54 protein-coding genes and 1 pseudogene (1 of these 55 only partly in view) are annotated in these 56524 nt (G+C 71.2%); 25 read left to right on the top strand and 30 right to left on the bottom strand.

The window, feature by feature from the left end; all coding sequences use genetic code 11:
• Positions 1 to 132: 132 nt before the first annotated feature.
• Together ACZ52R_RS14235 and dnaE are read left to right on the top strand one after the other, a co-directional pair.
• Positions 133 to 588, top strand: coding sequence for an SsgA family sporulation/cell division regulator (locus tag ACZ52R_RS14235; RefSeq protein WP_465617248.1), 456 nt, complete (start codon positions 133 to 135; stop codon positions 586 to 588).
• Between the two features lie 540 nt (positions 589 to 1128).
• Positions 1129 to 4683, top strand: coding sequence for a DNA polymerase III subunit alpha (gene dnaE / locus ACZ52R_RS14230; RefSeq protein WP_465617244.1), 3555 nt, complete (start codon positions 1129 to 1131; stop codon positions 4681 to 4683).
• Positions 4684 to 4749: 66 nt separating this feature from the next.
• On the opposite strand, the gene ACZ52R_RS14225 is transcribed toward dnaE, so the two are convergent.
• Together ACZ52R_RS14225 and ACZ52R_RS14220 are read right to left on the bottom strand one after the other, a co-directional pair.
• Complete coding sequence (locus tag ACZ52R_RS14225; RefSeq protein ID WP_465661927.1) at positions 4750 to 5154, bottom strand: CBS domain-containing protein; 405 nt, start codon at positions 5152 to 5154, stop codon at positions 4750 to 4752.
• 488 nt (positions 5155 to 5642) lie between these two features.
• Positions 5643 to 5846 (bottom strand): cold-shock protein, encoded by a 204-nt coding sequence (locus ACZ52R_RS14220; protein ID WP_030918248.1) that lies wholly within the window; start codon positions 5844 to 5846, stop codon positions 5643 to 5645.
• Positions 5847 to 6349: 503 nt separating this feature from the next.
• Here ACZ52R_RS14220 and ACZ52R_RS14215 point away from each other — a divergent pair.
• On the top strand, positions 6350 to 6577 hold the full coding sequence (locus tag ACZ52R_RS14215) for a hypothetical protein (RefSeq protein ID WP_360492186.1): 228 nt from the start codon (positions 6350 to 6352) through the stop codon (positions 6575 to 6577).
• 180 nt (positions 6578 to 6757) lie between these two features.
• Here the strand turns inward: ACZ52R_RS14215 and ACZ52R_RS14210 are convergent, their stop codons facing one another.
• From ACZ52R_RS14210 to ACZ52R_RS14200, 3 genes are all read right to left on the bottom strand, one after another.
• Positions 6758 to 7063 carry a MerR family transcriptional regulator gene (locus tag ACZ52R_RS14210; protein ID WP_329924752.1) on the bottom strand — a complete coding sequence of 102 codons (306 nt, stop codon included), beginning with the start codon at positions 7061 to 7063 and terminating at the stop codon, positions 6758 to 6760.
• Between the two features lie 759 nt (positions 7064 to 7822).
• Positions 7823 to 8023, bottom strand: coding sequence for a hypothetical protein (locus ACZ52R_RS14205; protein WP_360492189.1), 201 nt, complete (start codon positions 8021 to 8023; stop codon positions 7823 to 7825).
• 133 nt (positions 8024 to 8156) lie between these two features.
• Complete coding sequence (locus ACZ52R_RS14200) at positions 8157 to 8345, bottom strand: hypothetical protein (RefSeq protein WP_360492192.1); 189 nt, start codon at positions 8343 to 8345, stop codon at positions 8157 to 8159.
• A gap of 194 nt (positions 8346 to 8539) precedes the next feature.
• Between ACZ52R_RS14200 and ACZ52R_RS14195 the strand changes: the two genes are divergently transcribed.
• From ACZ52R_RS14195 to ACZ52R_RS14165, 7 genes are all read left to right on the top strand, one after another.
• A complete protein-coding gene (locus ACZ52R_RS14195; protein WP_360492195.1) occupies positions 8540 to 8938 on the top strand; it encodes a hypothetical protein in 399 nt (132 codons plus the stop codon).
• 805 nt (positions 8939 to 9743) lie between these two features.
• Positions 9744 to 10430 carry a type III effector protein gene (locus tag ACZ52R_RS14190; RefSeq protein WP_465617239.1) on the top strand — a complete coding sequence of 229 codons (687 nt, stop codon included), beginning with the start codon at positions 9744 to 9746 and terminating at the stop codon, positions 10428 to 10430.
• Positions 10431 to 10501: 71 nt separating this feature from the next.
• Positions 10502 to 12478 carry a molecular chaperone HtpG gene (htpG, locus tag ACZ52R_RS14185; protein ID WP_465617237.1) on the top strand — a complete coding sequence of 659 codons (1977 nt, stop codon included), beginning with the start codon at positions 10502 to 10504 and terminating at the stop codon, positions 12476 to 12478.
• A gap of 257 nt (positions 12479 to 12735) precedes the next feature.
• Positions 12736 to 12993, top strand: a complete 258-nt coding sequence (locus tag ACZ52R_RS14180; protein ID WP_465617235.1) for a hypothetical protein — start codon at positions 12736 to 12738, stop codon at positions 12991 to 12993.
• Positions 12975 to 13286 (top strand): hypothetical protein, encoded by a 312-nt coding sequence (locus tag ACZ52R_RS14175; protein WP_465617233.1) that lies wholly within the window; start codon positions 12975 to 12977, stop codon positions 13284 to 13286. Before ACZ52R_RS14180 ends, ACZ52R_RS14175 begins: the two co-directional genes overlap by 19 nt.
• A gap of 48 nt (positions 13287 to 13334) precedes the next feature.
• Complete coding sequence (locus ACZ52R_RS14170; protein ID WP_465617427.1) at positions 13335 to 13574, top strand: STAS domain-containing protein; 240 nt, start codon at positions 13335 to 13337, stop codon at positions 13572 to 13574.
• A gap of 53 nt (positions 13575 to 13627) precedes the next feature.
• Positions 13628 to 14032, top strand: coding sequence for a DUF2267 domain-containing protein (locus ACZ52R_RS14165; RefSeq protein WP_465617231.1), 405 nt, complete (start codon positions 13628 to 13630; stop codon positions 14030 to 14032).
• 232 nt (positions 14033 to 14264) lie between these two features.
• Here ACZ52R_RS14165 and ACZ52R_RS14160 read toward each other — a convergent pair whose 3' ends face one another.
• Both ACZ52R_RS14160 and ACZ52R_RS14155 read right to left on the bottom strand, forming a co-directional pair.
• A complete protein-coding gene (locus ACZ52R_RS14160) occupies positions 14265 to 14447 on the bottom strand; it encodes a DUF2267 domain-containing protein (RefSeq protein WP_465617229.1) in 183 nt (60 codons plus the stop codon).
• Between the two features lie 201 nt (positions 14448 to 14648).
• Entirely contained in the window at positions 14649 to 15083 is a 435-nt protein-coding gene (locus ACZ52R_RS14155) for an Hsp20/alpha crystallin family protein (protein WP_465617227.1), read from the bottom strand.
• A gap of 268 nt (positions 15084 to 15351) precedes the next feature.
• Between ACZ52R_RS14155 and ACZ52R_RS14150 the strand changes: the two genes are divergently transcribed.
• The 4 genes from ACZ52R_RS14150 (at position 15352) to ACZ52R_RS14135 (ending at position 17976) form a co-directional block, all read left to right on the top strand.
• Positions 15352 to 15741 carry a hypothetical protein gene (locus ACZ52R_RS14150; RefSeq protein WP_465617226.1) on the top strand — a complete coding sequence of 130 codons (390 nt, stop codon included), beginning with the start codon at positions 15352 to 15354 and terminating at the stop codon, positions 15739 to 15741.
• A 4-nt stretch (positions 15742 to 15745) separates the two neighbouring features.
• Positions 15746 to 16225 carry a hypothetical protein gene (locus tag ACZ52R_RS14145; RefSeq protein ID WP_465617224.1) on the top strand — a complete coding sequence of 160 codons (480 nt, stop codon included), beginning with the start codon at positions 15746 to 15748 and terminating at the stop codon, positions 16223 to 16225.
• 39 nt (positions 16226 to 16264) lie between these two features.
• On the top strand, positions 16265 to 16642 hold the full coding sequence (locus ACZ52R_RS14140; RefSeq protein ID WP_465617222.1) for a hypothetical protein: 378 nt from the start codon (positions 16265 to 16267) through the stop codon (positions 16640 to 16642).
• 176 nt (positions 16643 to 16818) lie between these two features.
• Entirely contained in the window at positions 16819 to 17976 is a 1158-nt protein-coding gene (locus tag ACZ52R_RS14135) for a tyrosine-type recombinase/integrase (RefSeq protein WP_465753518.1), read from the top strand.
• Between the two features lie 58 nt (positions 17977 to 18034).
• Here ACZ52R_RS14135 and ACZ52R_RS14130 read toward each other — a convergent pair whose 3' ends face one another.
• Positions 18035 to 18226, bottom strand: a complete 192-nt coding sequence (locus tag ACZ52R_RS14130) for a helix-turn-helix domain-containing protein (RefSeq protein WP_465661915.1) — start codon at positions 18224 to 18226, stop codon at positions 18035 to 18037.
• 246 nt (positions 18227 to 18472) lie between these two features.
• On the opposite strand from ACZ52R_RS14130, the gene ACZ52R_RS14125 reads away from it, so the two are divergent.
• A complete protein-coding gene (locus ACZ52R_RS14125; RefSeq protein WP_465753517.1) occupies positions 18473 to 19891 on the top strand; it encodes an NAD(P)/FAD-dependent oxidoreductase in 1419 nt (472 codons plus the stop codon).
• Positions 19892 to 19966: 75 nt separating this feature from the next.
• Positions 19967 to 20170: a hypothetical protein gene (locus tag ACZ52R_RS14120; protein ID WP_465617212.1), complete on the top strand. Its 204-nt coding sequence runs from the start codon at positions 19967 to 19969 to the stop codon at positions 20168 to 20170.
• Positions 20171 to 20498: 328 nt separating this feature from the next.
• On the opposite strand, the gene ACZ52R_RS14115 is transcribed toward ACZ52R_RS14120, so the two are convergent.
• From ACZ52R_RS14115 to ACZ52R_RS14065, 11 genes are all read right to left on the bottom strand, one after another.
• Positions 20499 to 22046 carry a Na+/H+ antiporter gene (locus tag ACZ52R_RS14115; protein WP_465661911.1) on the bottom strand — a complete coding sequence of 516 codons (1548 nt, stop codon included), beginning with the start codon at positions 22044 to 22046 and terminating at the stop codon, positions 20499 to 20501.
• 266 nt (positions 22047 to 22312) lie between these two features.
• Entirely contained in the window at positions 22313 to 23809 is a 1497-nt protein-coding gene (locus ACZ52R_RS14110; RefSeq protein WP_465753516.1) for a hypothetical protein, read from the bottom strand.
• Positions 23810 to 24059: 250 nt separating this feature from the next.
• On the bottom strand, positions 24060 to 25244 hold the full coding sequence (locus ACZ52R_RS14105; protein ID WP_465753515.1) for an RICIN domain-containing protein: 1185 nt from the start codon (positions 25242 to 25244) through the stop codon (positions 24060 to 24062).
• Positions 25245 to 25489: 245 nt separating this feature from the next.
• Positions 25490 to 26173: a response regulator gene (locus tag ACZ52R_RS14100; protein ID WP_465661908.1), complete on the bottom strand. Its 684-nt coding sequence runs from the start codon at positions 26171 to 26173 to the stop codon at positions 25490 to 25492.
• Positions 26170 to 28752, bottom strand: a complete 2583-nt coding sequence (locus ACZ52R_RS14095; protein ID WP_465753514.1) for an ATP-binding protein — start codon at positions 28750 to 28752, stop codon at positions 26170 to 26172. The genes ACZ52R_RS14100 and ACZ52R_RS14095 overlap by 4 nt, the downstream gene beginning before the upstream one ends.
• 128 nt (positions 28753 to 28880) lie before the next feature.
• Complete coding sequence (gene kdpC, locus ACZ52R_RS14090; protein ID WP_465753513.1) at positions 28881 to 29516, bottom strand: potassium-transporting ATPase subunit KdpC; 636 nt, start codon at positions 29514 to 29516, stop codon at positions 28881 to 28883.
• A 17-nt stretch (positions 29517 to 29533) separates the two neighbouring features.
• Complete coding sequence (gene kdpB / locus ACZ52R_RS14085) at positions 29534 to 31648, bottom strand: potassium-transporting ATPase subunit KdpB (protein WP_465753512.1); 2115 nt, start codon at positions 31646 to 31648, stop codon at positions 29534 to 29536.
• Positions 31648 to 33312: a potassium-transporting ATPase subunit KdpA gene (gene kdpA / locus ACZ52R_RS14080; protein WP_465617196.1), complete on the bottom strand. Its 1665-nt coding sequence runs from the start codon at positions 33310 to 33312 to the stop codon at positions 31648 to 31650. Before kdpA ends, kdpB (ACZ52R_RS14085) begins: the two co-directional genes overlap by 1 nt.
• Position 33313: 1 nt before the next feature.
• Positions 33314 to 33403: a K(+)-transporting ATPase subunit F gene (kdpF, locus tag ACZ52R_RS14075; protein WP_360508580.1), complete on the bottom strand. Its 90-nt coding sequence runs from the start codon at positions 33401 to 33403 to the stop codon at positions 33314 to 33316.
• Between the two features lie 752 nt (positions 33404 to 34155).
• On the bottom strand, positions 34156 to 34230 hold the full coding sequence (locus ACZ52R_RS14070) for a 50S ribosomal protein bL37 (RefSeq protein WP_465753522.1): 75 nt from the start codon (positions 34228 to 34230) through the stop codon (positions 34156 to 34158).
• 47 nt (positions 34231 to 34277) lie between these two features.
• Positions 34278 to 35099: an SDR family NAD(P)-dependent oxidoreductase gene (locus ACZ52R_RS14065; protein WP_465753511.1), complete on the bottom strand. Its 822-nt coding sequence runs from the start codon at positions 35097 to 35099 to the stop codon at positions 34278 to 34280.
• Between the two features lie 535 nt (positions 35100 to 35634).
• Between ACZ52R_RS14065 and ACZ52R_RS14060 the strand changes: the two genes are divergently transcribed.
• On the top strand, positions 35635 to 36408 hold the full coding sequence (locus ACZ52R_RS14060) for a GNAT family N-acetyltransferase (RefSeq protein WP_465753510.1): 774 nt from the start codon (positions 35635 to 35637) through the stop codon (positions 36406 to 36408).
• Positions 36409 to 36583: 175 nt separating this feature from the next.
• Complete coding sequence (gene kdpB, locus ACZ52R_RS14055; protein ID WP_465617188.1) at positions 36584 to 38770, top strand: potassium-transporting ATPase subunit KdpB; 2187 nt, start codon at positions 36584 to 36586, stop codon at positions 38768 to 38770.
• Between the two features lie 44 nt (positions 38771 to 38814).
• Here the strand turns inward: kdpB (ACZ52R_RS14055) and ACZ52R_RS14050 are convergent, their stop codons facing one another.
• The 3 genes from ACZ52R_RS14050 to ACZ52R_RS14040 form a co-directional block, all read right to left on the bottom strand.
• Positions 38815 to 39240 carry a hypothetical protein gene (locus ACZ52R_RS14050; protein ID WP_465661898.1) on the bottom strand — a complete coding sequence of 142 codons (426 nt, stop codon included), beginning with the start codon at positions 39238 to 39240 and terminating at the stop codon, positions 38815 to 38817.
• 160 nt (positions 39241 to 39400) lie between these two features.
• Positions 39401 to 41827, bottom strand: coding sequence for a DUF4118 domain-containing protein (locus ACZ52R_RS14045; protein WP_465617184.1), 2427 nt, complete (start codon positions 41825 to 41827; stop codon positions 39401 to 39403).
• Positions 41828 to 41835: 8 nt separating this feature from the next.
• Positions 41836 to 43719 (bottom strand): APC family permease, encoded by a 1884-nt coding sequence (locus ACZ52R_RS14040; protein WP_465661894.1) that lies wholly within the window; start codon positions 43717 to 43719, stop codon positions 41836 to 41838.
• 368 nt (positions 43720 to 44087) lie between these two features.
• Here ACZ52R_RS14040 and ACZ52R_RS14035 point away from each other — a divergent pair, with 368 nt between their 5' ends.
• Complete coding sequence (locus ACZ52R_RS14035; RefSeq protein ID WP_465617180.1) at positions 44088 to 44882, top strand: DUF6585 family protein; 795 nt, start codon at positions 44088 to 44090, stop codon at positions 44880 to 44882.
• On the top strand, positions 44825 to 45220 hold the full coding sequence (locus ACZ52R_RS14030; RefSeq protein WP_465661892.1) for a zinc-binding dehydrogenase: 396 nt from the start codon (positions 44825 to 44827) through the stop codon (positions 45218 to 45220). Before ACZ52R_RS14035 ends, ACZ52R_RS14030 begins: the two co-directional genes overlap by 58 nt.
• A 135-nt stretch (positions 45221 to 45355) precedes the next feature.
• Here ACZ52R_RS14030 and ACZ52R_RS14025 read toward each other — a convergent pair whose 3' ends face one another.
• Positions 45356 to 45529, bottom strand: a complete 174-nt coding sequence (locus ACZ52R_RS14025) for a hypothetical protein (RefSeq protein ID WP_465617176.1) — start codon at positions 45527 to 45529, stop codon at positions 45356 to 45358.
• Positions 45530 to 45716: 187 nt separating this feature from the next.
• On the opposite strand from ACZ52R_RS14025, the gene ACZ52R_RS14020 reads away from it, so the two are divergent.
• The 4 genes and pseudogenes from ACZ52R_RS14020 (at position 45717) to ACZ52R_RS14005 (ending at position 49394) form a co-directional block, all read left to right on the top strand.
• Positions 45717 to 45995, top strand: a complete 279-nt coding sequence (locus ACZ52R_RS14020) for a hypothetical protein (RefSeq protein ID WP_465617174.1) — start codon at positions 45717 to 45719, stop codon at positions 45993 to 45995.
• A 60-nt stretch (positions 45996 to 46055) separates the two neighbouring features.
• Positions 46056 to 47255, top strand: a pseudogene (locus tag ACZ52R_RS14015) (UDP-N-acetylglucosamine 1-carboxyvinyltransferase); the annotation flags it as partial.
• A complete protein-coding gene (locus ACZ52R_RS14010) occupies positions 47252 to 48286 on the top strand; it encodes a serine hydrolase domain-containing protein (protein ID WP_465753509.1) in 1035 nt (344 codons plus the stop codon). The pseudogene ACZ52R_RS14015 and the gene ACZ52R_RS14010, both read left to right, overlap by 4 nt.
• 607 nt (positions 48287 to 48893) lie before the next feature.
• Positions 48894 to 49394 (top strand): universal stress protein, encoded by a 501-nt coding sequence (locus ACZ52R_RS14005; RefSeq protein ID WP_465753508.1) that lies wholly within the window; start codon positions 48894 to 48896, stop codon positions 49392 to 49394.
• Here ACZ52R_RS14005 and ACZ52R_RS14000 read toward each other — a convergent pair.
• The 3 genes from ACZ52R_RS14000 to rpe all read right to left on the bottom strand — a co-directional run bounded on the left by ACZ52R_RS14000 (position 49391) and on the right by rpe (position 52211).
• Positions 49391 to 50089 carry a sensor histidine kinase gene (locus tag ACZ52R_RS14000; RefSeq protein WP_465753507.1) on the bottom strand — a complete coding sequence of 233 codons (699 nt, stop codon included), beginning with the start codon at positions 50087 to 50089 and terminating at the stop codon, positions 49391 to 49393. The two genes, ACZ52R_RS14005 and ACZ52R_RS14000, sit on opposite strands and share 4 nt — an antisense overlap.
• A 312-nt stretch (positions 50090 to 50401) precedes the next feature.
• Positions 50402 to 51361, bottom strand: a complete 960-nt coding sequence (locus tag ACZ52R_RS13995; protein ID WP_465753506.1) for a pirin family protein — start codon at positions 51359 to 51361, stop codon at positions 50402 to 50404.
• A gap of 166 nt (positions 51362 to 51527) precedes the next feature.
• The gene (gene rpe, locus ACZ52R_RS13990) at positions 51528 to 52211 is read right to left on the bottom strand and encodes a ribulose-phosphate 3-epimerase (RefSeq protein ID WP_465753505.1); all 684 of its coding nucleotides are present in this window, start codon (positions 52209 to 52211) and stop codon (positions 51528 to 51530) included.
• A 281-nt stretch (positions 52212 to 52492) separates the two neighbouring features.
• Between rpe and ACZ52R_RS13985 the strand changes: the two genes are divergently transcribed.
• Positions 52493 to 53344 carry an SCO6745 family protein gene (locus ACZ52R_RS13985; protein WP_465617162.1) on the top strand — a complete coding sequence of 284 codons (852 nt, stop codon included), beginning with the start codon at positions 52493 to 52495 and terminating at the stop codon, positions 53342 to 53344.
• Between the two features lie 72 nt (positions 53345 to 53416).
• Here the strand turns inward: ACZ52R_RS13985 and ACZ52R_RS13980 are convergent, their stop codons facing one another.
• From ACZ52R_RS13980 to ACZ52R_RS13965, 4 genes are all read right to left on the bottom strand, one after another.
• Positions 53417 to 54067, bottom strand: a complete 651-nt coding sequence (locus ACZ52R_RS13980; RefSeq protein ID WP_360492283.1) for a C39 family peptidase — start codon at positions 54065 to 54067, stop codon at positions 53417 to 53419.
• Between the two features lie 269 nt (positions 54068 to 54336).
• Positions 54337 to 54927 carry a DUF4188 domain-containing protein gene (locus ACZ52R_RS13975; protein ID WP_465617423.1) on the bottom strand — a complete coding sequence of 197 codons (591 nt, stop codon included), beginning with the start codon at positions 54925 to 54927 and terminating at the stop codon, positions 54337 to 54339.
• 151 nt (positions 54928 to 55078) lie between these two features.
• Positions 55079 to 55717, bottom strand: a complete 639-nt coding sequence (locus ACZ52R_RS13970; protein WP_465753504.1) for a TetR/AcrR family transcriptional regulator — start codon at positions 55715 to 55717, stop codon at positions 55079 to 55081.
• 196 nt (positions 55718 to 55913) lie between these two features.
• Positions 55914 to 56524 carry the 3' portion of an aldo/keto reductase gene (locus tag ACZ52R_RS13965; RefSeq protein WP_465617158.1) on the bottom strand. 376 nt of this gene lie beyond the right edge of the window, so 611 of the gene's 987 nt are visible here — the last part of the coding sequence; its start codon lies beyond the right edge, outside the window; it ends in the stop codon at positions 55914 to 55916.

Below are 56524 nucleotides of genomic sequence, written 5' to 3'. Positions count from 1 at the left end.
ACACCGCCGGAACATCTCCGCCGACACCGCCTTCCTAGCCTGGAGAGCGACCCGCCTCCCCCTGTTCCCGGCAGCTCCCAGGGCCCGAGGCTCGAGCATCACGCCGCCGTCGGCACCGACCCAGGAGAATCCATGCCCGCGCCCCACCCGCTGCCCAGTCCCCAGCCCCGGCCGGAGGCCACCAGCACCGACATCGTCCTCGACGCCCGACTCGTCCTCGGCGAACACGAGTCCGTCGGCATCCCGGTGCGCTTCGGCTACCGCGGCGACGACCCGTTCGCCGTCGCCCTCGAATTCCTCGGCCCCGCGGCCGAGGCGGGCACCTGGCAGTTCTCCCGCGACCTCCTGTGGGAAGGCCTGCAGAAGCCCTCCGGCCTCGGCGACGTCCGCATCTGGCCGCCCTGCCCCTGTCACGGCCGCACCGCCCTGCGCATCATGCTCCAGGGCTCCGACGGAACCGTCCTCATCGACCTGCCGGCCCGCCAACTACGGCGCTGGCTCCGCCGGGAGAGCTTCCCCCTGGTCCCGCCGGGCACGGAAGGAACCCTGATCGACTGGGCCACCGAACTGCCCGGCCTGGCCGGCTGAGCGCCTCTGCCGCCATCAGCTCCTCGGTCCGTCACGCGGCGGCAGGACCACCGTGGCGATCGTCTGCGGGGGGGGGGATGTGCAGAGCGGGGACGCCGGGTAGCAGCGCCACCGCGACGCCCGCCAGGACGAGCAGTGAGGGCGCCGGCACGCGCAGCCGCCGGGTGAAGGTGGCCACGGTCGTGGCGAGAACCACCAGGACGAGAACGATCCCCACAACGTGCATCGGCGGAAGGACCCCGTCGCGACAGTCGGGGTCACCGCCGCCGATCGCCGCAGTCGTCCCCCGCGCCGACCAGGCTTCCCGACACACCTACGGCCACCTTGTCGGAGCATCAGCGGGGGATGGCCGGCCAGTGCGCCGCCGCATCGCGAACGCGGCCGCACACGTCAGGGCGCCGTCAAACAGGGTGCTTCCGGACCCCCGTCCGGCGAGTCGGGCGCCTCGTTCGGCTAGCGTGGACACCTTCCCGCCGCGTTCCCTCCCCCGCCGCGCCCGACCCCGTCCGATCTCGCCCCGACGCAAGGAGCCTGCCCACCGTGTCCGACAGCTTCGCCCACCTGCACGTCCACACCGAGTACTCGATGCTCGACGGGGCCGCGAAGAACGGGAAGCTGTTCGCCGAGGCGGAGAGACAGGGCATGCCCGCCATCGCGATGAGCGACCACGGCAACATGTTCGGCGCGTACGAGTTCTTCCACGCCGCCGCGAAGACCGGCGTGAAGCCGATCATCGGCATCGAGGCGTACGTCGCGCCCGGCTCGCGCTTCCTGAAGAAGCAGGTGTTCTGGTCCCCCGGCGGCCAGCGGCCGAGCGGCGCCGACGGCGAGGGCGGCAAGGACGTCTCCGGCGGCGGCCGGTACACCCACATGACGATGTGGGCGCAGAACGCCACCGGCCTGCGGAACCTCTTCAAGCTCTCCTCGCTCGCGTCGATGGAGGGCTACTACATGAAGCCCCGGATGGACCGCGAGCTGATCGCCGCGAACGCGCAAGGCATCATCGCGACCACCGGCTGCCCCTCGGGCGAGGTGCAGACCCGGCTGCGGCTCGGCCAGTACGAGGAGGCGGTCAAGGCCGCCGGCGCGTACCAGGACATCTTCGGGAAGGAGAACTACTTCCTGGAGCTGATGGACCACGGCCTGGACATCGAACGGCAGGTCCGCGACGACCTGCTGCGGCTCGCCAAGCAGCTGGACATCCCCCTGCTGGCCACCAACGACTCGCACTACGTGACCGCCGACCAGGCGGACGCCCACGACAGCCTGCTGTGCGTCGGCGTGGGCAAGAACAAGGACGATCCGAACCGCTTCAAGTTCCAGGGCACCGGCTACTACGTCAAGACCGCCGAGGAGATGCGGGAGCTGTTCCGCGAGCTACCCGAGGCCTGTGACAACACCCTGGCGATCGCCGAGCGGATCGAGTCGTACGAGGAGGTGTTCACCTACGTCGACCGGATGCCGCAGTTCGACGTCCCGGAGGGCGAGACCCAGGCGTCGTTCCTGCGGCAGAAGATCGCCGCCGGCCTGCAGCACCGCTACGGCGACAGCCCGAGCCAGGAGGTGCTGGACCGGATCGAGCTGGAGATGGGCGTGATCACCCCGATGGGGTTCGACGCCTACTTCCTCGTGGTCGCCGACATCTGCCAGTACGGGCGGGACAACGGCATCCCGGTCGGCCCGGGCCGCGGTTCGGCGGCCGGCTCGATGGTCGCCTACCTGACCGGCATCACCCAGCTGGATCCGCTGGAGCACGACCTGCTGTTCGAGCGCTTCCTCAACCCCGAGCGCATCAACCCCCCGGACGTCGACATCGACTTCGACGACCGCCAGCGCGACCAGATGGTGCGCTACGTCACCGAGAAGTACGGCGCCGCCTACACGGCCCAGGTGAACACCTTCGGCACGATCAAGGCCAAGGCCGCCGTCAAGGACGCCAACCGCATCCTCGGCTACCCGTTCTCCATGGGCGACCGGATCACCAAGGCGATGCCGCCGGACGTGATGGGCAAGGGCGTCCCGCTGGCCGACCTGTTCGACGCGAACCACTCCCGCTACAACGAGGGCGCCGAGATCCGGGGGCTCTACGAGAACGAGCCGGACGTCCGCAAGATCATCGACACCGGGCGGGGCATCGAGGGCCTGATCCGCGGCACCGGCGTGCACGCCGCAGCCGTCATCCTCTCCTCCACCCCGCTGCTCGACCTGATCCCGCTGCACATGCGGGACAAGGACGGCGTGATCATCACCGGCTTCGACTACCCGTCGTGCGAAGCCATGGGCCTGATCAAGATGGACTTCCTGGGCCTGCGGAACCTGGGGATCATCGACCACTGCATCAAGATCGTCAAAGCCAACCGGGGCATCGACGTCGACATCGAGAACATCCCGCTCGACGACCCCACCACCTACCAACTCCTCGCCCGCGGCGACACCCTGGGTGTCTTCCAGCTCGACGGCGGGCCCATGCGCGCCCTGCTGCGGCTGATGAAGCCCACCGAGTTCGCCGACATCTCCGCCGTCTCCGCGCTCTACCGGCCCGGCCCGATGGGCATGAACTCCCACACCAACTACGCCCTGCGCAAGAACGGCCAGCAGGAGATCATCCCGATCCACCCCGAGCTGGAAGCCCCGCTCGCCGACGTCCTCGGCCCGACCTACGGCCTGATCGTCTACCAGGAGCAGGTCCAGCGAGCCGCGCAGGTGCTCGCCGGCTACTCGCTCGGCCAGGCCGACCTGCTCCGCAGGGCCATGGGCAAGAAGAAGAAGGAGGTCCTGGAGAAGGAGTTCATCCCCTTCCAGGCCGGCTGCCACGAACGCGGCTACTCCGACGAGGCCATCAAGGCCGTCTGGGACGTCCTGGTCCCGTTCGCCGGCTACGCGTTCAACAAGTCGCACTCCGCCGCCTACGGCCTGGTCTCCTACCAGACCGCCTACCTCAAGGCGAACTACCCGGCCGAGTACATGGCCGCACTGCTCACCTCGGTGGCCGACGACAAGGACAAGATGGCGGTCTACCTGGCCGAGTGCCGGCAGATGGGCATCCGCATCCTCTCCCCCGACGTCAACGAGTCCGTCGTCGACTTCACCGCCGTCGGCAGCGACGTCCGCTTCGGCCTCAAGGCCGTGCGCAACGTCGGCGTGCCCGTCATCGAATCCCTGGTGCGCACCCGCGAGGAGCAGGGCAAGTACACCTCGTTCGCCGACTTCCTCGACAAGGTCGAGCTGGTGGTGTGCAACAAGCGCACCGTCGACTCGCTCGTCAAGGCGGGCGCCTTCGACTCCCTCGGCCACACCCGCCTCTCCCTCAGCACCGTGCACGAGAGCGCGATCGACGCCGTGACGGGCGTCAAGAAGCAACAGGCGATCGGCCAGGACGACCTCTTCGGCTCCCTCGAGACCGGGTCCGACACCCCCGCGATCGGTCTCGACTTCCAGCTCACCGACCGCGAATGGCCGCGCCGCCAACTCCTCTCCCTGGAACGGGAGATGCTCGGCCTCTACGTCTCCAGCCACCCGCTGGACGGCGCCGAGCACATCCTCTCGCGCAACCGCGACACCTCGATCGCCGAACTCCTCGGCTCCGGCCGCTCCGAGGGAGAGATCCGACTGGCCGGCCTGATCACCGCCGTCGACCGACGGATCAACAAGGCCGGCAACGCCTGGGCGATCATCACCCTCGCCGACCGCGACGGCTCGGTCGAGGTGCTGTTCTTCCCCGCCACCTACAACCTCATGTCCGCCCAGATGATCGAGGACAACGTCATCTCCGTCCGCGGGCGGCTCAACGAACGCGACGGCTCACTGAGCATCTTCGGCCAGGAGATCACCACCCTGGACATGTCCTCCGCCGAACTCGGCACCAAGCCGCCCGTCCAGATCAGCATCCCCGCCGCCCGGATCACCCCGGAGAAGGTGGCCGAACTCAAGCTCGCCCTCCAGGCGCACCCCGGAGACGTGCCGGTCCGCCTACTGACCACCAACTGGGACAAGGACACCCTCTACGAGCTGGGCTTCCTGGTGAACCCCGACAACGGCCTCGCCTCCGACGTGAAGACCCTGCTCGGCACCAACGCCTGGTCCGGAACGGCATAGCGGCAGCCCGCCCACCCCAGCACGTTTCCCCAGGTCAGCGCTGCCGCCCCCGGGCCGTGGGGCTGATCAGCTCCCGAACCGCGAGGCAGGGCACCCGCTGAGCAGGCCGATGGCGTGACCGTCGTGGTCCACCACCGGCCAGGTGTCCAGGCCGCGGGAGCGCATAGCGGCGGCCGCGGTGGCGGCGGGCATGCCGATGGTGGCGAACGGGGCTCGGTCGAGGGCCACGTCGCGTACCGGGGTGCGCTCGGTGTACCAGGATCGGGCCTGGAACGGCGCCAGGTGCAGGCGGGTCAGCAGCCCGGCGCAGCGGCCGTCCTCGTCGCGGACCAGGAGGTGGTCCGCGCCGGAGCTCTGCAGGATGTCCATCGCGGCGTCGACCATGACATCGTCGCTGATCTGCAGCTCGGGGTGTTGCATGAGATCGCCGACCGTCGCGGTGGTCGGCGGGCTTTGGATCGTGGTGGTCAAGGGCTGACTCCTTCGTGTTTCTCCCGCCGAGTCCGGCGGTGATGATCAGGGCACTGGTGGCGGACGGGCCGACAGGCTCCGCGGAGCGGGCCGTGGCGCTGCTGAAGGATTCCGCGTGCGGTCGTCGTGGGAATCCGGTGTCGCCGGCCCGGCGATCTGTGCGGGCCAGGTCCGTGTCGGGAGCCGGGTCCGGCGGTGCTACGCGGCGAGGGAGCGACTGGAGCGGTTCATCTGAGAACCGTGCGGCATGTCATCTACGGTCGGCGCCCACCGCGGAGGGCGGGAGCGGAGAACCTCGAACCGTGAGCTGTCACGGCAGGGCGCCGATCCGGACGCGGCGCTGTGCGTCTCGCGTGGGGATGGTCGCCGGTGGCGGAGCCAGGAGCCTGAACGGCCGGGGATGCGTGTGGCGCAATGCCGAGGGGCCCGCACCGGGCATGTGTGCGCGGTGCGGGCCCCTCGCTGCTTGGCGGGTGCCGTGGCAGAAATTACAGCGGACGAATGTTCTCCGCCTGCGGGCCCTTCTGGCCCTGCGTGACGTCGAACTCGACCTTCTGGCCCTCGAGCAGCTCACGGAAGCCGTTGGCGTTGATGTTCGAGTAGTGGGCGAAGACGTCGGGGCCGCCACCCTCCTGCTCGATGAAGCCGAAGCCCTTTTCCGCGTTGAACCACTTCACGGTGCCATTAGCCATTAAAAATTCTCCTTCAGAGGCTGTCCGAAGCACGCACAGTGCGGACTTCGAGTCGCCGCGATGAGCACCCACCCGGGGAAGAGCCGGGAAACAAAAATGCGCCTGCAAAACATCAGCAGGCGCACACAAAGTTCATGGGAACCACTACTGCAACTAAGACGACAGTAGCAGGCCGCGGCCCGCCGCGGTGGGATATTTCCGCCCCCAGTTCCGCGGCAGCGCACCCCAGAGCTGCCGTCCCAGAGCCGACGGGTCCGCCAAGTCGCTTGGACAGCAGGCTGGTTGGCCGAGTGGATCACTCCGCCCGGGCGGCCGCCCCGCGGCGCGATGACCGCAGGTGCGCAGTGTCCGTCGTCACGGTGCAGCCGCCAGGGGGACGGATCGCGCCTACCGGCGCCACCGAGGGGCCGACTCGCACGAGCGCACGCGTCATTCCGGGTCCCCCCGGGAATCGACGGCGCGAGAAGGTCCGACCTTGCGCTTTCCGGCGCATACTGGAGCTGATGACCAAATTCGCAGCAGTCCCCCGCCACCTGCCCACCAGCCCCTTCAAGGCCCGGGTGGAGGCCCCGCGCAAGCACTTCGCCGTCGGCGACCGGGTCACTCATGACCAGTACGGCCTCGGCCGGGCCATCGGCGTCGAAGGCGACAGCGACATCGCGGTACTCGTCGACTTCGGGACACGGCAGGAACGCATCACCCAGCCGTACACCGCGATGCACAAACTCTGACCCCGGGCGCCGCCGGTCCCGGCCGGCCGATCGTCCCGCGCAGCTCACCGACAGAGCGCGTCGGGCTCCCACCTCATCGCGCCCTGCGTGGCGGCCCCGCCCGGAGGGAAGGACCGCGGCACGCGGCGTGGAGGTCGCGGGCCGGCAGTCCGGTTCTCCTCAGGTGCGGTCGCGTTCTCCTCAGGTGCGGTCGCGCCGGAGTTCGGCGTTGATGCGCAGGGCCTCTTCGAGTTGGTCCTCGAGGATGATGATGCGGCAGGCGGCGTCGAGTGGGGTGCCCTGGTCGACGATTTCGCGGGCGCGGGCGGCGATACGCAGTTGGTAGCGGGAGTAGCGGCGGTGACCGCCGGCTGATCGCTGGGGGGTGATGAGTTTGGCCTCGTCGAGGCTGCGCAGGAAGCCCGGCGTGGTGCCCAGGATCTCTGCGGCCCGGCCCATGGTGTAGGCGGGGTAGTCGTCGTCGTCGAACTTGGTCTCTGCGCTCATGTGGTCCGCCGGGTCGTGGTCGGTGGCGAGGGTGGTCTGTTCCACCGGCACCTTCTTTCTCGGGAAACGGGTCGAGGGCCCCGGCGCTGTTGTGCGCCGGGGCCCAGGGATATGTGGATTCACTGCACCATCTACTGCACTACTGCTGCCGGCTGATTCGCCGGCCTGCGGTGTCCGCACTGCCCCGGGGAGGGACAGGATGCGGGGATCGCGTATGCGTGACCGAGGACCACCTCTTCCATGACGTTCCATGACGATGGCTGCTGCGGTGACCGCCCGGCTGGTACTGCGTGCCGTGGCGGGCGATCCGACGGGGTGAACCCTTCCCTTCTCCTCTGGTGTGCATCGTGCGTACTGCGGTAATGCGGTATTGCGAACTGCTGGCAACACCCGTCCTGCTGGTACTGCGTGGTGCGGACTTCAGATACTGCGGTTACTGCGAACTGCCGGGTGCTGCCGGTACTGCGTCCTGCGCGTGCGCGACCGCCACCGCCTGGGGCCCCGTGCACAACCGGGCCCGAGACGCCTGACAGGTCACCCGTCTTCCGTCGGGAAACCCTTCTGCCATGACCGGGCCCCGCGTACCGACGACCTGCACGCCTCCTGCATCTCTGCTGTTACCGCCAACTGCGGTACTGCCCAGGCAGTTCGTGTCTGCCTGCCCTGCGGTCCTGCTCTTCCAACACCAGGAACACTACACAGACCGTGGGGCAATGTCTACTCTCGCCACCGGAGGTTTCCATGGTTGGACGCCGGACCTTATCGGCGTGACCTCTCCGGCCCGGCGCATGTGCCGGGATGCGGGGCCAGGGCGTCGCGCAGGGCGTAGAGGTCGGCGACGGTGGCCTGTTCGGCCAGGCGCGCCAGCAGCCGGCGCAGGACCCTCTCGTCGCCGTCGCGGACCGCCTCCACGATTCCGCTGAGCACGGAGCGGTCGGTGATCGGGGCGGGCTGCTGCATCTCCACTCTCCTTCGCGCCCCGGCGGGGGGCGGTGCGTATGCCGTGTCTGCGCCCTGGGGCGCCCTGGTCGGGGCGGGAGAATATCTGCTGGGCAGCGGCCAGGGCCTGCGGGGGCCTGCGCGGCGGTGTCGTTCAGCGGGGGGCGAGTGCGGTGAGCGCGGTGGCCAGGACGTCGTGGACGGCGGGCGCGGCCGAGCTGGAGGCGAGCAGGAAGCCGAAGACGACGGCGACGCAGGCCGTGAACCCGGTCGCCTCGCGCCGACGCACCAGCACGAGAAGGACCGCGCCGAAGAACACCACGGCCGACACGTTGAGGACCACGGCCACCCCTTCCCGATCGGGCGGGTCGCGCCCGAACCGCGCCCGATACCTTTTCCGGCCATCCCATATTTTTCCATGCAGCGATCACAGATAGTGGAATTTTCGTGATCCGTCGTGCCCGGCGGCGTCATGGGCCGGCGGCGGGTCGGGGGTGTCCGTGCGAGCAGCTTCCGGCGGGCACTATCCTCTGGTTCATGTCGAACCCTGATGGGCTGCTCGTCGACATCGCCACGATGGTGGAGTCCGAGCGCAGTAACCAGATGCCTTTGACCGTGGTCGTCCCGGGGGCGGTCATCACCGGCCGGCTGGCGCCGGAGAGCCTGTGGAACGAGCGGGTGGCCGAAGTCCTCGCCGCCTCCGACCACCTGAAGCCCTTCGCCGCGCTGTTCACGGCGCGCGTCACCGGCGACGGCGGAGCGGGCGGCGACGACGCGGCGGCGGCGCCCGTCGTGAGGCCGACGCATCTGCATCTGCATGTCGCCCGCATCCTGCAGGGCAGCTACGGTCTGCCCCACACCGGAGGCATGTACCGGATCGCCATCGCCGAGATCAGCAGCTGGACGGTGGGAGACCTCAGCTACTCCGACCAGTGAGGCCCGTCCGGGGCGGGTTCGCCGGTGCCGCGGCCCGGCGGCCATGAGGGCCGGCACCCCCACCTGGTCGCTGCCGTCCAGCAGAGGCAGGCACACCCGTACGCCGTCGGTCCGGGCGACCCCGACCGCACTGGCGCGCAGGAAGGGCGTGCCGGCGGGGGAGCCGTCGATCGGCTCGGGCTCGCCGGCGGTCAGCCGCCCGCCGGGCAGCAGCAATGGCGGGCGGCCTCGGGCGCGAAGCGCCGCCGACGGGCTCAGCCGCAGGAACGGCCCGGCCGCTGCCGGCGGCCGACGGGGCGGCCTCGCCGGTCTGGGCGGTGATCCCGCGGGGGCGGGAGGCCGAGGCGATGGGGACGGCGAGGGTCAGGACACCGCCCTGAAGGTGAGCTGCGGCGCGACCCGGCTCGGGGGGTGTCAGCCAGCCGGATCCGGCGCTCGAACACCCCGTGGACCCGCTCGGCGAGCCGGGTGCCCACTCCCCCGCCAGCGGGGCGAAACGGCGTTCGGCCTTCACGGTGACGATCCGGTCCAGCGCTTCGACCTCGCTCGCCTCCGGCGCGATTCCGGGCAGGTCGAGCGCGATCACGAAACCCTCGTCCGCGCGCCCGGCATCCGTCGGGATCGCCGTCGGCCTCGACCGGAGCCCGGGGGGCACCTGGCAGGTCACCGCAGTGCGCACGGACATCGCCTGACACCTCCGGTCCGGAAGGTCTTCGGGTGGTTCGCACCGGTGCGGCGCGACACCAGCCGTTGTAATATGTCATCCATCCGATGACAACGGCATGGTCAGCGAAAGAATGACGACATGGATGTGCAGGACACCGGCGCGGCCGGGGTGGGGCCGGCCTCGTTCCTGGCCGCCGCCGCCGCGCTGGGCATGATGGACGCCGCCGCCCGCACCGCCCGCCACGCCCCTCCGGACCACGCAGGCCAGAACGACCCGGGCCAGGCCCTGGCCGCGCTCTTGATGCTGCGCCACCTTCGTGAGGAACTCGTCGGCTGGGAAAGCGGCCTGATCGAGACCGCCCGCGATGCGGGAGCCACCTGGGCCGATCTCGCCGAACCACTGGGCGTCCAGAGCCGCCAGGCGGCCGAGCGCCGCTACCTGCGCCTGCGTCCCAACGCTGAGGCCGGCACCGGGGCGGGCAGCACCGGCGAGCAGCGCGTCCAGGCCACGCGGGCTCAGCGCGCCGCCGACCGCGCGGTGACCACCTGGGCCCGTGACAACGCCGCCGACCTGCGCCGCCTCGCCGGTCAGATCGGTGCCCTGGACGACCTGAGCACCCAAGCGGCCCCCGCCATGGAACGCCTCCTCGACGCGCTCGGCCACCACGACCCCGCCCGCCTGCTCGCTCCGCTCGCCGAAACCCGGCCCCTCCTGGAGGCGGGCCATCCGAAGCTCGCCGACCGCCTCGATCAGGTCACCGCCCGGACCGACCAGCTGCGCGCCGACAGTGACCGGCACCGCCGCACGCCCCCAGCCGGACCGTGACCACCCCGGCGACGATCGCATGCCAGGCGACCCGACCGAACCCTTTCCACCGCTCGAAGGAGACACCTCTCGTGGCCAGCCCGACCCAGACGCTGGAGTTCCAGGCCGAGACCCGCCAGCTGCTGCAGCTGGTGATCCACTCGATCTACTCGAACAAGGACATCTTCTTGCGCGAGCTGATCTCCAACGCCTCCGACGCCCTCGACAAGCTCCGCCTGGAGTCCCTCACCGACACCGACCTCGACGTCGACACCTCCGACCCGCACATCACGCTGGACGTCGACAAGCAGGCCCGCACCCTGACGGTGCGGGACAACGGCATCGGCATGACCCGCGAGGACGTCGTCGACCTGATCGGCACCATCGCCAAGTCCGGCACCGCCGGCCTGCTGGCCAAGATCAAGGAAGCCAAGGACGCGGAGGCGGCGCAGAGCCTGATCGGGCAGTTCGGCGTCGGCTTCTACTCGGCGTTCATGGTCGCCGACAAGGTCACCCTCCACACGCGCCGGGCCGGCACCGAGCAGGGCACCGTGTGGGAGTCCGACGGTGAGGGCACGTACACGATCGCGGAGGCCGAGGGTCTGCCGGTGGGTACGTCGGTCACGCTGCACCTCAAGCCGGAGGACGGTGAGGACGGGCTCGGCGACTACCTGGCCGCGTGGAAGATCCGGCAGATCGTCAAGCAGTACTCGGACTTCATCCGCTGGCCCATTCGCATGGCCACCGAACCCGCCGACACCAAGTCCGCCACCCAGTCCGCCACCGAGGACGGCATCGAGTCCGCCGCCGGGGACGGGGCCGCGCGCGAGTCGGAGACGCTGAACTCGATGAAGGCGCTGTGGGCCCGCCCGCGAAGCGAGGTGAGCGAGGCCGAGTACAACGAGTTCTACCAGCAGATCAGCCACGACTGGCAGGCCCCGGCCGAGACCATCCACATGCGCGCGGAGGGCACCTTCGAGTACGAGGCGCTGCTGTTCATCCCCACCCACGCCCCGTTCGACCTGTTCTCCCGCGACACCAGGCGGGGCGTGCAGCTGTACGTCAAGCGCGTCTTCATCATGGACGACTGCGACGCGCTGATGCCGAACTACCTGCGGTTCGTCAAGGGCGTCGTCGACGCCCACGACCTGTCGCTGAACGTCTCCCGGGAGATCCTGCAGCACGACCGCCAGATCACCGCCGTGCGTCGGCGCCTCGTCAAGAAGGTCCTCGCCGCCCTCAAGAACATGCAGGCCACGAACACCGAGGCCTACCTCAAGCTGTGGGAGCAGTTCGGCCGTGTCCTCAAGGAAGGCCTGGTCGAGGACCGCGACAACACCGACGCACTGCTCGAGCTGGTCAGCGCCGCCTCCACCCACGATGCGGAGAAGCAGACCACGCTGCGTGAGTACATCGCGCGGATGAAGGACGGCCAGGACACCATCTACTACCTGACCGGCGAGAACCGCGCGACGGTGGAGAACTCCCCGCACATGGAGGCCTTCACCGCCAAGGGCTACGAGGTCCTGATCCTCACCGACCCCGTCGACGAGGTCTGGATCGACCAGATCCCCGCCTTCGACGGCCACCGCTTCCAGTCCATCGCCAAGGGCCAGGTCGACCTCGACGACGACGGTGACGGTGACGGTGACGGCAGTGACGAGGCGAAGGCCGAGAAGGCCCAGCGCGAACAGGACTTCGCCGCCCTGATCTCCTGGCTCCAGACCGTCCTGGCCGAGCACGTCAAGCAGGTCCGCCTCTCCACCCGGCTCACCACCTCCGCGGCGTGCCTGGTCGGCGATGCCCACGACCTGACTCCCACCCTGGAGAAGATGTACCGGGCGATGGGCCAGGAACTCCCGCAGGTCAAGCGCATCCTCGAACTCAACCCCGCTCACCCCCTCATCACCGCCCTGCGTCAGGCGCACGAGAGGGACGCCACGGGCCCGGTACTCGCGGACACCGCCGAACTCGTCTACGGCAGTGCCCTGCTCGCCGAGGGCGGCGACCTGCCCGACCCGGCCCGCTTCACCCGCCTCCTGACCGACCGCCTCGCCAACACCCTGTAGCCCGCGCCGGGGTGCGGCCCGCCCGGCGTCCCAGCCGGCCCGGCCGCACCCCGCACCGCTCGGCGCCACCTCCGCCCAGCCAACACGCACCGCCGGGGCCAGGTCCACGAGCCGTACCCGGCCCCGGCGGAACGCCTGGGCCGCGCCGGGCCCGGCATCCACCCCCCTCCGGTACCGCCGCGGTCACCCACTCCGGCAGTCGGAAACGGAAGCCGGCCCCGGTCGACGCCTCTCCGACCGATCAAGGAAACCGAAGCGTGTACGAGTACACCGACCGCAGGAACCGCACCCTGTCCGAGCGCGTCAACGCCGTCGCCGAGCGCCGCCCGGAGCAGGGCACCGAGCAGGACAGGGCCGCCGCGACCGCCCTGCTCGCCGACATGCTCCGCGCCGCCGCCCAGCACGGCGTCACCCTCGACACCTTCGACTGGGTGGCCGACCTGCCCGGCAACTGCTACGCCGCCGTCGTCTCTCCTCTGCACACACGCACCGCCCGGTGGGTCACCGCCAGCTGAAGCTCGAGACCGTCGGGGCGGTGCGCGCCGCCGGTGACAGCCGTGTCAGGCGCTTGATCGGCCTGTTCACGCACGTCACCGATCCGGACGGGGCCGCCGGCGCTGCGCACGGCGCTCGCCGCGGACGTGGTCGTCAGCGCCGCGAATCCATCAGTCACCTTCCCGACGACCTGCCGCTTGTCGTCGTTACGACGACCTGCTACAACGGTGAAGAGGTCAGGCGCACTGGCAGCACGTGTCTGGAGCGACCGGAGGTGTTCCGTGATGGTGATGCGCACCGATCCCTTCCCTGAACCGGACCGCCTCGCCCAGCAGTTTCTCGGGACTGCCGGAATGTCGACATCGCCACCGGTCCGACGCTGCGCGAGCGCATCGACGCAGCCCTCGAGCGGGCCCCACGGGCGGTGGTCGACGTGTCACGTGTCGATTTCATGGACCGCGCCGGCCTCGGCGCCCTGGTCGCCGCCGCCAACCGGGCGGAGCGGGCAGGCCGCATCCTCCCACTGCACGTCTCCGGTGGGCGGGTGAAGCGGCTGCTGCGCCTGACCGGCCCGCACCGGCGCCTGCCCGTCGAACCCTGACCTGGCGAATCCCGGCCCGGCGAACCCGGGCGGAGCGAAGGGACGAAAAAGCGATGACTCTGCGCTGGGAAGCATTCCTCGAGACCGTCCAGGACCGCGGGGAGTACGGCACCCCGCAGGAGGCCGAACGGGCGGCCCGCGTCGTGCTGGCCCTGCTCGGCGCCCACCTGCTCGGCGATGTGCGGGCCCATCTCGCGGCCCGGCTGCCCGAGACTCTCGCCCTGGTCCTGCTCAACCCGCTGCAAGCCGCCGAGCCGCTCACTCCCGAGCGGTTCGTACGCGCCACCGCCGCGTGGATCGAGGGCGCCACCGAGACCACCGCCCTGTGGGACGTCGGCGCGGTCCTGTCCACCGCCGCCGACGCGGTCGGCGAGGACCTCATGGGCCGCGTCCTGCTCCAACTGCCGCCCGGCTACGACCTCCTGTTCGGCCGCCCGCAGCCCGGCCGACGCCCGTGAACCACCCGGCCACCCTGCGAGGTCACGCCCGCAGACGCCTGGGGAGGACGGCCGTAGGGCGGACGCTCGGGGGTACGGGGGGGTACGTCCGTGCACCGGCCTTCTGGCTGCGGCCGAGCACGTCCACGGTCCAACGAGCCTGGCCCCTCATCGGTCACCGCCGGCTTCCCCTACGGCCGGCCAGGCACAGGATGACGCGCGACTCGGGGGCGTGGGCCGGGCGGCAGATCCATCAGGCGGCGGCGAGGACGGCGCGCGCACGGTCGGGGAGGGCGGCGGCGAGGTCGCAGCGTTCGTCGCCGGTGAGCTGGGAGCCGAGGACGGTGAGGACCGCGTCCAGGACGCGCTCCGCCTTCTGGTCGGTGTCGTAGCGGCCGAGGTCGCGGACCTGCTGCACGAGGTGGTGCCACGTCATGACGGATCAGGGCCTTTCCGGGTCACGGGGCCGGCTGGTGCGGCGTACGGGGTGTCCGGCGGGCAGCCGCTGGCCCGTCGCGGCGGTCTCGACCTGGGCGGGCGCGTGCTGCGGGGCTCGGCGCGGAACGGGGTGGGCTGTCCCGCGCGGCCGGGGGGAAGCCGCGCGGGACAGCCCCGCTTCCGGGGAGGGGTGAGGGGGTCAGGCCTGGATCTGCTTGCGGTCGCCGCCGTGGCTGATCGCGATCTTGCGGGGCTTGGCCTTCTCCGCGACCGGGATCTTCAGGGTCAGCACGCCGGAATCGTAGTCGGCGCTGATCCCCTCGGGATCCAGGGTGTCGGACAGCATGACCTGGCGGGAGAACACGCCGAGCGGGCGCTCGGACAGCTCCCACTTGACGTCCTCGCCCTCGCGGCGAGGACGTCGTTCGGCCTTGACGGTCAGCATGTTCCGCTCGACGTCGATGTCGATCGCCTGCGGGTCCACCCCGGGCAGATCGAAGCAGATGACGTACTCGTCGCCGGTGCGGTACGCGTCCAGCGGCATCGGGGTGGGGCGGGACCACGTACCGGTCGTGCTGAGGAATTGCTGGGCCAGGCGGTCCAGCTCGCGGAACGGGTCGGTGCGCATCAGCATCGCGAAACACCTCCAGTAGGGATCAAAGGGGGCCAGTGCGCTTCACCTGATTCCGTTCTAGCATGTCATCCATCCGATGACAAATACGCGAGTCACCAAAGGAGTGACGCCATGCGCGAGAGCCCCGCCCCACCCGCCGCAGCAGGCCCTGACGGCGGTTGTCGCGAACCACTGCGGCGAGGTATACGGACTACTGGGGGCCGCAGCGCTTTCCCAGGGAGCCCGGCGGCACCGCCCCCGACCGAGCCCGCCGATGAGGTGATGGCAGATGATCACGGAACTGGCCCTGGAACGCGTGGAATTCACCCGCAGGCACTGCCGGCACCTGTGGAGCGTCGACTACGACGTCCGGCAGTACCGCGACGACGACGGGACGACGAGGGAGTACTTCTCCCGGGACGACACCGCCCCCGCCTCCCCCTGCGCCCCGTCCGCCGCCACGGCCCGCCCCGGGCGCGGGCGCTGCCGGGCGGGCCGCATCGCCGCCCGCCGCCCCACCGCGATCTCGCCCGGCACCCCGGCAACGCCGCGCCGGCACGTCACCGACAGCGTGGGCCACCGGCCCGGACGCCACGGCGCCCCCCGGCTCGGCGCTTGCGCCCACCCCCAGCCGCCGCGAACCGGCGGGCCCGACCGCTCACCTGCCGAGGAGGTGTGAGGCGATGGCCGTACTGACCGTCGACGGCCAGGACCTGATCGTCGACCTCGCATGGTGGGAGCGCCTCGCCGCCGGCACCGGCCGGATACGCATCCCGCTGGCGGCGGTGGAGAGCGTGACGGCGACCCGGCAGCCGTGGCGGCTTCTGCGCGGCACCCGGGAGCGGGGCCTGCTCATCCCCGGCCGACTGTGCGCCGGCATCTGGCGCCACTCCCGCGGACGCGACCTCGTCGCCCTTCGCCCGTTCGGCGCGAGCGCGGTCGGCATCGACCTGCGCCCTCCCGCGCCCTACGCCCGCATCGCCGCCCACGCCACCCGGGCCCCGCAGACCGCGGCCGACCTGCGGACCGCGATTCGCCGCGCCACCGCCACCGCCACCCACCAGGCGCCCGCGCCCGAGGCCCCCGCCGCTCCACCGGCCCCACCCGGCAGGGCCGGTCGCCGACGCCGGCGCCGGCCGGGCCCGGTCGCGGCACACGCCTGACCTCGAACCCCGCGCACATCCGCCGAAGGAAGGCCGGCGATGACAACCGATCGCACCCCGCAGCAGATCGCGGTGGCCGCCGCCGACGAGATCCGCCGGCTCAACGCACGCACCACCCGCACCGACGCGTACCCGTATCCCACCGACGTCCACCACACCGCCGGCGCCCTGGCAGGCCTGCTCGAACAGCTGCCCCGTACCCTGCACCAGCTCGCCGCCGGGCTGAACGCCATACCCACCGAGAACCTCGCGATCTACGACGATCCGCCCACCCCCGCCCGACGACGAGACGACGTCACCCACGAACTCGGCGCCACCATCGCCGCACTCCAGAACGCCGCCACCCACCTGCGCCGCGCCCAGCACGCCGCCGCCGACCTCGTCTACACCGGCCCCGTCGGGACCGGCCAGGCCTGAAGGTGCCCGACCCTGAACGAGCCCACGCGCGGTTCGCGCCTGCACGATCTCGTCACCGGATCGCCCGATAAAGTTCCACCACATACCACCGCTCTGCCGTTTCTTCCCAGCTCAGGGGCTTGATCGACCATCCGGGGTCAGCAAAAGGTCAGCAAGGCGCCCGGGAGTCGACAACCATGGCCACCATCAACCTCGTCCGCGGCATGGGCAGCTTCTTCAAGGAGTGCGAGCACCCCGAGAGCCGGTGGTCGAGGTGCCCGCACGAGTACAAGATCCGGTACCGCAACGCGGCTGGAAGGCAGACCGAGGAGTCGGGCTTCGCCACGCAGGACAAGGCGAAGGCCCGGCTCATCGAGGTGTACCAGGCCCGCAAGAGCGCCCCGCAGAGCCAGCGCAAGGCGGAACGGATCCAGAAGTACGGCCCGATGCAGTTCGAGCCGTACGTCGAGGAGTGGAAGGCCGGCCAGCGCCACCTCGGCGCCGCCTCCCTCCGCCACCTCGACTCGCTGCTGGAGCACCACCTGTACCCCGCCTTCCGCAGCCGCCGGATGGGCACCTTCGACCACAAGGTCGTCGAGACCTTCATCCAGACCATGGAGCGCAACGGTGTCGGCCTCGCCACTCAGTCCAACGCCTTCGACAAGCTGAAGTCGGTCCTCCTCGACGCCCACCGCCTCGGCCTCTACGACGAGAACCCGTTCGACGGCGTCAAGCCGCCCCAGTACGACCCGAAGCGCGCCGTCATCCCCTCCCTCTCCCAACTCCAGGGGATACGCACCGCCGGCGACGATGCCTTCCGCGTCATTGCCGACCTGATGAGCGGCTGCGGTCTGCGCAACGGCGAGGCCACCGCGGTCAACATCAACAACATCGTCGCCGACGACGTCTACCGCGTCACCGAGCAGGTCAACCAGACCACCAAGGACTACGCCCCGCTCAAGCACCGCAAGGCGGGCGACTACCGCGACGTCCCGCTGCCGGCCCGGGTCAAGCTGACCGTCGAGTGGTACGCCGACAAGTACGGCACGGTCGACGGCTACCTCCTCCGCCACCCCCGGGACCTCAGCAAGCCCTTCCCGTACCACATCCTGAACAACCGCTGGCAGCGCCTCGTCAAGCAGGCCGACGACATCGACATCCCCGAGGGCATGACCCTCTACGGCCTCCGCCACTTCTTCGCCTCGAACTGCCTCACCCACAACATCCCGATCACCGACGTCGCCGAGTGGATGGGTCACAAGACCATCGACGTCACCTTCAAGATCTACCGCCACCTGATGCCCGGCTCGATCAGCCGTGCTGCCCAGTTCCTCGACCTCGGCCTCGCCGCCTGAACGAATGAGGAGGGCCTGCCCCCGGTTGGGGCGGGCCCTCCTCGTCTTCTGGTCGACGTCACACCGCTGACAGGCGCTGTTGCTTCACCCACGCCTGCACCTCGGACACCTTGAACTGCAGCTTCGCGTTGCGTCCCCGCCCGAACCTGTAGGGGACGAGGCCAACTTGAGGAGCTTCGCGGTACACCCACGGTACGGACATGTTCAGGTACTCCGCGGTCTCTTTGACGCTCATGAACTGCTCGGCCACGACTCTCCTCTGCGACGGCCAACGGCTACTGTTGCCGCGGGCAGTCCGGAGCGTCGCACGGAACAACGGCTCGGCCGCGCCGGGTTGTTGTGGTAACTCGTATCGCAGGCTTCCAGCGCCGGATTTCGTTCCGCTTCGCTCCCGTGACAAGGGCCCGGCCGGGAGGCCGGTGATCCTCGCGGTGGACGACGACCCCCAGGTGCTCCGCGCCGTCCGCCGCGCTCCGCGTACGCCGACCGCTACCGTGTGCTGAGCGCCGCTTCCGCCGCCGACGCGCTCAGCATCCTGGACGCCCTCGACGAGCGTGCCCAGGACCCGGCGCTCTTCCTGGTCGACCATCGGATGCCGGACATGACCGGCATCGACTTCCTCCTGGAGGCCGTGAGCCGATTCCCGGACGCCAAACGGGTACTGCTCACCGCGTTCGCCGAGACCGACACCACGATCACCGCCATCAACAAGGTGCGGCTCGACGACTACCTGATGAAGCCCTGGGACCCACCCACCGAGCGGCTCTTCCCCGTGCTGGACGACCTGCTCTCCGACTGGACCGCCTCGTACCGCCCCGCCTACCAGGGCATCCGCGTCGTCGGGCACCTTGTCTCCGCCGGAACGCTCTCCGCCCCGGGCACCGCCGAGCTCGTCGGCCGCCTCGGCCTGGTCACCACCGCCTCCCGGCCGCACTACGACACGGTCATCGTCGGCGCCGGCCCGGCCGGGCTCGCCGCCGGCGTGTACGCGGCCTCGGAGGGCCTGTCCACCCTGCTGCTGGACGCCGACTCGCCCGGCGGACAGGCCGGTACGTCGAGCCTGATCGAGAACTACCTGGGCTTCCCCGCCGGCCTGTCGGGCGCCGACCTCGCCCGGCGCGCGGTCAGCCAGGCCACCCGCTTCGGCGCGGAACTGCTCCATCCGGTGGATGTCGTCGGGCTACGACGGGCCGACCCCGCCCGGATCCTGACGTTGGCCGACGGCTCCGAGGTCAGTGCCGGGACCGTGCTGGTGGCCACAGGGGTCTCGTACAACCGCCTGGAGGTATCGGGCGCGGAGCGGTTCGAGGACGCAGGCCTGTACTACAGGGCCGCGACCACCGAGAGCAGTTCCTGCCTCTCGCACCACGTCCACATCATCGGCGGCGCCAACTCGGCCGGACAGGCCGCGATCCACTTCGCCCGGTACGCGGCGAGGGTCACCGTGCTGGTGCGGGGCGACTCGCTGGAGGCCGGGATGTCGAGGTACCTCGTCGAGGAGATCCACCGGACCCCGAACATCGAGGTGCGCCTCGGCACCCGGGTCCTCGCCCTGGACGGATCGGAACGGCTGGAGCACATCACGCTCCAGGACGACGCCACCGGTCGACGGACCGAGGAGACGGCCGGGTTCGTCTTCACCTTCATCGGCGGGCGGCCCCGCACCGGCTGGCTGGACGGCGTCGTGGACCGCGACGACCACGGGTTCGTCCTGACCGGGTCCGACCTGAGAGGCACCGGCGAACGGCCGGCTTCCTGGCCACTGGCACGCGACCCCTACCCGCTGGAGACCAGCGTCCCAGGCGTGTTCGCGGCCGGAGACGTGCGCGCCGGCTCGATCAAGCGCGTCGCGTCGGGCGTCGGCGAAGGCGCCATGGCCGTAGCCCTCATCCACCGCTACCGAGCGGGCGGTTGACCCCCGGCCCGCGGCGGGGCCGGAAGTCCGGCACGACCCGTCGATGCCCGACGGCTCGGGTGGATAATCCCTACCGTGACTTCAGGAACAGACCGCCGAAGGTGGCAGCGCGCGCTTCGCGCCTTCGCATTCCTCTTCGTCGGCGGCGGGATCGGCTTCCTCGTCTGCGCGCTGGTGACGCATCGCCCCGGCGGCGAAGTGCCGTGGGTCGGCATGCTGTTCGGCTCGACCGTGTGTGCGGTACTCACCGCGTTCGTCCCGGCGCGACGCCGGCGCTGAACCTCCTCCGCGGAACGCGAGCTGGTGAATGCCCTCCTCGCTGGATCACGGTTCGGCCTTCCCCCGGCGAGGCCGACTCCCCCGCAGCGCTGCTGACCTTTGCCGACTGCAACGCCCTGATCGCCCGCCTCGTACTCCGGTCCGCTCGCGCACCTCGTCCTCGCGCCCGCCCCAACCGCTGAGCCTGCCGCTCAGCGCGAGATGACTGCGCGACCTCACCCGGGCCTCTGCTCGCTCTCGACTCCCCGTGCGGACCACCCGGCACCACCCGTCCGCCCGGCCCGCCGCCCGAAGGCCGCGGGCCGGGGGCCGGGGGCCGGGCCGGTCTTCAGGGTGTGCCGAGGGCGGCTTCCTCCCGGTCGAGGTCGTGCTGGAGGCTGCGGCGGGTGGTGTCACTGATGCGGTGTTCGTCGTAGAGACGGCGCAGTTCGGTGCTCTGGACGGCGATGACCTCGCGGCGCAGCTGGCGGTAGGCGGTGTCGGCGGTGGTGCCGTCGGGGGTTTCGGGGGTGTGGTCGAGGCGGGCGGTGAGGGCGCGGCGGACCCGGTCGAGGGCGGTGTCGGGGAGGGCTTCCAGTTCGGTGAGGTGGTCGATGTGGTCGAGGGCGGCGCGGTTGAGGGTGTCGCGGGCGTCGTCTTCTTCGCGGGTGGTGTGTTCGGGTTCGAGGGCGAGGCCGGAGCGGTTGACGACGGCGGCGAGGGTGAGGCCCTGGACGACGAGGGTGAAGACGACGACGGCGGTGGTGAGTACCAGGACCAGGGGGCGTCCGGTGAGTTTGGTGCCGTCGTCGGCGAGCAGGGGGATGGAGAGGGAGGCGGCGAGTGGCATGACGCCGCGGGTGCCGGCCCAGGTGACGACCCCGGCGACGCGCCAGGAGAGCCGGCCGCGGTTGGGTTTGACGGCCCGGGTCAGCGGCAGGGTGGAGAGCACGCGCACGGCGATCAGGACGGCCGCGAGCGCGAGTGCCTGCAGGGGCCACCAGCCGGTGCCGGCGGGCAGGTCCCGTACGAGGGTGGGCAGTTCCAGGCCGACGATGGAGAAGACGACGCTCTCCAGCAGGAACACCACGACCGCGTACACGGCGTTGAGCTGCAGCCGGATGTGGGCGTCGGTGAGCCGGTGGCCGGAGCGGCCGAGGAGCACGCCGGCGACCACCACGGAGGTGACGCCCGAGGTGTGCGCGGACTCGGCCAGTACGTAGGCCGCGTACGGGGTGACCAGGGCGATCACCGTCTCCAGCACCGGGTCGGTGGTGCGGCGGCGCACCAGCCACACCAGGCCGGCGACGGCGGCACCGACCAGGCTTCCGCCCCCGCCGAGCAGCAGGAACTCCCCGCCCGCCGCCGGCAGGCTCACCGAGGCGCCGACGGCCACCGCGATGCCGGCGGCGACCTTGAACAGGACGAGCGAGGTGGCGTCGTTGAACAGGCTCTCGGCCTGCACCAGCACCTGGAGCCGCCCCGGGAGGGCCAGGCGGCGGCCGAGCGCGGTGACGGCCACCGGGTCTGTACTGGAGAGGACGGCGCCGAGTACGAAGGCCATCGCGGGCGGCAGCCCGGCGACGGCGACGGCGGTGAAGCCGACGGCGGCGGCGGAGGCGAAGACGAGGCCGAAGGAGAGGATGGTCACCGGGCGCCAGACCGTGCGGAGGTCGCGCAGCGACAGTTCCTCGGCGGAGGCGTACAGCAGCGGGGGCAGGACCACCATGCCGATCACCTGCGGCGGTACGTGCAGGGCGGGGACGCCGGGTATCAGTGCCACCCCGATGCCCGCCAGGACCAGCAGCGACGGCGCGGGAACGCGCAGCCGCCCGGCGAAGGTGGCCACGGCCGTGGCCAGGACCACCAGGACGAGAACGATCGCCACGACGTGCATCGGTGGAAAGGACCCCATCGCAAGAATCGGGGTCACCGTGGCCGATGCCGCAGTCGTCCCCCGCGCCGACCAGGCTTCCCGGCACACCTGTCGTCATCTTATCGGAGCATTAGCGGGGGCAGGCAGGCTCGGGATCACGGACATCGGAGCGCGAGCGGTGCGAACAGGGCGTGGCCGTCTCCGCCCGCGCCTGGCGGTCACTGGCCGTACTCCTCCGGCTGCGGGTAGCGGACGGAGGCGAGCCGGTTGCCGTCGGCCTCTCCCGGTCAGGCGAACTCGCGCAGGCGCGGCCGCACTCCCAGCGCGGTCAGGGCGAGTGCCGCCGCCAGGGCCGCCGCGCCGAGGCCGGCGGTGGTGGCGTCGAGGTCGTCGTCGGTGGTGGCGACCGCGGCCTCGAAGGCGCGCTGGTTGATCGCCTGGTTGTCGTCGAGGGCGGCGCTGAGCACGCCGAAGTCGGCGTTGGACTGGCCCGGAGTGAGGCCGGTGTTGTAGGTGACGGCCTCCTTGAGCTTTCCCTGGGCGTTCAGCTCGCGGATCTTCCGGTCGTCGCGCTGGTACTGCTGGAAGGCCGCCAGCACCCGCTCCGCCGCGTCCTGCTCCCCCGCGAAGGTGATGTTGCGCAGTTCGTCGCCGAGGTACCCGCCGAACCCGACCTGGCCGTGGTCGGCCCGGTGCCGGTCGGCCAGTGCGGCGAGCCGGTCGTTGTACGTGGTGAGGGTGGCGCCGTCGACCCGGGCGAAGGCCTGGGTCTTGTCGAGGAAGCTCTGCTCGTAGGCCGCCGCCCGGGCGGGGTCGGTCAGGTACCGGCTCTCGTCGGCGTTGAGGTCGTACGCGACCGCGCGCGCCCGGCTGAGGGCGATCACCGAGTCGAAGGAGTTGCTCTTCGCGACCACCAGCTGGTCGTCCGCGCGGGACGCCAGCGCCAGCGCGGTGACCAGGCCGACGACGGTGAGGAGGGTGGCGACGGCCAGTGGCACGTTCACCAGCCGCCGGAAGCGCACCGCCAGCAGCCGCTGCAGCAGCCCGAGCGCGACCAGGGCGGTCAGGCCGGTGAGCAGGATCTCCCACCAGCCGCCGGCCAGGGCGTCGCGCTGGTCCGCGTAGTTGCGCTCCACGACGGCCGCGTTGGCCTTGGTCACCTCGTCGACGGCCGGCAGCAGTTGCTGGCGCAGCAGGTCGGTGGCCTGCCGGTAGGCCACGAGGGCGTCCGTTGAGGGGCGGCCGGCCGGGGCGTGGGCCTGCTCTTCCAGCAGCTGGGCGCGGGCCACCAGGGCTTCGTAGCGGCCGAGTTCACCGATGACGGTCTGCACCGCCCGCTGCCCGGCCGGATCACCGGTCACTGCCTCGGCGACGCGCTGCAGGTCGGTGTCGGCCTGGGTGCGGCGCTGCTCGTAGGTGTCCAGGGTCTGCTTGCGCAGTGCCGTGTAGTCCGGGTCGGCACCGAACAGCAACAGGTTGGCGGCCTGGGCGTCCATGTCGTTGAGCGCGAAGTACAGGTCCGCCGAGCGCACCACCTGCGGGGCGGCCCGGTGACCGATCACGTCCGCGCCGTCCCGGGCCCCGCCCAGGACGGTCGCCGCCGCCGTTCCGGCGACGAGCAGCGCGACGAGGCAGAGGCCGGTGAGCCCGCGCACCAGGCGCGGGGTGTTCCACCAGGCCCGGCTGCGCCAGGCGCGGCCGAGCCAGTGACCGGGAGCGCGCGACCCGGGAGGCGGTGCGGCTGTCTCCTGGCGCGCCGTCTCCGACGCGACCGTTTTCCCCATGACAGCCGTACCGCCCGACGTACCCGTTGGCATCGCCGCGCGCCCCCTCACCCTGTTTCTCACTGGCCGCCGAACTTCCCCGGAGGAACCTCCGGGGCGGTGTCGGCAAACGGTTCTCCGCCAGGCCCCACGCCCGGACGGAGAACCGTTTCCTCGCAGCTCACACTAGGTGCGGCCGAACAGCTGTCCGCCCGCCCTGATGCGTCCTTGACGCGGGCGACGGCCATCTTGACGAAGCATTGGCGGTGCTTCAGCGGGTGATCGTCCACTGCTGCTCGGCGGACCCGTCGCAGGTCCACACGCCGAGCGTCTTCCGGTCCTCGTGATAGGTCAGGCAGTCCTGGTCGCTGATCCTGATCTGGAAGCGGTCACCCGTGACGTTGAGGACCTCCCACCTCTGCTCCGCGCCACCCTTCCAGCCGTTGACATCGGCGAAGTAGGTGCCGGTGTTCTCGGTGAGTTCCGGGCCTAGGCCGTTGGTGATCCGGTAGCGGCCGTCACCGGCGTCCTTGAAGGTCCAGCGGGAGTCGGCGCCGCCGAGCTTGCCGGCGATCACCGCCGAGCCCGCGGCGTCGCCGGTGGCGACGGCGCCCAGACCGTTGACCGTCCGCAGATACACCGGGGTGTCCAGCGACGGGCGGCCCGAGCCGGACGGCTTGCCGGGCTGGGCGGGCGTTCCCGGCTTGCCGGGCTGGGCGGGCACGCCCGGGGTCGCGGGCACGCCCGGGGTCGCGGGCTCGCCGACGGACACTCCGGGCACCACCACGGGCACGGCCGGCACCGCCGGAGAGGCGATCTGCCCCGGATTGGCCGGGGAGCCGGACGGGATGGCGCTGGTCAGCGTCCGCCGGAAGTTCACCACCGCGTCGGTGTGGTTGTACCGCTGGCCCGGTCGGCTGGTACCCGGCGGGTAGGCCCAGTTGTGCTCACGGCTGGTCCGGTCGAACAGGCCGTAGAACGCCCAGTTCCCCCAGCCGCCGTCGAAGCCGTTGGCGAACATGCCGCCGCCGTGGAAGATCCAGATCCGGTAGGTCTGATCCTCGCGCGAGGTCTGGTCGTGGTACGTGACGTCGTAGGTGAAGTCGACGTCCTCCAAGTGCTCCTCGTAGTTGTGGACGTACCACGGATCCCCGAAGGCGTTGTTGCCCTTGATGTCGAAGATCATCACGTTGTAGTAGCCACCGGTCTTGTTCACCAGCATGTCGAGCAGCCCCTTGACGAAGTCCTCGCGGGCCCTCCGCTTGGCCTCACCGCTCTTCTGGGCCTGCTGGATGCACCACACGAAGGCGGTGGAGCCCGGCGTCACCACGTTCGCGGCGTTGCAGTTCTCCTTCGCGGGGTCGTAGCTCCCGTCGGCCGCCGCCGGCCCCGCCAGGCCCGCGACGGCCAGGGCGGCGATACCCACGGCTGCGGCCGCCGGCTTGATCCTCGACAACACGTACTCTCCTTCGAATTCGGACCCGAACGGATCCGGTCGGAAAGCACGATGGCAGGGGAGGACGTCGATTCCGCGATTCGGCCGGTGATCCTGACGGGATCCATGCGAGGCCGATCAAGAACCCGCGAATTCCGTTGAACTCCCCTTCCCGGATGAGCCGTTGACCAGTGCAGGAGCCATGGACCGAAAGGCTTGGGACATCGACCGGAACGCGAGTCCCGGCCGTCCCGGATACCTCCGGGTCAGGGCTGGAACCGGTAGCCGATCCCGGGTTCCGTGATCAGGTGGCGCGGACGGCCCGGCTCGGGTTCGAGCTTTCGCCGCATGCTGGAGAAGTAGACCCTCAGGTAATTGCCGTTGCCCTCCGCCTCCGGGCCCCACACCTCGGTCAGGATCTGCCGGCCGGGCACCAGCCGGCCGGGGTTGGCGAGCAGCAGGGCGAGGATCCGCCACTCGGTCGGGGTCAATCGGACCGGGCCGTCCGGACCGGTGACCGTGCCCGCACCGAGATCGATCTCGTGCGGCCCGATCCGTGCCGACGGCTCGGGCGCCGACGGGACGCCGCCCAGCGGCCTGCGCAGAACGGCCCGCAGCCGGGCGAGGAGTTCGTCCACGTTGAAGGGCTTGGTCAGGTAGTCGTCCGCGCCCGCGTCGAACGCGCGGAGCTTGTCCTCGATGTCGGCCCGGCCGGTCAGTACGATGATCGGCACGGTCAGCGTGGAGCGGACGCCGTGGATCACGTCCACGCCGTCGAAGTCCGGCAGGCCGAGGTCCAGGACGATGGCGTCGGGTGGCGCTTGGCCCGCCGAGTCCAGGGCTTCCTGGCCGGTGGCCGCGGTGAGCACCGAGTAGTGCCGGGCCTGGAGGTTGATCCGCAGGGTGCGCAGCAGTGCCGGTTCGTCGTCGACGACGAGGATGTGGCTCACCGGTCCGTGCTCCTCTCCAGCAGGGCGATGCCGGGTTCCCCGGTCCGAGTCTCCGGTGCTGCCGGCAGGGTGAGGAGCATGGTGGTGCCGCCGCCGGGGGTGTCCTCGACCTCCAGGCCGCCGCCCATGGCCTCGGCGAGGCCGCGGGAGAGAGCAAGCCCCAGGCCGACGCCGGTGGTGTTGTCGGTGTCGCCGAGGCGCTGGAAGGGCAGGAAGACCCGGTCGCGGTCCTCGGGGTCGATGCCGGGGCCGCGGTCGATCACCCGGATCTCGACCTGGTCGGCGTGGTGGCTGGCGGTGACCAGGACGGGTGCGCCGGGGGCGTTGTACCGCAGCGCGTTGGTGATCACGTTGGCGAGCACGCGTTCCAGCAGCGGCGGGTCGGCGAGCACCGCCGGGGCGGTGTCCAGGTCCAGCGGCTGGACGGGCGCGTACGGGTCGGTCAGCGAGTCCACGGCACGCATCAGGACGTCTTCCAGCAGGGTGGGCGCCATGTGGAGGGTGAGCGCGCCGGCCTGGAGGCGGCTCATGTCGAGCAGGTTGTCGACCAGGCGGGTGAGTTTGACGAGTGATTCGTCGGCGGTGGCGAGGAGTTCGTCCTGGTCCTCGGGCGAGAACTCGACGTCGGGGCTGCGCAGCGAGCCGACCGAGGCGAGGGCGGCGGCGAGCGGGGTGCGCAGGTCGTGGCTGACGGCGGCGAGCAGGGCGGTACGCATCCGGTCGGCGGCCTTGATCGGCTCGACCTCGGCGGCGACCACGGCCAGCCGGTCGCGTTCCAGGGCGGCGGCGACGTGGGCGGCGAAGGCGGTGAGGACGCGCTGGTCGGCGGCGGGCAGCCGGCGGCCGGTGAGCACCAGGACGGCCCGCTCTCCGACGGCCACCTCGGTGGCCTCCTCCGGGCTTCCGGTCTCGACGTCTCCGTCCGTCTCGGCATCACTGCGCGCGATGGTCTCTCCCGTGAGGCTGTCGAGCAGGGCGACGGAGTCCATCCCGAAGGCCGTCCGGGACTTCTCCAGCAGGGCGGGCACCGCGTCGGCGCCCCGCAGCACGCTGCCGGCCAGGGTGGAGAGGGTCTCGGCCTCGGCGGTGGCCCGGGCGGCCCGGCTGGTGAGCCGGCCGGCGTGGTCGACCACGGTGGAAACGGTCAGCGCGACGGTGGCGAAGACCACCAGGGCGACGATGTTGTTGGCCTCGTCGATGGTCAGGGTGTGGAGGGGCGGGATGAAGAAGTAGTTCAGCAGCACCGAGGCGATGACCGAGGCCAGCAAGGCTGACAGCGCACCCCCCAGCAACGCCACGGCTACGACACCGAGTTGGAAGATCAGCGCGTCCGTGGTCAGGTTGAGTGTGCTACGGAACGGCGACAGCGCGACGGTGAGCAGCAGGGGAACGATCAGGCCCGCCGTGTAGCCGGCGATGGTGCGGCGGCGGGAGTGGCGGCGGCCGAGCGCGGGCAGCCGGCCGCGGCCGGTGAACTCGTGGGTGACCATGTGGACGTCGATGTCCTCGGAGGCGTCCACGGTGGTCTGCCCGGTGCCGGGGCCGGTCAGGAAGCGGTTGATCCGGCCGCGGCGGCTGGTGCCGAGCACCAGCTGGGTGGCGTCGTGGGCGCGGGCGAAGGCGAGCAGCGCGGTGGGGACGTCGTCGCCGACGACCACGTGGTAGCTGCCGCCGAGGGTCTCCACCAGCTGCCGTTGCTGGGCGAGCGCGCCGGAGGAGGCGCCGGCCAGGCCGTCGCTGCGGGAGACGTGGACGGCCAGCAGCTCGCCGCCGGCGGTGCGGTCGGCGATCCGGGCGGCGCGGCGGATCAGGGTCTCGCCCTCGGGGCCGCCGGTGAGGGCGACCACGACGCGTTCGCGGGTCTCCCAGACCCGGTCGATCCTGTGGCTGGCGCGGTAGTCGCGCAGGCCCTCGTCCACCCGCCCGGCGACCCACAGCAGGGCGAGTTCGCGCAGGGCGGTGAGGTTGCCGACCCGGAAGTAGTTGGAGAGCGCGGCGTCCACCTTCTCCGCCTTGTAGACGTTGCCGTGGGCCATCCGGCGGCGCAGCGCCTGCGGGGCCATGTCGACGAGTTCGATCTGGTCGGCCCGGCGGACCACCTCGTCCGGGACGGTCTCGCGCTGCGGGATGCCAGTGATCTTCTGGACGACGTCGTTCAGCGATTCCAGGTGCTGGATGTTGACGGTGGTGATGACGTCGATCCCGGCGGCGAGCAGTTCCTCGACGTCCTGCCAGCGCTTGGCGTGCCGGCCGCCGGGGATGTTGGTGTGCGCCAGCTCGTCGACCAGGACGACGGACGGGCGGCGGGCGAGCACCGCGTCGAGGTCCATCTCCTCGAACTCGGCGTCCCGGTAGGTCCGTCTGGTGCGCGGCATCACCTCAAGCCCGTCCACCAGCCCTTCGGTGAACCTCCGCCCGTGACACTCGATGAACCCGACCACCACCTCCGCGCCACGGTCCTGTCGGCGGTGGGCCTCGTCCAGCATCCGGTAGGTCTTGCCGACCCCGGGGGCCGAGCCGAGATAGACCCTCAGCCGGCCGCGGCGGTGCATGGTGCCGGGGGCGAGGTCGCGAGCCATGGGCGCTGCTCTTTCCTTGTGTGGCTGGCAGGTTGGTGGTGCGCAGACATGGGCGACCGACCCGGGCGCGGGGGCGTGCCCCCCGTACCCGGGTCGGTCTGGTCACTCGGCAGATCGATGGAGTGTCATCACTTCTGCTCGCTGAGCGCCTTGTTGAGCAGCACGACGTTCACGCCGTCCTGCCCGAGGAAGCCGGCCGAGCGGCCCTCGGTGTACTTCTCGACCAGCTGGTTCAGCTTTTCGGCCGGCAGGTTGCGGGCCTTGGCCACCCGGTTGACCTGCTCCTTGGCGTAGGCCACCGAGATGTGCGGGTCGAGGCCGGAGCCGGAGGCGGTCAGCGCGTCGGCCGGCACGCTCGCCGGGTCGACGCCGTCGAACGCGGCGACGGCGGCACGGCGGTCGTTGACGGCCTTCAGCAGGTCCTCGCTGTTCGGCCCCTGGTTGGAGGCGGCGGACGAGGAGGCGTCGTAGCCGGTCCCGGCCGCGGAGGGGCGGGGCTGGAACCACTTCGGGTCCGGCTGGGCCTCCTCCTTCGGGTCGTCCGGATTGGCCTTGGGCAGGTTGAAGTTCTGGCCGATCAGGCTGGAGCCGACCTCCTTGCCGTCGGACGTCACGATCGAGCCGTTGGCCTTGTCGCTGAACGCGACCTGGGAGATCCCGGTGACCAGCAGCGGGTAGGCGACTCCGAGGATCACGGTCAGCACGAGGAGCACGCGCAGCGCGGTGAAGTGGGTCCGCACGGCGGCGGGCAGGGGCTTGGACATGGCGGTGGACTCCTCTCTCAGCTGAGGCCGGGGATGAACTGGACGAGCAGGTCGATCAGCTTGATGCCGACGAACGGGACCACCAGACCGCCGAAGCCGTAGATCCCGATGTTGCGGCGCAGTAGCGAACTGGCGTCGGACGGCCGGTACTTGACGCCGCGCAGGGCGAGCGGGATGAGGCCGATGATGACCAGGGCGTTGAAGATGATCGCCGAGGTGATCGCGGACTGCGGGCTGTGCAGGCCCATGATGTTGAGGTGGCTCAGGCCCGGGTAGACCCCGGCGAACATCGCGGGGATGATCGCGAAGTACTTGGCCACGTCGTTGGCGATGGAGAAGGTGGTCAGCGCGCCGCGGGTGATGAGCAGCTGCTTGCCGATCTCCACGATCTCGATCAGCTTGGTGGGGTTGGAGTCCAGGTCGACCATGTTGCCGGCCTCCTTGGCCGCCATGGTCCCGGTGTTCATCGCGACGCCGACGTCGGCCTGGGCGAGGGCGGGGGCGTCGTTGGTGCCGTCGCCGGTCATCGCGACCAGCTTGCCGCCCTCCTGCTCCTTCTTGATCAGGGCCATCTTGTCCTCGGGCGTGGCCTCGGCGAGGAAGTCGTCGACGCCGGCCTCCTCCGCGATCGCCTTGGCGGTCAGCGGGTTGTCGCCCGTGATCATGATGGTCTTGATGCCCATCCGGCGCAGCTCGTCGAACCGCTCCCGCATGCCCTCCTTGACCACGTCCTTGAGGTAGATCACTCCGAGGGCCTTCGGGGCCGCACTGCCGATCCGGGACGCGACGAGCAGCGGGGTACCACCCGCGGCGGAGATGCCGTCGACGAGCTCGGCAACGTCCTTGCCGACTGTGCCACCGTTCTCGGTCACCCAGTTGGTGACCGAACCCGCCGCACCCTTGCGCACCGAGTGGACGCCGTCCGCCTCGTCGAGATCGACGCCCGACATGCGGGTCTGGGCGGTGAACGGCACCCAGGTGGCGTGGGTCAGCTCGCCCTGGGCGCGGGCCCGCAGACCGTACTCGGTCTTGGCGAGGACCACGATCGAGCGGCCCTCCGGCGTCTCGTCCGCGAGGGAGGAGAGCTGCGCGGCACTCGCGAGCTCCTCGACGGTCACGCCCTCGGCCGGCTGGAACTCGGCGGCCTGGCGGTTGCCGAGGGTGATGGTGCCGGTCTTGTCGAGCAGCAGGGTGTTGACGTCGCCGGCGGCCTCGACGGCCCGGCCGGACATCGCCAGCACGTTGCGCTGCACCAGCCGGTCCATGCCCGCGATGCCGATCGCGGAGAGCAGCGCGCCGATCGTGGTCGGGATGAGCGCCACGATCAGGGCGACCAGCACGATCATCGACTGCGGGGCGCCCGCGTAGGTGGCCATCGGCTGGAGCGTGACGACCGCGACCAGGAAGACGATGGTCAGCGAGGCCAGCAGGATGTTGAGCGCGATCTCGTTCGGCGTCTTCTGCCGGGCGGCGCCCTCGACCAGGGCGATCATCCGGTCGATGAACGACTTGCCGGGCTCCGAGGCGATCTTCACCACGATCCGGTCGGACAGCACCTTGGTGCCGCCGGTCACGGCCGAACGGTCGCCGCCGGACTCGCGGATCACCGGCGCGGACTCACCGGTGATCGCCGACTCGTCCACCGAGGCGACACCCTCGACGACGTCACCGTCGCCCGGGATGACCTGCCCCGCCTCGACCACCACGTGGTCGCCGAGTTGGAGGGCCGTGCCGGGCACCTCCTCCTCGGCCTGGCTCCTGGGCCAGTCGGTGAGCCGGCGGGCGACGCTCTCGGTCTTGGTCTTGCGCAGGGTGTCGGCCTGGGCTTTCCCGCGCCCCTCGGCGACGGCCTCGGCCAGGTTGGCGAAGATCGTGGTCAACCAGAGCCACACCGTGATGGACCAGGCGAACACGGACGGGCTGGCGATCGCGGAGACCGTGGTGACCACCGAGCCGACCTCGACCACGAACATCACCGGGTTCTTGACCATCACCCGGGGATCGAGCTTCTTCACCGCGTCCGGCAGCGAGGAGAGGAGGAGTTTCGGGTCCAGCAATCCGCTGGAGACTCTGTGCGGTGCCGCGTTCTCGGTCTTGTCGACCGGTGCAGGACTAAGGGTGGGGGTGGACATCAGGAGGTGAGACCTTCCGCGATCGGCCCGAGAGCCAGGGCCGGGAAGTAGGTGAGGCCGACGACGATCAGGACGACGCCCGACAGCAGGCCCACGAACAGCGGCTTGTGGGTGGGCAGGGTGCCCGGGGTGGCCGGGACCGGCTGCTGCTGGGCGAGCGAGCCGGCCAGCGCCAGGGCGAAGACGATCGGCAGGAAGCGGCCGAAGACCATCGCCAGTCCGAGCGCGGTGTCGTACCAGTCGGTGTTGACGGTGATCCCGCCGAAGGCCGAGCCGTTGTTGTTGGCGGCGGAGGTGAAGGCGTACAGCACCTCGGAGAAGCCGTGGGCGCCCGAGTTGAGCATCCCGGCTCGCTCGCCCGGCAGGGCCATCGCCACACCCGTGCCGACCAGGACGATCGTCGGGGTGGTGAGGATGTACAGCGAGGCGAACTTCATCTCCCGGCCGCCGAGCTTCTTGCCCAGGTACTCGGGGGTGCGCCCGACCATCAGACCGGCCACGAACACCGCCACGATGGCGAGGACCAGCATCCCGTACAGGCCGGAGCCCACACCGCCCGGCGCGATCTCGCCCAGCATCATGTTGAAGATCGTGATGCCGCCGCCGAACGGCGTGAACGAGTCGTGGAAAGCATCCACCGCACCCGTCGACGTCAGCGTCGTCGACGCGGCGAACAGCGAGCTGGCGGCGATACCGAACCGCTGCTCCTTGCCCTCCATCGCACCGCCCGCGGCCTGCAGGGCGGAGCCCGAGTGCTGCGACTCGGCGAGGGTGATCAGCGCCACCGAGGCGACCCAGAAGATCGCCATCACGGCCGCGATCGCGTAGCCCTGGCGGTTGTCCCCGACCATGCGGCCGAAGGCCCGGGGCAGCGCGAACGGGATGAGCAGGATCAGGAAGATCTCCAGCCAGTTCGTGAACCCGGTCGGGTTCTCGAACGGGTGGGCGGAGTTGGCGTTGAAGAAGCCGCCGCCGTTGGTGCCCAGCTCCTTGATGACCTCCTGGGAGGCCACCGGGCCGCCCGGGATCTTCTGCACGTCACCCGCGAGGTTGGTCATCTCGTGGAAGCCGTGGAAGTTCTGGATCACGCCGTTGGCCACCAGGACGAGGGCGAAGACGATCGAGATCGGCAGCAGCAGTCGCAGGTTGATCCGGACCAGGTCGACCCAGAAGTTGCCCAGCCGGTCCGTCTTGTTGCGGGTGAAGCCCCGGATCAGCGCCGCCACGATGGCGATGCCGACGGCCGCGGAGACGAAGTTCTGCACCGCCAGGCCGGCCATCTGCACCAGGTGGCCCATCGCGGACTCACCGCCGTAGGACTGCCAGTTGGTATTGGTGACGAACGAGATCGCGGTGTTCCAGGCCTGGTGGCCCTCCATCTGCTGGACGCCCAGGTTCAGCAGCAGGTAGCCCTGGAGCCGGATCAGGCCGTACAGGAAGAGGACGGAGACGGCCGAGAAGGCCAGCACCGAGCGCAGGTACACCGGCCAGCGCTGGTCGGCGTCACCGTCGACGCCGATCACCTTGTAGATGCCGCGCTCGGCTCTGAGGTGCTTCGAGGTGGTCAGGATGCGGGCGATGTAGTCGCCCAGGGGGCGGTAGCACAGGACCAACGCGGCCACCAGGGCCAGGGCCTGCAGCCAGCCCGCGAGAGTGGAGCTCATGTCAGAACTTCTCCGGGTAGATCAGCGCGAGGATGAGGTAGCCGACGAGCGCGACGGCCACGATGAGACCTGTGATGTTCTCGGCACTCACAGCTTCTCCACCCCCCGCGCGATCAGGGCGATGACGGCGAACACGGCGACCGTGACACCGACGTAGATGAGATCGGACATGGGCTCCACCAGCGTGGTTCGGGAGATGCCGCGACCTGGCCGAGGGCCGCTCACGGCACCGGCGGAAGACCGGCGGGAGCAGCCAACCAGCCGTCAGGGGCGCGCAGCGCGTCCCTGATGCCGTCCATACGGGTGATCCGGAAACATTGACGCGGCCCTTATATCGGCGTCATTCACTCGAGACCGCGGATTGTCCTGAACGTTTCGATGAGCCTGTCAGCGCGGCCTCGCCGGCGGTGACCGAGACCGCGGCATTCAGGACATAGTCGATCACAAGCAAGGCGGCCGCCGTCAGCGCCGTCCGGCGGCCCAGGTGCGCCTTGGCGACCGCGTACGCGCCTCCAGTCCGCCGAGCGCGCTGAGCAGGTGCCGCTCGTCGCCCGCGCCGGTATCCGGCGGCTCGGGATCGGCCGCGACAGTCGGAATCGTGCTTTCTGGCTTTCGTGGCTCCTCGATCGTGATGCTGATCGATCGTGAAGCCGCCCGGGGCACCTCCCTCCGCTTCCTACGCACTCTTGATGCCGACGGCACCGCCCTTGACGCGTTCTTGATGACCCGTACAGCGGTTCGGCCCCTGAGGCACCGCCCGTCCGCACAGCCGGACGGCGGGCCTCAGGGGCCGAAGGTGTGCACCCGGTGCCGGTGGCACGCGGCACCGGGTGGTCTGTCGGGCTACCGCCCGGGCTTGCGGCCGTGGTTCGACTTCTTCTTCCGCCGGGCCTTCTTCTTACGGGCGCGCTTGGACATCGTGTTCTTTCTCGTGATCGTCGGGTTGCCGCATCGGGTGGTGCGGTTCAGACCGCCTGGCCGACCAGCTGGTCGGCGAGCTTGGCCAGCCGCTTCAGCGAGCGCTCCTCCTGGGCGGCCTGCGCGGTCGGCGCGATGACGCCACCGTCGAAGTAGGCGCCGTTGGCGACAACCGTCTCCGGCAGGCAGAGCCTGACCACGGCCGCCGCCCCCTCCGCCGCCGGTGCACCGGCTCGCCCGTACAGCGGCAGCAGCGCGGTGTCGCACAGGCCGGGGTTGACACTGACGGCGGTGATGCCGGAACCGGCCGGGGCCATGTCGGCGGTCGCCATGGTGAGCGCCAGCTGCGACTGCGCGTAGGCGGCGACCCGGGAGTACTTCTTCACCCGGTGCGGGTCCGACCAGTTCATCGAGGCGGTGCGGTGCAGGGACGACGACACGTTGACGATCCGGGCATCGCCGGCCGCCGACAGCGGGGCGCGCAACAGCTTGGAAAGCAGGTGCGCGGCCAGGAAGTTGACCTGAAGCGAGACCTCGTTGCCGTCGTCGGTCAGCGTGCAGCGTTCGGGCGCCACCGTGGCGGCGTTGTTGACCAGCAGGTCCAGCGCCGGGTAGTGCTTGACGACGGCGCCGGCCAGCACCGCGACCTCCGACAGGCGAGTGAAGTCGGCTGCCAGCTCGACGAGTTGGTCGCGCCGGACACCCGCGTCGACCAGCCGGGCGACAGCCGCCTCGGCCTCGCCGGTGGTGCGCGCGTGCACGAGCACGGTCGCGCCGTGCCCGGCGAGCAGCCGGGCGGTCTCCCAGCCGATCCCGGACGAGGCGCCGGTGACGAGGGCGGTGCGGGCGGACAGAACAGCGTCGGACATGACCCATCCAAGGGTGGAAAGGCACCGGCGGGGTGCGAAGGCACGGCGGCATGAAGCCGCGGCGCAGACGGGGCCACCGGTGCGAAAGGGTGTGATGCGATGAGAACGCTCGTCCGCCCCCTGCTCTCGGAGCCTGTCGGGCAGGGGACGGACGGCGGTGATCGGCACGGGCACGACGTAACGGCACCGGGCCCGTGCACGCCGCCGGTGACGAGCGGGAAGGAGCTCGGTCCTACCGGACGGCGATGGCGACCGCGACAGCGACGATCCGCGGCCGACTATGCGGCGGGCGGTCGTGGTGGCGTGTCGAGCGGTGCATGTCCCCCATCAAAGCCACCCCCGATGCCGGGGGCAAGCTCGTTCACCCTCCCTGACGAACCCCTGACGGGCTCTCGACGTCTTGTTGATGCGGTGCCCCTGGCACCGGGCCGGGCTTTCGGCACACGCCAAGGCTCCGTCAGCAAGAACCCCCGTCGCTGCCAGGCTTTCGTCAACGAGCCGACATCAACCCACCCCGGTCTGCCGTGCTGGACGGATGTCCGTCACCGTTCTGCCCTCCCATGACTGGTTCACCCCCGAGCAGCCGGGCGCGAGCGTCCTGCCCGCCCACGTCGCGCGGAGTGCCCACGGCGGCTGGTGGGCGGACGACCCCGACACCGTCCGGGCACTACTGGTGCACTGCGGGCCGGAACGGCTGCTGATCGGAGATCCCGAACATCTGGACCCGGACGTCCTTGCCCGCTTCGGACGAGGGCAGTTCCACGCTCCGGACCGCTTCCTCCCCCTGTTGGGACGCACGTTCAGCCACATCACGCCGTGGATCCGCGTGCTGCACGTCCACTCGGAGCGGCCTCGGCCGGTCTCCCGCAATACCGCGGCCTGGGTACGCCCACTTCACGCCACCGATGAGGCGCACCTCGAACGGTTCGCCCGCCGTTCCTCCTCCGCGAACCGCCCTGGCCTCCCGCACTGGGCCGCCGAGACCTGGGGCGGTCATCACGCACTCGCGGCGAGCGGCTTCGCCTGGGGCGCGTTCCTCGGGCCGTACCTGGCCTCGGTCGCCTGTGGCTACCTCGCCGGACGGAACCACCTGGACATCGCAGTGGCGACGGACCCGGCGTTCCGGCGCCTCGACCTCGCACTCGCCTGCGTCCGTGCCGCCACGACCGCCGCCCACGCCCAAGGCCTCACCCCGACCTGGTCGGCGCCGCAGAGCAACCACGCCAGCCGGACCCTCGCCGAAGCCGCGGGCTTCCGACCCGTGCGACAGGAGGTGGTGTACTGGGCCGGCCCGGCACGCACTCTCTGACGAACAGGCGTCCGACAAGACGTCAGGGTGCCGTCAGGGAAACCGTCCTGGGCGCCAAGCCGTCATCAAGACCCGCATGGCGCGTGAAGATCCGGTGCTTCGCTCTCCGGCGTTACCGTCACTCCCCCGAACCGCCGCCCCACCCGACCGGGCGGCCCGGAAGGTCCCCGAGACGATGCGCCGTTCGGCTCTCACCACCCCGGACACCACCTCCGATCAGCAGAACTGGTTCCGCCGCCCGGAGCGGAGCCCGGCGCCGGCACCCGAGCCGCCGCCGAGCCACCGGCCCACGTCACCGGGAGGCCGACGCCGGCTCATCACCCGGCGGCAGCTGGCCGAGGCGCTGCCCGCCGCCGTCCGCAAGCTCCACCCGCGCGTCATGATGCGCAACCCGGTGATGCTGGTGGTCGAGACCGGCTCCGCGCTCACCACCATCAGCGCGGTGCTCCACCCCGGTGTCTTCGCCTGGGTCATCTCCTTCTGGCTCTGGCTGACCGTGCTCTTCGCCAACCTCGCCGAGGCCGTCGCCGAGAGCCGCGGCAAGGCGCAGGCCGACTCGCTGCGCCGCGCCCAGGCGGGCACCACCGCGCGGCGGCTGCTGCACTGGCGGGTCGGCACCCGCGACCACCGCCACGAGGTCATCCCCGCCGAGCAGTTACTGCTGCACGACATCGTGCTGGTGGCGGCCGGCGAGGTGATCCCGCAGGACGGCGAGGTGGTCGAGGGGGTCGCCACCGTCGACGAATCGGCGATCACCGGGGAGTCCGCACCCGTCATCCGGGAGTCCGGCGGCGACCGCACCGGCGTCACCGGCGGCACCAAGGTGCTCTCGGACCACCTCGTCGTCCGGGTCACCTCCCGGCCCGGGCAGAGCTTCGTCGACCGGATGATCTCCCTGGTCGAGGGCGCGAACCGGCAGAAGACCCCGAACGAGATCGCGCTCAACATCCTGCTCGCCTCGCTCACCATCGTCTTCCTGCTCTCGGTGGTCTCGCTCCAGCCGATGGCCCTCTACGCGAACGCGCCCCAGACCACCATCGTGCTGGTCGCGCTGATGGTCGCGCTGATCCCGACCACGATCGGCGCTCTGCTCTCGGCGATCGGCATCGCCGGGATGGACCGCCTGGTGCAGCGCAACGTGGTCGCCCTCTCCGGCCGCGCGGTGGAGGCCGCCGGGGACGTCGACGTGCTGCTGCTCGACAAGACCGGCACCATCACCCACGGCAACCGCCGGGCCGTCGCCCTGCACCCGCTGCCCGGCGCGACCACCGAACAGCTCGCCGAAGCGGCCCAGTTGGCCTCCGTCGCGGACGAGACCCCGGAGGGCCGGTCGCTCGTCGAGCTGACGAACCGCCAGTACTGGGTGCCGCCCCGCTCCCCCGGTGAACTCGGCGAGCAGCAGCCCGTCCCGTTCACCGCACACAGCCGGATGAGCGGCGTCGACCTCACCTGGCCCGACGGCACCGTCTGCCTGATCCGCAAGGGCGCCGCGAGCGCCGTCGCCCGCTGGGTCGTCGACTCCGGCGGACGGCTCCCGATCGAGGCCAAGCCGCTCGTCGACCGCATCGCCGAGGCCGGCGGCACCCCGCTGCTGGTCGCCGTCCATGACCGGCACGGCGCCCGCGCGCTCGGCGTCGTCGAACTCAAGGACGTGGTGAAGGAGGGCATCGCCGAACGCTTCGCCGAACTGCGCCGGATGGGCATCCGCACGGTCATGGTCACCGGCGACAACCCGCTCACCGCCAAGGCCATCGCCGCGGAGGCCGGGGTGGACGACTTCCTCGCCGAGGCCACCCCCGAGGACAAGCTCGCCCACCTGCGGCGCGAACAGGCCGCCGGGAACATGGTCGCCATGACCGGCGACGGCACCAACGACGCCCCCGCCCTCGCCCAGGCCGACGTCGGCGTCGCGATGAACTCCGGCACCCCGGCCGCCAAGGAGGCCGGCAACATGGTCGACCTCGACTCCAACCCGGCCAAACTGATCGACATCATCCGGGTCGGCAAGCAACTCCTCATCACCCGCGGAGCGTTGACCACCTTCTCGATCACCAACGACGTCGCCAAGTTCTTCGCGATCATCCCCGCGATGTTCGCGAACGCCTACCCCGGACTGCACCACCTCAACATCATGGAACTGCACAGCCCCACCTCGGCCATCGCCTCCGCGATCATCTTCAACGCGCTGATCATCGTCGCCCTGATCCCCCTCGCCCTGCGCGGCGTCCGCTACCAGCCCGCCTCCGCCACCGACCTGCTCCGCCGCAACCTGCGCGTCTACGGGCTCGGCGGGCTGGTGCTGCCCTTCCTCGGCATCAAGGCGATCGACCTGCTGATCCAGTTCGTGCCCGGGCTCGGATAGCAGACCGGCCCGCCGCCTCCGGAACGACGCCGAGGCGGCGGGCATCAACCGGTGTGACGCTCGGCCCCTTCGCCGACCGGAAGGCGCTCGACGCGGATCGCCCGACGCGGAATCGCAGCAGGCAGGGAGAGCACCAAGGCAGCGGCAGTGAAGAGAACGAAGTGCTCGCTCTCGATCCCCACGCCGGACCAGCCGAGTTCGGCATGGTGGTGCTCGACGAAGGCGTTGCAACACAACCACGCCGCCAGGCCGACCAGTGGCGCGGCCAGGGGCCGGGAGAAGGCTCCTGCCAGCGCGGCCAGGCTGACGTACGCGATGTACGGCAACCAGCCGGCGTGGAGCTCGCCCAGCCAACCGAGGCCGAGTGCGAGCGCGCCCCCTGCGACCAGGGCCACGGTGCCCGACACCGGGACCGGCAGGCGGTCGAGGACGGGATGGTAGCGACGGCCACCGGGGCGGGCGGAGTACATGCGCATCGTCCTGTCCCAGCTTCGCCGCGAGTTCGTTCGAGGCCAGCAAACCCACGGGCCCACGGCCCCTCGCCCCGCGTTGACGAGATCCTTACGCCGACGCCCGGATTCACAACGCGATCTTGACGCCCCGCGTCGCCAACCGATCCGCGCCATGGGATCAGGCCACCGCACGGACCAGGCTGATCACGTACGCGGTGCCGCCGCCGGGTGCCTCCTCGACGGCCAGCTCGACGTTCATCGCCTCCACGAAGCCCCGCACCACCGCCGGCCCGGTCTCCTCCCGACCGACAGCCTCGCCTCCGTGCACGGTGACCCGGACGTCCACTCGCCCGGCCACCTGGCCGGCGTCGACCACCACCGGCCCTGCTCCCGCCGCCCCGAGTGCCAGGAGGTCCGCGAACGCCCGCTCCAGGAGCCCGGGATCGGCGAGCACCCGCGGCAGCTCCGACTCCAACTCGATGCGCACGCCGGTCAGTCCCTCGGCAGCGGCCCGCACCACCTCGGCCACCGCCGTCGGCCGCAGCACCACCGGCATCACCCCGGCCCGCAGCCGACTCAGATCCAGCAGGTTGGCGATCAGCCGCTCCATCCGTTCGACCTCGGCGCCGATCCGCCGCCCGTCCGGGTCCGGCATCCGTTCCGCTTCCCGGCGCACCGCTGCCAGCGGCGTGCGCAGGTCCTCTCCGACGGCTTCCAGCAACGCCGTGTGCAGCGCGTCGGCGTGCGCGAGGACCTCGGCCGCCGATGCTTGCGCGACCAGCCGCTCACGCTCCCGGGCCAGCTTCAACTGGGTGACGTACGGCCCGAGCAACCGGGTGTCCTCCTCGGTGAATGGCGTACCCCGCAGGACGAGGACCGCCTCGTCCCCCAGGTCGACGGAGAACGACGCCTCGTCGGGCAGCAGCGGCACCTCCGCCCCGGCCGAAGCCGCCGGTTGCCAGAGCGCGCCCGTACGAACGAGTACGGCGGCCGCGTCCAGCCCGAAGACCTGCCGAAGCTCGGCCACCAGATCGGACGACACCCGTGCCCCGGATTCCACCGTCTCCCCCGCCAGCCTGGTGAGGACGGCCGCCTCCGCGCGCGCCCGGTCCGCCTGCTGCGAGCGGCGCGTCAGGCCGTCGATCAGGTGGGAGATCACCCCGGCCACCGCGAGGAACACCAGCAGCGCCGCGACGTCAGCGCCCTGCTCCACCGTCAGGCTGTGCCAGGGCGTGGTGAAGAAGTAGTCCGCCGCGAGTGCGCCCGCTGCCGTGCTGCCCGCCGCGGGTAGCAGCCCACCCAGCCGAGCCGTCCCCGCCACCACCAGCAGCAGGCACAGCAGCACGCCGGGCAGGCCGAGCGAGTCGCGCAGCGGCGACAGCGCCCAGACCAGCGCGATCGCTCCGGCTGGTCCGAGCAGCCACGCCAGTCGGCGCCGCCGGACCGGCACGAGTGCCGGGCGGCGTCTGCGCGGCGCGGGCGGCACCGTCAGTAGTCCCGGCTCCGGCGGCGGCAGCACGCGCACATCGATCGGGCCGGCCAGCCGGATCACCCGGTTGATCACCGAGCCGGATACCAGCTCACGCAGCCTGCTGCGGCTGGTCGGCCCCAGCAGGAGTTGCGTGGCGCTCTCCGTCCGGGCGAAGTCCACCAGAGCCCGCGCGACGTCGCTGCCGCTCACCTCCACGTAGGTGCCGCGCAGCTCCCGGAGCAGTTCCCGTTGCGGCGCCAGGCCCGGCGGCTCGCGCTCGACCGTGCCGTCGTCCAGGCGGACGTGCACGCCGAGGAGGTCCCCGTGGACCCGGGCCGCGGTGCGGGCTCCCCGGCGGATCAGGTGCTCGCCCTGCGGTGCGCCGTTGAGGGCGACCATGATCCGTTCCTTGGTCTCCCAGGGCGCCCGGATGCCGTGCCGGGCCCGGTAGTCCGCCAGCTCCTCCTCCACCCGGTCCGCGAGCCACAGCAACGCCAGTTCCCGCAGGGCGCCCAGGTTGCCGGCCCGAAAGTAGTGGTCCAGCGCCACGTCGATCCGGTCCGGCGGGTAGACCTCCCCCTGCGCCATCCGGGTGCGCAGCGCCTGCGGGCTGAGGTCGACCAACTCGATCCGGTCGGCGGCCCGGACCACGTCGTCCGGGATCGTCTCGCGCTGGGCGACGCCGGTGATCTGCTCGACGACGTCGTTCAGGCTTTCCAGGTGCTGGATGTTGAGCGTCGTCGCCACGTCGATCCCGGCGTCCAGCAGCTCCCGCACGTCCTGCCAGCGCTTCTCGTTCCGCCCGCCGGGCACGTTGGTGTGGGCGAGCTCGTCCACCAGCGCGAGCGCCGGGCGGCGCGCCAGCAGTGCGTCCAGATCGAGCTCCGTCAGCTCCACGCCCCGGTACGACACGGGCCGCCGGGGCAGCACGGGCAGGTCCCTCAGCTGGTTCTCCGTCCCGTGCCGGCCGTACGTCTCGACCAGGCCGACCACCACGTCCAGCCCCTCGCCGCGCAGCCGCCGCCCCTCCCGGAGCATGGCGTACGTCTTCCCCACCCCCGGCGCCGCTCCCAGGAACACCCGCAGCTTCCCGGCCACCGCCGTCCCGCCGTCTCTCTCCGTCTCCGGTTCCATGTTCCGCCCTAGCCGACGTGGACGCGCGGGCGCCGGGAACGGTCCGGCTCCGCCTCGCGCAGCACCTCGCGGGTGACCGGGGCCACCTCGCCCTGGCCGAACAGGAAGAAGCGCAGGAAGTGGCCGACCGGGCCGCCTTCGGTCCACTCGAAGTAGATGTGCGGGATCTGCCCCGTACGGTCCCGGATCGTCATCAACAGGGCCGCCAACGCGTTCGGGACGCTGGAGCTCTCCAGCGACAGCACCCGGTAGCGGTCGTGCAGGACCTCGCCGCGCACGTCCAGCACCGCCTCGAACTCGGACGGGTCCCGAACCGTCACCTCGACGAAGACCAGGTCGACGTCGGCCGGGATGTCGTGGTGCTCCCGGAGCTCCCGCTTCTTCTCCTGGTACTCCGCCAGGTCACGGCTGTTCGGCTCGTTGGCGATCAGCCGCATCGGCCGGTAGGTGTAGTCGCGAACGAACCGCTCGGCCGCCTCGTCCAGCACCACGTCGGTGACCCTCAACTCGAACGCCCGCCTGAGCCTGGAGAGGAAGGAGACCAGGATGATCCCGCCGATGAAGCAGGCGCCGATCTTCACCCCGTCCGGACGTTCGGCGATGTTCGTGCCCGTCGTGTACAGGAACACCGCCGCGATCACGGCGAAGCCGATGGTCCAGTTGCGCTGCCGAGCCTTGTGCGCGGCGATGGTGACGGCAATGGCGGCCGAGGAGATCAGCACCAGCACGCCGGTCGCGTACGCGCCGCTCTGGGCGTCCACGTTCGCGTCGAAGATCCAGGTGACCAGGAACCCGATCAGCGTCAGCACGATCACCATCGGCCGCACCGCCCGTGCCCAGTGGGGCGCCATGCCGTAGCGCGGCAGGTACCGGGGCAGCAGGTTGAGCATGCCGGCCATCGCGGAGGCGCCGGCGAACCAGAGGATCGCGATGGTCGACAGGTCGTAGACGCTGCCGAAGCCGCTGCCCAGGTTCTGGTGGGCCAGGTAAGCCAAGGCGCGGCCGTTGGCCTGCCCGCCCGCCTCGAACGCGGCCTTGGGGATCAGGACCGTGGTGATGAAACTCGTCGTGATCAGGAACGCACTCATGATCAGCGCGGCGGTGGTGAGCAGCTTGCGCGCGCCGCGGATCCGACCGACGGGCTTCTCTTCGGTGTCCTCGGGATCGCCCTCGATGTGCGGCATCACCGCGACGCCGGTCTCGAAGCCGGACAGACCCAGCGCCAGCTTCGGGAAGACGATCAGCGCGACGCCGATCATCGCGATCACGTTGCCGTGCTCGGCGGTCAGCGCGTCCGCCCAGTCCGTGACCACGTCCGGGTTCTCCAGCACGTGCCAGAGCCCGTTCACCACGACGACGACGTTGAGCGCCAGGTAGACCACGACCAGGACGACCGCCAGGCCGATCGCCTCGCTGAACCCCTTGAGGAAGACCGCGCCAAGCAGGGCGACAAGGATCAGCGTGATCAACATCTGCTTGCCGGACAGCGCGCTGTGCAGACTCGGGTTCTCCACCAGGTGCGCGGTCGCGTCCGCCGCCGACAGGGTAATGGTGATCATGAAGTCCGTCGCCGCGAACCCCAGCAGCGCCAGCACGAACAGCTTCCCCTGCCAGAACGACAGCAGCCGCTCCAGCATCGCGATCGAGCCCTCACCGTGCGGGCTCTCCTTCGCGACCCGCCGGTAGACCGGCAGCGCGCCGAACAGCGTCACGATCACCAGCACGACCGTCGCCACCGGCGACAGCAGCCCGGCCGCGAGAGCCGCGATGCCGGGCTGATAACCGAGCGTCGAGAAGTAGTCCAGGCCGGTCAGGCACATCACCCGCCACCACCGCTGGCCCTTGTGCTCGACCGGCGCCTCCGCGTGCGGCCCCGGATACTGCTTGGCCATGTCGGCCAGGCCCTCCAGCAGCCACGCCCGGAACCTCGTCCGCCGCGTCGACGCAGCCGCACCCGACGAACTCACCCTGCGCCCCTGTCCACGTCCCCGAACCGGCGCCACCGAGGCGGCGGCAGGGCGCAAGGCTACGCGACAGCCGCTCCGCTTCCTGGAACCGTCCACGCGGGTTCGCCCCGTTGGCGCAGCGGCCGACAGACGCCCACTCAGCGCGTACCGTCTCCGGAATCAACACCTCGTCAAGATGCGGGGAGAGACGCATCAAGGTCGCGGCGTCAGGCCTTCGACGCGTCGCGTCCTCCGCACCGACCCGCTAGCGTGGGCCGCTTCCCGGCCGAGATCCGATCGAGGAGCACAGCGCCGTGTCCGACGACTTCGCTCACCGGCACGTTCCCACCGAGTACTCGGAGCAGGTCGCCGAGGCGGTCGCGCGGCAACGGTTGGGCGACCATCGGGCGACCTACCTTCCGACCCTGCCCTCGCCGACTGTTCAGCGGTCGGACCTCGTCACCGTGTCCGTGCTCCTCGCCCTGCTGGTGTCCGCCGGCATCGCCCTGGCTCGTACGTCTCCCGCCTTACTCCTCGTCTTCCTGCCGCCCGTCGCGGTCCTCCTGCTCTTCAGGGTCCTGCGCGAGAGGCACAACAGGAGTACCAGGAAGAACGCCGGCCTTCACCTCCACGAGCACGGCCTGGTCGTCGTCGTAGGGGGCAAGCTCAGGGCACTGCGGTGGGACACGATGACGGTGCACCAGAACATCGGCCGTTACCACACCTTCGGCCGGAGCAACCGCGTCAAACACGCCTACACGTTACGTGACGGCGAAGGCCAGGAAATCACCCTCCGCGAAGGGTTCCCGAACCCCGAAGACTGGGGTCCACGAATCCAGCAGGCCGTGACCGAGGCGCAGCTGGCGGACGCGCTCATCGCACTCCGGGCAGGCAAAACCATGCCGTTCGGCGGCTTCCTGGTGAGCCGGAGCGGCGTGGCGGCGGGGCGGAAACAGGTCTCCTGGTCGCAGGTGCAAGGCGTCCACACGAGGCGGGGACTCGTCCGCATCGAGGCCGCCGGGAAGCCGACCAACCTGACCGGCGACCCGGTATGGATGTTCCCGAACCTGCAGCTCTTCGCCGCACTGGTCGAGCAGCTACGCCGGTAGCCGGTTCCCGTCCGGTCCGACGGCAGGCCACCCTCGCCGCTCTCACCCCGCGCGGCAGGATGTCCGCCTTCGGCGCCGTCACCGGGGTCGACGGGCTCGTGCCCATCACCAGCCTGCTCGCCGGGTCGAAGGCCGTCAGCGGCTTCTGGCTCCCGAACCTCTACCCCTCGCGCACGCACCTCAAGGACTCGATGTCCGCGCTGTTCGCGGCGGTCTCCGACGGCTGGCTCAAGCCGCTCAACGGCCCGGTCTACAAGCTCGGCCAGGCCCGCCAGGCCCACCACGACCTCACCGCCCGCCGCACCACCGGCAAGGTCGTCCTTGACGTCGATTGTTGACCGAGCGCCCACCCTCACTTCGCGCTTGCCCGCACCCGACGGGGTAATCGCAGGACGCCGCCCTCGCGCCGCCGAACGGCGCGATGAGGTGTGCGTTCAGGACCCGGACGGCAGCGTGCCGGTCCTGGCCCTCGATCACCGATCACCTCCCGATGCGGAGACCGCGGCTTGGCCGTCCCCGGTCTCCTGCTCCGCCCAGACCAGCGGGTGGGCGCCGGCGTGCCGGGCGAAGGCGTCCTTGCCCTGGTGCAGCACCAGGAGCAGGCGGCAGATCGGCGCCCATGTACTGGTGCCGAACGAGGGAGGCATGCGAAGGCTCCTGTCATGTCGGTGAATCCGTCATGAACAAGGTCGAGCCGTTGCAAGTCCAGAACTAACACAACTCTGTATCAGTCCGCCGTCACATCCCGATCCAGGAGGCGAAGTTCGACATTGGCTCCGGGAGTCGCCGCTGTGCTCGCAGCAGCCCGGCCATCGTCTCGCGCACGGTGGGGCTGTGCCGAGACAGCTGCGGAGCGAGGCGGCGCCCTCCACCACCGGCCTGAAGGTCACCTGCGGCCCGGTCGCCGAGCCCGCCACCGAAGAGGTCTGCGCCCACCTCGACGGCCGCCGCATCGCCACCGGCCAGACCAAGTTCGGCGCGGTGATCGGTGACGGCGTGATCGTCCCCGCCGGCACCGTGCTCCAGCCCGCCACCCTCATCGGCGCCCACACCACCCTCTACCCCCGAACCCAGATCGGCGGGTTCTTCCCCGCCGGAAGCCAGGGAAGGTGACCATGACCGCCACCACGACCACCGACCGGCTCACCCTGCGGATCACCGGCGGCCACCCGCTGCTACGCCGCCGCCATCCTCGCCGACCGGCCGCTCACCCTCGCCGGTGCCCCCGCGATCCTCGACACCGGCGTCTGCGCCGAGATCCTCCACCGCACCGGCACCCGAGCCACCATCAGCGACGGCGAGTTCGAGACCCGGCCTGCCGACTCCTACTTCCCGGTCATCCCGGACGACCTCGGGCGTCGCATCCGCACCACCGCGGTCATGGCAGCCGCCCTGCTGGCCCGCACCGGCAAGGTCACCTTCCCGCTGCCCGGAGGCGACGCCTTCTGCGCCCGCTACATCGACCTGCACCTGGCCGCCATGGAAGCCGCCGGCGCCGAGGTCGAGGTCAACCGGGGACGCGTTCGTGCCCGTTTCCTTGACTCGAAGCGCCTGCCGTTCATCACCACCGTCAGCACCAAGAAGTGGGGCCCGAGCCTGGGAGCAACGGTCACCGCGATGCTGCTGGCCGCCCGCACCCCCGGCACCTCGTCGATCCTCGGACCGAGCATCGAACCCGAGGTCACGGTCACCGCCGAGTTGCTCGCCCGCTCCGGCGTCGGCATCACCTGGCAGGGCAACGAGGCCCTGCACGTCACCGGTACCGACCACATCGCCGGCGGCGTCTTCCGGGTGCCGCCCGACCGGCTGGAGGCCGCCACCCTGGCGCTCGCGGCTGCGATCACCGGAGGAAGCGTCCACCTCGACGCCTTCCCGCCCGACGGATTCCCGGCGGGCCTGGTGTCGGTCTTCGCCGACGCCGGGATCCTCCTCACCGCCGAGCATGGCGGAACGACGGTGACCGTGCCGGAAGGGCTGCGAGCGGTGGAGATGGCCACCGGCCCCCACCCGGGTTACCCGACCGACGTCCAGCCCCAGCTGACCGCCGTCCTCACCCAGGCCGCCGGACCGTCGCGGATCGACGAGCGGATCTACAGCCGGCGCGACAGCCACCTCGCCGCGCTGCGGGCGTTCGGCGCGGCCGTCAACGCGGAGGGACCGGCGATCACCGTCGAGGGGCCGTCTCGCCTCCTTGCCGCTGACGTGGCGGGCGAGGACATCCGGGCCGTGACGGCTCTCATGCTCGCCGCCTTGGCCGCCGAGGGCACCTCTACGATCCGTGGCATGTACCACCTCCGGCGCGGCTACGGCGACCTGCCGCCCAAACTGGCCGCGCTCGGTGCCGATCTGACGATCAACCAGGAGCTTCCGTGACGACCACCCGACTGTGGAACCCGGACACTATCGCCGAACTGCGCCAGTGCCTCGACCTGTTGGTCGACGACGGCGCCCTGCCCGGCGGCGTCATCGCCCATGGCACCCGAAATGACCTGCCCGCCTTCACCGCCTCCGGCCTCGTCGCGCCCGAGTGCGGGGACGCCCGCCCCGGCCCGGACACGCTCTACGACGCCGCGTCGCTCACCAAGGTGCTGTCCACCTGGCCGCTGATCGGCCTCGCCGACGGCATCTCCGTGGACACGCCGGTCCGAGACCTGCTGCCCGGCGTGCCGGAGCAGGCGCCCGGCGCGAACGTGACGGTCGGACAGATCCTCGCTCACACCTCCGGCCTGCGGGCCGAGACCCGCCTCGACCAGTACCGAGGCCGTACCGAACACCTGGCCGAGCTGATCTGCGACGAACCGCTGACCGCCGGACCCGGTGCCGGCCACCAGTACATCAACCGCGGGTTCATCCTCCTCGGCCTCGCGCTCGCCCACGTCCACGGCCGCCGCCTGGACGAGCTCGCCGCCGACCTCTGGCAGTCCCTCGGCATGACCCGCACCACCTACGGACCCGTCAGCCGGTCCGCCGACGTCGCCCCGACCGAGCAGCGCCTCCCCGGTGGCCCTCGCCTGTGGGGCATCCCGCACGACGACAACGCCACCCTGCTCGGCGGCGTCGCCGGCCACGCCGGGGTCTTCACCACCCCGGCCGACCTGGCGAAGTTCGCGGACCGCCTCCTCACCGCATATGACGACGGGCACGGCCTGGGGGCCTGGCTGCGCACCAGCATGGAGCCGAAGACCGAGATCGAGCCCGGCCTCCACCGGGGCCTGGCCTGGATCCTCGCCGACGACGGCCGGGTCGCCTACCACCACGGCTTCACCGGCACCAGCCTCTACCTCGCCCCGGCCACCGGCCGTTACCTGGCCATCTGCGCCAACGCCGTCTACCACCACCAGGACAACCGCACCCGCCTCGCCCCGCTCCGCAACCTCGCACTCAAGGCCGTCACCGCCGACTGAGAGGACCCCTGCCGTGCCCCAGGTCACGCTCGCATCGCTGACCACCCTCCGGCTCGGCGGGCCCGCCGGGACCGTCCTGAACCTCTCCGACCCCGCGGACTGGCCCGACACCGCCCGTGCGATCAGCGCCCAGGAGCGCATGGTCGTGGAGTCCACCGAGGCGGCCCGAGCAATCCATCAGCGCGGGCGGGGCTGGCGTGGCCGTCGCGGCAGCGGGACGGTGGAGGCGCGTGCGAGTCTGCGGAATGGGGCGTGCAGCCCGCGACCCGCCGGCCAGCCGCGCGCTCTTCGCCGACCACGACTACGAGTTCTACCGCTCCCTCGGCGCACTCGGCCTGGTCGACGCCTACCGCCGAACCCACGGAGGGCATCGACCTCACCTGGTACGGACCCCAGGGAGGCCAGCGCCTCGACCACGTCTGACCGGACCCGCCCGCGCCCGCTGAGCACTCGGCCTCGACCGACGAGCCGGCTGTCGTCAAGGAGTCGCCAAGACCCGATCCCCGGGCGTCATGGTTCTGTCAGCGGTTGTCCGCCCGCAGCGGCTGCGGACTTCACTGGACGTGCGGGCCGACAGCAGCCCGCACGATGAAGGAGTTGAACGGCCATGACCGGCGCCACGCGTGTGATCGTCGGACTCGACGGGTCCTTGGGCAGTCTCGCCGCCCTGCACCGCGCGGTGACGGAGGCGACCGCGCGCAGAGCGGTCCTCGTGCCGGTGACCGCCTGGCAGCCGTCCGACACGGACGGACTGCGCCCGCTCTCCGAGCTGGAACACGCAGCCCGCCGACGCCTCGACACCGCCTTCGAGCAGGCCTTCGGCGGCTACCCCGCCCACCTGGTCGTCCACCCCGTGGTTGTCCGCGGCGAGGCCGGCCCCGCCTTGGTCTCCGCCGTGACCTCCCCGAGTGACCTGGTCGTGGTCGGCGCCGCCGGCCACGCACGGTTGCGGCACGCCCTGCACGGATCCGTCGCCCACTACTGCCGTACGCACGCCGGGTGCCCGGTGGTCACCGTCCGACCGTCGGACCTGCTGCGCAGCCTGGAGTCCGCCGCCCGAAGCGGCGCGCCGATCCCCCTCGCCACTGGGGTGCGGCGGGCCGCCTAACCGGGGCTTGCCGCCACGGCCCGGCGGAGGCCGAAGACGAAGGTCGTACCGCCGCCGGGGGTGCTCTCGACGGTCAGCTCGCCGCCCATCGCCTCGGTGAAGCCCTTGGCGACGGTCAGGCCGAGCCCGACGTCCGCGACCCGGCCGCCGGGCCCGTAGCGGCTGCGGTGGAAGGGCTCGAAGAGGTGCTCGCGCTCCTGGTCGCCGATGCCGGGGCCGTGGTCGACGACCCGCACGTCCACCCGGTCCGCCACGGCGCCCGCGTCCACCCGGACCGGGGCGCCGGGCGGTGACCAGGTCAGCGCGTTGGCCAGGACGTTCGCCAGCGCCCGCTCCAGCAGCCCGGCGTCGGCCTCCACCCGCGGGAGCCCCTCGGGGAGGTCGAGGACCACGGGCGGGCCACCGGACGGGAGGCTGCCGACGGCCGCGACCAGGACGTCCGCCAGGTCGGTCGGCCAGAGGGTCACCGGCACCCGCCCGGCCTGGAGGCGGCTCAGGTCGAGCAGGTTGGCGACCATGCGGTTCAGCCGGTCCGCCTCGGCGTCGATGATCACCGAGAGGTGGCGGACGTCCTCCGGCGGCCAGTCGACCTCCTCGGAACAGAGACTCGAAGCCGACGCCTTGATCCCTGCCAGCGGCTCGCGCAAGTCGTGGGCCACGGCCTCCAGCAGGGTGGCGTGCAGGGCCAGCTCCATGATCCCCCGGTGCGGGGCGCAGAGCACGACCGCACCGGCAGACGGGCGAGCAGCAGGTCCGCCGCCGACCTGGCCGACACCATCCACCCGCCTTGCCCGACGCTACGTCAGAAGAGTCAGCAAGAGGTCAGCATCCATCCGAGCAGACCCTGTCAAACGCTCTCGAACATGAGAACCGAGAAGGCCTCACCTCAGCTGCTCGCGCACCACCGGCGACCCCCTGAACCACCCCTCGACCCGTCGGCCGGGCAACACCCCTACATGCCGGTCAGCAGAGACCGTACGCATGCCCGCTGCCGACGTTCGCCCAGGTCAGCGGCTCCGCCCGCGCAGCTTGAGCGGGAGGTCGGGCAGCTCGGGCGCACGCAGCCGGGCCCCGTCGTAGCCCTGGACTTCACCGAACCGGGAGCCCTTCTCCCAGTCGGTTCGTGCCTGTACGATCTCGTCACCGGATCGGCCGATGAAGTTCCACCACATGACGATCTTCTCGTCGAAGGGTTCCCCGCCGAGGAGGAGGACGGCGGCGTCGGTGTGGGCGTGGAGCGGGAGGTGGGGGCGGCCGCAGCCGAGGTAGAGCATGGAGCCGGGTTCGACGGGGACGCCGTCGACGTCGACGCGGCCGGACATGGCGAGGACGGCGTACTCGAAGTCGGGGACGAGGGGGAGCCGGAGGTCCGCGCCCTCGGTGAGGGCGAGGTCGGCGCCGACGAGGGGGGTGTGGGTGGTGCCGGGCGAGATGGCGGTGTCGAGGGTGCCGAGGATGACGGTGGCGCGCAGGCCCGGGGCGGTGACGACGGGCAGGTCGGGGTGGTGCTCGAAGGTGGGGGCGGTGTGCCGGTGGGCGTCCGGGAGGGCGACCCAGAGCTGGGCGCCGTGCAGGTGGCGGGCGTGCGGCCGCGGGGACTCCTCGGAGTGGGAGATCGCCCGGCCGGAGGTCATCAGGCCCAGTTCGTACGGCCGGACGGTCTGCAGGCTGCCGAGGCTGTCGCGGTGCAGCACCTCGCCCTCGTGGAGCCAGCTGACCGTCTGCAGGCCCATGTGCGGGTGCGGCGGGACCTGCATGCCGGGCTCGTCGGCGATGTCATCCGGGCCGTAGTGGTCGACGAAGCACCAGGCGCCGACCATCCGCCGGCCGAGGTTGGGGAGCAGGCGGCGGACCACCGTGCCTCCACCGAGCGGGAATTGACGTGGTGCCAACAGTTCCTTCACCGGGCCGCTACTGGCCTCGCGGCCGCAGGCGGTCGGGGTGGGCTTGAGGTCGAGGTTGCTCATCGCGGTTTCCACCACCGTACGAGGAAGGCCGGGCGGAGAGGGGTTCGTCGTCACCGATCATCCGTCACGGTCCGACGTTCCTCCACCCGCGCCCGGCCATCCGGCGGTCGGCGACTCGGCGACTCGGCGACTCGGCGACTCGGCGACCGCCGTGAGCTGCGGCGGCTCAGTGCCGGCAAGCCCACCAGGCGTCCGCCGAGGCCTTGCCGGCGAGGTCCCGCAGGTTGCGGACCGCCTTCGCGGGGTCCTCCGCCCCGTACACCGCCGAGCCGGCCACGAACACGTCCGCGCCCGCCTCGGCGCAGCGCTCGATGGTGCCGGCGGCGACGCCGCCGTCCACCTGCAGCCACAGCTCCAGGTCGTGCTTGGCGATCAGCTCCCGGGTGCGGCGGATCTTCGGCAGCATGATGTCCAGGAACGCCTGGCCGCCGAAGCCGGGCTCGACGGTCATGATCAGCACCATGTCGAGCTCGGGGAGCAGGTCCTCGTACGGCTCGATCGGCGTGCCCGGCTTGAGCGCCATCGACGCCCGGGCGCCCTTGGCGCGGATCTCGCGGGCGAGCCGGACGGGCGCGGCGGCGGCCTCGACGTGGAAGGTGACGGAGCCGGCGCCCGCCTCGACGTACTGGGAGGCCCAGCGGTCCGGGTCCTCGATCATCAGGTGGCAGTCGAGCGGGATGTCGGTGGCGCGGGCGAGCGACTCGACGATCGGGACGCCCAGGGTCAGGTTGGGCACGAAGTGGTTGTCCATGACGTCCACGTGCAGCCAGTCGGAACCCCGGACGGCCTCGGCCTCGTCGGCGAGCCGGGCGAAGTCCGCGGACAGGATGCTGGGGTTGATCTGGGCCATGACCGACTACCTTCACATGAGGGCTGGGGCGCCCCGGCAGCGGGCGCCTTGGCTCATCATCTCGCGCCGCACGGCCGCCGACCGCCTACCGCCGCCTGCACGTGACCGTCATCACACCCCGCCGGGGATTACCGGGGGCGCCGCTGTGGTCATCAGCCATGGAAGCGGTCCACGCACCCGCCGCAGCGGTCCAGGCACGGGCCGCGGCGGCGTGCGCCGGGCCGTCCCGACCAGCCGAGCTCCCGCTTCCACCCGGAGCTCCGTCCGAGGAAGGTCTTCCGATGGCCGATCTCGTCCACCCCGCCCGCGCACTGTGGTGGCTCTTCGAGCCGGTGCACGCCGTCACCTACTTCCTGCCCGAGGGGCGCGCCGCCTTCGAGGAGGCCGGTCTGCACGGCCGCCTGCACAGCTACTTCGCGAGCCGCTCGGCCCCGCTCGGCGCGGTGGACGCGACGCCCGTGGTCGCCGCGTTCTTCAACTTCTCCCCGGCGATGGTCGGGCGCGCGCTGCCGGAGGTGTGGACGCACGCGAGCCCGGAGGAGGCGCTGGTCGCCCGACTGAAGGGCTCGGCGGCGACGCTGGCCCGGCTGCTGGAGCACGTGAACCCGGAGCAGGTCGAGCTGGTCGCGGAGACCCTGGAGCAGGTCGCGTCCCGGCTGGACTGCGCGGGCCGGGTACTGGCCGCCGCCAACACCGCGCTCCCCCGGCCGACCGGCCTGTACGAGCGGCTCTGGCAGGCCGCCACCGTGATGCGCGAGCACCGCGGGGACGGCCACGTGGCCGCGCTGGTGGCGGCCGGGCTGGACGGCTGCGAGGCGCTGGTGGTCCGCTGCGCGATGGACATGCGGCGCGAGATGATCCAGCCGCTGCGCGGATGGACGGACGCCGAGTGGGAGGCGGCCGCGGAGCGCCTGGTCGAGCGCGGCTGGCTGACCGCCGCGGGCACGGTCACCGAACTCGGTCGGATCCGCCACCAGGCCGTCGAGGCCGCCACCGACCTGGCCGCCACCCGGGTGTGGGAGGACTACCCGCGCGCCGAACTCGACCGACTGGCAGCGGCGTTGAAACCGATATCGGCACTGTGTCGCAGCGAACTTCCGGTCAACCCGGCGGGGCTGCCCGACAACCCGTAGGCCGCCCGCTACTCCGCTTGCTCCGCTACTCGCCTGCTCCCCTAGTCCCTGCTCTGCTGCTCCCCTGCTCCGCTATTCCCCCGGCGGGCCGAGCACGATCCCCCGCCCGGCGTAGAACGCCCCGAACGACCGCCACGGCACGCGCGCGAAGGCCTGCGACTCCCCCGGGAAACCGGACGGGTTGTGGATCAGCAGCGCCGTGTCCGTGGCGCCCACCGCCAGCACCAGGTGGCCGCCGCGCCGTACCGGCTCCGGACCGCCCGGCTCCCGGATCGACGGGTGCACCGACACCATCACCAGCCGTCCGCGGGCCACCTCGGCCGACACCTCCTCGGGCGTCAACTCCCGGGCGTGCGCCGCGAGTCCCCACCGCCGCCGGACGTAGTCGGCGAACGGCAGGTGGATCAGCCCGCGCAGGCTCTCACCGTCCCGCACGTAGGCGCCCGCCGCCACGCACTCGCCCGCGAGCGCCATCGCCGTCGGTGTCACGCCCCACCAGTGCTCCAGCGCCATCCGCAGGCAGGCCACCCCGCACAGCCGCCACGACCACCACGCGTACTCCGTCGGGCCGGCCGCCCCGGACTGCCCCCAGCGCGGGTCCGCAGACGCGTCCAACCGCCCGTCGACGATCTCCCGCACCAGCTCCGGGGACTCCCACTGCGCCCGGTACGGCACCTCGTGCACCACCCGCGCCGGCCGCGCGGCGCTGCCCTGATCCACCATCCCCCGACGCTCTCACGCCGGGCGGCCGGACAACTCACGACACTCCCTGAGTATCCGTACTCAGGCGGCCGACCTGCGGCTTTCCGTACCGTGATCACGCGGTGGACAAGGACGGTCGAGGACGTGGGAGCAACGGTGAAGCAGGTCTTCCTGGGGGTACTGGCCCTACTGGCGACGGGCGCGACGATTCTCCTGGCGCCATGGGTCTACCTGGCGGTCGCCATGGGGCCGGACTCGCCCGATTCACCCGTCTCGCCGGCCACCGCCACCTACGCGCCCGTCGCGCCGTCCCCGACGGCTGTGTCCCCGAGCCGCTTCCCGGCGCCGGCGGAGTCTCCCGCCCCGCCGGTCTCGCTCGACCGGTAGGCCAGCCGCTGCGTCGCGTGCCGTCCCCGCTTCTCCACCGGGAGCGCACCGGTGGCGCCGGCCAGACCGAACGGCGGCATGTCGAAGTAGATCGACTCGTACCCGCCCTCCGGCACGATGTACGTCTCGTGCCAGAGCCCGACGTGCCCGCGGGCCTTGCCCTCCCGCAGCTTGCGGTTGGCGATGCCCCACACGGTGTGGTGGAAGCCGTCCGGCGCGCTCGCGTAGCCGTACAGCCTCTCCTTCGACTCCCAGTACTGGACGACGTAGTAGGTGCGCGGCGAGGCGGTGAGCAGGATGCGGCCGAGAAGACCGCGCTCGGCGCCACGCTCGGAGCCGCGGCGCAGCTCGTACAGCATCCGGAACATCGCGAACATCACCGGGCCCCAGTGGTGCACGGCCCAGAACCGGTTGATCCGCATGCCGATGAGCAGCACCACGGTGTCGCCGGTGGCGGCGGCGGTGGTGTAGCCCCGCAGCGGCTTGGCGAACACCGAGCGGACGAACGGCGAACCCGTCCCTCCCGCACGTGATCCCGGACCCGTGGACATCCCGGCCTCCCCGCGCCGAACCCGCACCCCATGTAAGCGGTGATTACATCAGCGCACGATGACCCGGTCAAGGCTCGCAACCGCCACAATTCAGCTACTGCGCAGGTTGGTTGGCGATCCCCTGACGGAAGGTGTCCAGTACCTGCGCGGCCAGCTCCTCCGCCTTCTCGGTCGGCAGGTAGCCGTCCACGATCATCTGCGCCAGCCCGTACACCAGCGCCTGCCCGGCCAGCCCGACCAGCGCCGGATCCCCGGGACGCAACCGGCCCGCCTCCTGGTCCGCGGCGACCACATCCATCAACGCCCGGTCGATCCCGTCCAGTTGCTCCCGCAGCTCCGGCTCCCGCGAGGCCGCGAACACCCGCGAGCGCACCAGCTCGAACCGCCGCGGATGACGCACCGCGTACCGGACGAACCCCAGGCCGACCGCCCGCATCACCGACCCCCCGTCCGGCCCCCCATCCGGCCCGGCGGCCGCCACCTGCGCCTCCTGCCAGCGCACGAAGTCCGCCAGCACCCGGTCCGCCAACGCGGTCAACAGCGCCTGCCGGTCGGCGAAGTGCCGGAACGGCGCCCCCGCCGACACCCCCGCCCGCCGCGCCACCTCCCGCACACTCACCTTCTCCTGCCCCTGCTCGTCCAACACCTCGAACGCCGCCGCCACCAACGCCTCCGGCAACGCCCCGTGGTGGTACGCCCCCCGCTCCCCGACCCGTTCCCTCGTCTCCCTCATACCAGCCTTGCTACCACAGCCGGCCGGGCCCGGGAGTCGACGTCCCGCGCCCAGCCGGCGGCGGCACCGAACCACCCGGGCAGGTGGCCGAGCTGGTCCCGCGGATCCCCGCCGGCCGGACGATCCCCGCAATGCCCGGCCCCGGCCGCGCGACCGGGGTCGGTCGCACGACCGGGGCCGGCCGGGGGCGGGTGGCCTACCAGGCGTAGTCCTCCGGGGCGGGCTGGTGGCCCGGGAAGAGTTCGTCGAGGCGGTCGAGGGTCTTCCGGTCGAGTTCGAGGTCGAGGGCGGCGAGGGCGGCGTCGAGGTGGGCGGGGGTGCGGGGGCCGATGATGGGGGCGGTGACGGCGGGGCGGGAGAGGAGCCAGGCGAGGGCGAGGTCGGCGGGGTCGGTGCCGAGTTCGTCGGCGAAGTCCTCGTAGGCCTGGATGCGGTCGCGGTGCTTGGCGAGGAGTTCGTTCGCGTAGCCCGTGCCGCTGCGGTCGCGGGTGCCCTCGCGTTCCTTGCGCAGGACGCCGCCGAGCAGGCCGCTGCGCAGCGGCGACCACGGGATGAGCCCGAGGCCGTAGTGCTGGAGGGCGGGGATGACCTCGAGCTCGATCGCGCGGTCGAGCAGGTTGTAGAGGGACTGCTCGCTGACCAGGCCGAGGAAGTGGCGGGAGCGGGCGGCCTCCTGGGCCTGGGCGATGTGCCAGCCGGCGAAGTTGCTGGAGCCGACGTAGATGATCTTGCCTTGGGCGACCAGGATCTCCATCGCCTGCCAGATCTCTTCCCAGGGCGTGGCCCGGTCGATGTGGTGCATCTGGT

It is taken from the genome of Kitasatospora sp. NPDC034023, from assembly GCF_055575795.1.
Note: the sequence above shows the minus strand (reverse complement) of the source record. Positions and strands in the feature narration are given on the sequence as shown.

Coding starts and splice junctions, on each gene's coding strand:
- ACZ52R_RS13980 (WP_360492283.1), bottom strand. CDS start 54,067: ATGGTGGATCAGGGCAGCGCCGCGCGGCCGGCGCGGGTGGTGCACGAG.
- kdpB (WP_465617188.1), top strand. CDS start 36,584: ATGCGCCGTTCGGCTCTCACCACCCCGGACACCACCTCCGATCAGCAG.
- ACZ52R_RS14095 (WP_465753514.1), bottom strand. CDS start 28,752: ATGGCTCGCGACCTCGCCCCCGGCACCATGCACCGCCGCGGCCGGCTG.
- ACZ52R_RS14065 (WP_465753511.1), bottom strand. CDS start 35,099: ATGTCCGACGCTGTTCTGTCCGCCCGCACCGCCCTCGTCACCGGCGCC.
- ACZ52R_RS13995 (WP_465753506.1), bottom strand. CDS start 51,361: ATGAGCAACCTCGACCTCAAGCCCACCCCGACCGCCTGCGGCCGCGAG.
- ACZ52R_RS14160 (WP_465617229.1), bottom strand. CDS start 14,447: ATGACGTGGCACCACCTCGTGCAGCAGGTCCGCGACCTCGGCCGCTAC.
- ACZ52R_RS14110 (WP_465753516.1), bottom strand. CDS start 23,809: ATGGGGAAAACGGTCGCGTCGGAGACGGCGCGCCAGGAGACAGCCGCA.
- ACZ52R_RS14235 (WP_465617248.1), top strand. CDS start 133: ATGCCCGCGCCCCACCCGCTGCCCAGTCCCCAGCCCCGGCCGGAGGCC.
- ACZ52R_RS14190 (WP_465617239.1), top strand. CDS start 9,744: ATGGATGTGCAGGACACCGGCGCGGCCGGGGTGGGGCCGGCCTCGTTC.
- ACZ52R_RS14220 (WP_030918248.1), bottom strand. CDS start 5,846: ATGGCTAATGGCACCGTGAAGTGGTTCAACGCGGAAAAGGGCTTCGGC.
- ACZ52R_RS14135 (WP_465753518.1), top strand. CDS start 16,819: ATGGCCACCATCAACCTCGTCCGCGGCATGGGCAGCTTCTTCAAGGAG.
- kdpB (WP_465753512.1), bottom strand. CDS start 31,648: ATGTCCACCCCCACCCTTAGTCCTGCACCGGTCGACAAGACCGAGAAC.
- ACZ52R_RS14215 (WP_360492186.1), top strand. CDS start 6,350: ATGACCAAATTCGCAGCAGTCCCCCGCCACCTGCCCACCAGCCCCTTC.
- ACZ52R_RS14000 (WP_465753507.1), bottom strand. CDS start 50,089: ATGGAGCTGGCCCTGCACGCCACCCTGCTGGAGGCCGTGGCCCACGAC.
- ACZ52R_RS14025 (WP_465617176.1), bottom strand. CDS start 45,529: ATGCCTCCCTCGTTCGGCACCAGTACATGGGCGCCGATCTGCCGCCTG.
- kdpA (WP_465617196.1), bottom strand. CDS start 33,312: ATGAGCTCCACTCTCGCGGGCTGGCTGCAGGCCCTGGCCCTGGTGGCC.
- ACZ52R_RS14155 (WP_465617227.1), bottom strand. CDS start 15,083: ATGCTGATGCGCACCGACCCGTTCCGCGAGCTGGACCGCCTGGCCCAG.
- ACZ52R_RS14145 (WP_465617224.1), top strand. CDS start 15,746: ATGGCCGTACTGACCGTCGACGGCCAGGACCTGATCGTCGACCTCGCA.
- ACZ52R_RS14165 (WP_465617231.1), top strand. CDS start 13,628: ATGACTCTGCGCTGGGAAGCATTCCTCGAGACCGTCCAGGACCGCGGG.
- ACZ52R_RS14050 (WP_465661898.1), bottom strand. CDS start 39,240: ATGTACTCCGCCCGCCCCGGTGGCCGTCGCTACCATCCCGTCCTCGAC.
- ACZ52R_RS14005 (WP_465753508.1), top strand. CDS start 48,894: ATGACCGGCGCCACGCGTGTGATCGTCGGACTCGACGGGTCCTTGGGC.
- kdpC (WP_465753513.1), bottom strand. CDS start 29,516: ATGTCCAAGCCCCTGCCCGCCGCCGTGCGGACCCACTTCACCGCGCTG.
- ACZ52R_RS14060 (WP_465753510.1), top strand. CDS start 35,635: ATGTCCGTCACCGTTCTGCCCTCCCATGACTGGTTCACCCCCGAGCAG.
- ACZ52R_RS14205 (WP_360492189.1), bottom strand. CDS start 8,023: ATGCAGCAGCCCGCCCCGATCACCGACCGCTCCGTGCTCAGCGGAATC.
- ACZ52R_RS14045 (WP_465617184.1), bottom strand. CDS start 41,827: ATGGAACCGGAGACGGAGAGAGACGGCGGGACGGCGGTGGCCGGGAAG.
- rpe (WP_465753505.1), bottom strand. CDS start 52,211: ATGGCCCAGATCAACCCCAGCATCCTGTCCGCGGACTTCGCCCGGCTC.
- ACZ52R_RS14195 (WP_360492195.1), top strand. CDS start 8,540: ATGTCGAACCCTGATGGGCTGCTCGTCGACATCGCCACGATGGTGGAG.
- ACZ52R_RS14150 (WP_465617226.1), top strand. CDS start 15,352: ATGATCACGGAACTGGCCCTGGAACGCGTGGAATTCACCCGCAGGCAC.
- ACZ52R_RS14030 (WP_465661892.1), top strand. CDS start 44,825: ATGGATGTTCCCGAACCTGCAGCTCTTCGCCGCACTGGTCGAGCAGCT.
- ACZ52R_RS14210 (WP_329924752.1), bottom strand. CDS start 7,063: ATGAGCGCAGAGACCAAGTTCGACGACGACGACTACCCCGCCTACACC.
- ACZ52R_RS14040 (WP_465661894.1), bottom strand. CDS start 43,719: ATGGCCAAGCAGTATCCGGGGCCGCACGCGGAGGCGCCGGTCGAGCAC.
- ACZ52R_RS13970 (WP_465753504.1), bottom strand. CDS start 55,717: ATGAGGGAGACGAGGGAACGGGTCGGGGAGCGGGGGGCGTACCACCAC.
- ACZ52R_RS14140 (WP_465617222.1), top strand. CDS start 16,265: ATGACAACCGATCGCACCCCGCAGCAGATCGCGGTGGCCGCCGCCGAC.
- ACZ52R_RS13985 (WP_465617162.1), top strand. CDS start 52,493: ATGGCCGATCTCGTCCACCCCGCCCGCGCACTGTGGTGGCTCTTCGAG.
- ACZ52R_RS14115 (WP_465661911.1), bottom strand. CDS start 22,046: ATGCACGTCGTGGCGATCGTTCTCGTCCTGGTGGTCCTGGCCACGGCC.